This window comes from Nonomuraea composti (assembly GCF_012034275.1).
Lineage (GTDB): Bacteria > Actinomycetota > Actinomycetes > Streptosporangiales > Streptosporangiaceae > Nonomuraea > Nonomuraea composti.
On record NZ_JAATEP010000019.1, the window covers coordinates 1 to 55759 of the forward strand.

The following is a 55759-nucleotide window of genomic DNA, read 5'->3' on the forward strand; positions in this document are numbered from 1 at the left end:
CGCCGCGCCGACACCAGCTCCTGCACCAGCGCCGGGTCCACGACGGAGCCGCCCCTGGCGATGCGGCGCGCCGTGTCGACGAAGTCGGCGACGTCGGTGACGCGGCTCTTGAGCAGGTAGCCGATGCCGCCGCCGCTGGCGAGCAGGCGCATGGCGTGCTCGGTCTCGGCGTGTGCCGACAGGACCAGGATGCCGACGCCGGGGTGGCGCTCGCGGATCTGGGCGGCGGCCCGCAGCCCTTCGACGGTGTTGGTGGGCGGCATCCGGATGTCGACGATGACGAGCTCCGGCCGCCGCTCGCGGACGAGGTCGAGGAGCTGGGTGGCGTCGCCGGCCTGCCCGACGACGTTCAGGCCGGAGCGCGTCAGTAAGCTGGCCAGCCCTTCGCGCAGCAGCACGTCGTCGTCGGCGAGAACCACCTGCGTATCGGTCATGTCACGCATTATCGGACCCGGCCGACGATCGGTACACTCCGGGCATGAAGCTGGGCGGGTCACGGCCGGCGCGGAACGGGCCCGCCCGCGGCCTGACCCTGCGCACGGTGATGGCGGGCGCCGCGCTCGCGCTGATCGTGGGCGGGGCGTTCGCGGTGCTGCTGGCCTCGATCGGCGACCTGCGTGACGCCCGGCTGCGCGAGCAGCGCTCGGCGGAGGTCCTGACGCTGGCCAACCGCCTGGAACGGCTGATCATCGACATGGAGACGGGCCAGCGCGGCTTCGCCCTCACCGGCGAGGCGAGCTTCCTGCAGCCCTGGCAGGCGGCCATCGACACCTTCCCCGGGCAGGCGAGCGCGATGGAGCGGCTGGTGGCCGGCATCCCCGCCGAGCGCGCCCTGGCCGAGAAGATCACGGCGGCGGGCGGCTCGTACATCGACGACTACTCCGTCCCCCTGGTGGCGGCCTTGCGCCGCGACCCGGGAGCGGGGGAGAGCGGGCGCCGCGCTCCGGGCGCGGCGGGGACGGCGCGCGCCGAGGAGGGCAAGCGCCGCGTGGACGCGCTGCGCGCGGACTTCGACGCGCTCGTGACGGCCGCGCTGGGGTCGGCGCGGGCCGAGCAGCGGCGCTCGGACGCCGCGGCCCAGCGCGCGACCGCGGTCGGGGTGGCGGGCCTGATCGCGTCGGTGGTCCTGATCGGCGCCTACTCGCACTACCTGGCCCGCGCGGTCGTCGCTCCGGTACGGCGGCTGGCCGGCGCCACCCGGCAGCTCGCGGACGGCGACCTCCAGGCCCGCGTCCCCGAGCGCGGCGCCGGCGAGATCGGCGTGCTGCAACGCGGCTTCAACACGATGGCGGCCACCCTGTCCCGGCAGCGGTCGGAGCTGGCCGCCTCCCGCTCCCGGATCGTCGCCTCCGCCGACCAGGCCCGCCGCCGCATCGAACGCGACCTGCACGACGGCATCCAGCAGCGGCTGGTCTCGCTCGTCCTGGAGGTGCGGGCCATCCAGGCGACGTCGCCGCCGGACCGTCCGGAGCTCGCCGAGCCTCTCGACCGGCTGGCCGACGCGCTCGGCGAGGCGGTGGACGAGCTGCGCGAGATCTCGCGCGGCATCCACCCGGCCATCCTCAGCGAGGCCGGGCTGGGCCCCGCGTTGAAGGCGCTGGCCCGCCGCAGCCCGGTGCCGGTCGAGCTGGACGTGGAGGTGCCCGGCCGGCTGCCGGAGCCCGTCGAGGTGGCCGCGTACTACGTGGTCTCCGAAGCGCTCACCAACACCGCCAAGCACGCCCGCGCGAGCGTGGCGACGGTGCGGGCGCGCCTGGAGGACGGGCGGTTGCGGCTGCGGGTGCGCGACGACGGCGCCGGCGGTGCCACCGCCTCCGGCTCCGGCTCGGGGCTGCTCGGGCTGGCCGACCGGGTCGAGGCGCTGGGCGGCACCGTCCGCGTGGACAGCCCGCCCGGTCAGGGCACCACCCTCGACGCCGACCTGCCCGTCACCGGGGGCTGACCGGGATCGGAAGATTCCAGCCAGCCGGTAGCCGGGATGGCCGCTGGCCGGGACGACACCGCGGCGGCCGCGCAGGATCCTGATCGGGAAGCACTGAACGCTTGCGGAAGGAGCCCGCGATGCACTCCCGACCTGCCGTCTCCCCCGACCTCCCGTTCGCCCGCGAGCTGACGCCGCCGCGCTCCGGCCCGAGCTGGGTGCGGATCTTCTTCGGCGGGCTCGCGTTGTGGGTGGCGACCGTGGTGGTCACGTTCGTCACCGGGAACGCCAACCTGGTGCCGACGATCATCCTGGTCGGCAGCTTCCTGGTGCCGGTCACGTTCGTCACCTTCGCCTTCCGCCGCGCCGACGAGGTGATCACCGCGCAGCGGATCTTCACCGCGTTCGTGTACGGCGGCGTGCTCGGCGTCCTCGGCGCCTCGCTGCTGGAGTCGGCGCTGCTCACGCACATGTCGAGCTGGGGTTACCTGGCCATCGGCGCGATCGAGGAGGGCGTCAAGCTGGCCGTGCTGTGGCTGCTGGCCCGCCGCCTGCCCTGGTACGGCGCCCGCGACGGCATGGTGCTCGGCGCGGCCGTGGGCTTCGGCTTCGCCGCGTTCGAGAGCGCCGGGTACGCCTTCAACGCGTTGTTCACCTCCAGCGGCCTGTCGCTGCTCGACCTCGTCGAGACGGAGGCGCTGCGGGCGGTGCTCGCCCCGGTCGGCCACGGCCTGTGGACGGCGCTGCTCGGCGGCGTGCTGTTCGCGACGGCCGCGCGCATCCGCCCGGCCCACCTCGGCACGGGCTACCCCGGCACGGACTACCTCAGCGCCGGCCACCCCGGCACTGGCCGCCCCCGCCTGCGGCCGAGCCGCGCGCTGCTCGGCTGGTACGCCGTGGTGGTGCTGCTGCACGCCCTGTGGGACGCCTCCCAGACCGTCGCCGTGTGGCTGACCCTGATCCTGACCGGCACCCCGTCCCAGTGGCTGGCGATCGTCCGCCTCGGCGAGCTGCGCGGCGTCACCCAGACGCAGGTGCACCTGTTCACGGGGATGAGCTGGGGGCTGCTGGCGCTGGACGGGCTGGTCGGCCTGGCCCTGCTGCTGGCCCGGTGGGCGCGGCTGGGCAGGCGGCCGTCCAGCATCGTCGTCCGCGGCTACTGAGGGCGGACGTTGTGGTTGCCGGCGAACAGGTTGCCCGGGTCGTACCGGCGCTTGACCGCGGCCAGGCGCCGGTGGGTGGCGGCGGGGTAGACGGCGGCGACGTCGTCCTCACCGGCGGTGGCGAGGAAGTTGGCGTAGGCGCCGCTGACGTGCGGTGCGAGCCTGGCCCACAGCGCGTCGAGCGCGGGGCGGGCGGCCTCGACGACCGGCGGCGGGCCCGCGGTGGTGGTCACGACCATCAGCTCGGCCTGCCGGTGGGCGAAGGCGGTGGCCTGCTCGGGGACGCGCGCCACCGCCCCGCCGAGGCTGCGCACGGCGACGAACGGCGACCCCTGCGCCGCCCCGGTCTCGGCCAGGATGCTAAGGACCACCGGCACCTGCTCCCCGCCGGTGAACGCGCTGCGGGTCACCAGCCGCACGCCGGGCGGCGCGGCCACGCCCTCCACCAGGATGTCCCCGTACGGGCGCAGCGTCACGTCGTCGGTCAGCACCGTGCCGAGGGCGCGGATGGGGTCGATGGCCCGGGCGGCGAGGCGGGGGTCGTCGCCGTCGAAGGTGACCTGGATCTCCACCGGCGCCTCCACGCCGCCGGCGAACGGGTTGGCGAACGCGGCGATGGAGGTGAGCTCCTCCGGGGCGGTCCGCAGGTGGTCCGCCCATCCGCGCAGCACGCCGGGCAGCTCGGCGGCCGGGAAGGTGATCCGGCCGTGGAACACGTCGGTGGTGGGGTGCGCGCTGAACTCGAAGGCGGTGACGACGCCGACGTTGCCGCCGCCGCCGCGCAGCGCCCACCACAGGTCGGGGTCGTGCCCGGCGTCGGCCCGCACGAGCCGGCCGTCGGCGGTGACGACCTCGGCGGCGACCAGGCTGTCCAGGGCCAGGCCGTACTTCCTGACCTTCCAGCCGATGCCGCCGGACAACGTCAGCCCGCCGACGCCGACGCTCCTGGTGTCGCCGGAGGAGATGGCCAGGCCGTGCGGGGCCAGGGCGTCGGCGACCGCGCCCCAGGTGGCGCCGCCGCCGATCCGCACCAGGTGACGGTCCTTGTCGACGATCTCCACGCCGGCCAGCCGGGCGAGGTCGATCACGATGCCGCCGTCGTTGGTGCCGAACCCGGCGAAGGCGTGGCCGCCGCCGCGTACCGACAGGGGCAGCCCCGAGCCGGCGGCGAACCTGACGGCGGCCCGCACGTCCTCGACGCCGGCGGGGCGCAGCACGACGGCGGGGCTGCCGGAGGTCAGCATCGTGCGGGCGGCCTGCGCGTACTCGGGGGTGCCCGGCTCGATGACGTCGCCCGAGAAGTCGTGGCGAAGGGTGTCCAGGGTGGTGCTCATGACGGTCCTTCCGCTGTGCGGTGGTGTGTGCGCTTTACGGCCACAAGATGCCGACGGGCCGGTTCTTGTGACAGTGACGTGCGCCACACCGCCGCGACGCGGGGTTCGTCAGCCGTGGGCGAGGGCCGTCCGGAGCTGGGCGAGCCATTCCCGGCCGCGGCGGTGGCCGTCGGGGAGCTGATCGTCGCGGTCCCAGCGCCACGTCGTGATGATCGCCAGCATGAGCGAGCGGCAGTCGCGCAGCAGGCCCTCGCCGAGGCCCGGGTAGTGGCCGGCGACCGCTTCCGGCGCGTGCGCGAGGTCGAACTCGACCGGCCCGAGGCAGCACGTCTCCAGGTCGATGAACAGCGGCCCCTCGGCGGTCGCGAGCAGGTTGCCCGGGTGCGGCTCGCCGTGCAGCGGCTGCTCGGGGCCGCCGCGCGCGGCGATGGACCGGCCGAGGTCACGCAGCGTGCCGGCGAGCAGCTCCCGGTCCGCGTCGGGGAGCGCCGGGGTGCGGGCGCGGTCGGCCAGGAGGGCGCGGGCCTGCTCGACGCGTTCGGTGAAGTGCGGCATCGGGACGTCCACCGCGCGCATGCCGGCGTGCAGCCGGCGCAGCGCCTTGGCGAAGTCGGCCGGCGGGATCTCGGCCGGGCTCACGGGCTCGTAGTAGGTCCACAGCGTGACCACGAAGCCGTCGCGCTCGTAGACGCGCGGCTCCACCCGGGGGTCGAGCGCGGCCACGGGGCTGCCGGAAGCGGCCAGCCGGCGCGCCAGATCCACCTCGAACTGCGCGACCTGCTGCGCCGCGGGCGCCACCCGGGCCAGGGTGTCGCACGGCAGCAGGCGCAGGGTCAGCTTGTTCGAATCTTGCAGGACGATCGCCTCGTCGGCCGCCAGACCCAGTGAGGAGGCGATCGAGCGGGCCGTGGCCGCCGCGTGCTCGAGTTCCGACGCCTGCATGGCCTCCCCTTACCGTTGTCGCCGTGCTCGCCGAGCACCGTACCAGGTGCCCGGCGGGGAGCCGCGGGTTAAGATCACCTGGTGACGGTTCACGGCCGCAGCGCGTTCATCATCGGGGGCACCGGGCAGATCGGCCGGGCCACGGCCGCGCGGCTCGTCGCCGCCGGCTACGCGGTGACGCTGGGTCACCGCCGTTCCCTCCCGGCGGGCGAGCCGCCCGACGGGGCGACGTCCTTACAGGTGGACCGGAACGACACCGAGGCGCTGCTCGGCGCGCTCGACGGCCACGACCTGGTCCTCGACACCGTCGCCTTCACCCCCTACCACGGCACGCAGCTCGCCCGGCTGGCCGGCCGCGTCGGCTCGCTCGTCGTCATCTCGACGGGGGCGGTCTACCGGGCGCCCGGCCTGCCGGTGCCGATCCCGGAGACGTGGCCGACCGTCGAGCGCGAGGCGCACGACTATCCGTCGGGGAAGGCGGCGCTGGAGCGCTTCCTGCTGGCCACGCCCGGCCTGCCGGTCAGCATCCTGCGCACGGGCGTGCTGCACGGGCCGCACGGCAGGTCGCTGGACCACTGGTCGTTCATCAAGCGGGCGCTCGACCGGCGGCCGTACGTCGTGCTCGCCCAGGACGGGCTGAGCCGCTTCCCCACCTCGGCCGTCGCGAACGTGGCCGAGATCGTCCACCTGTGCGCGCTGAATCCGGCGGCCCGGGTGCTGAACGTCGCCGACGACCCGCTGACCGTCGCCGAGGTCGCCGCCCGGGTGTTCGCCGTGATGGGGCACGAGGCGGAGATCGTCACGTTCGCGGGCCCGTCGCGGCCCGACGGCCTGGGCTTCCACCCGTGGAACGTGCCGGAGCCGATCGTGTTCAGCACCGACCGGGTGCGGGCCGAGCTCGGCTACCGGCCCGCCCTCTCCTACGACGACGCGTTGCGCCAGACCATCGAGTGGGCCGTTCCCGCCGTCGAGCGGGCGCGGGCGCGCGGCGGCGGCTGGCCGGACGTCTTCCCCGACTTGGTCGCCCGCCACGGCCCCGACGTCTGGTTCCCCTACGCGGCCGAGGACGCCCACGTCGCCCGCGCGTGAGGCGCGTCACCGGCGGCGCGTGCGGCGGGTCACCAGGTGACGGGCAGCTCGTGCGGGCCGAAGAACGGGGCGTCGTGGGCGAACGGCAGCTCCTCGAACGGGACCGCCAGGCGCAGCGCCGGCAGCCGGGCCAGCAGCGTGCCGACGGCCGTCTCCAGCTCGGCGCGGGCCAGGTTGGCGCCGACGCACTGGTGCACGCCGTGGCCGAAGGCGAGGTGGTGGCGGGCCGGGCGGCGGACGTCGAACGCGTCCGGGTTCTCGAACGCGCGCTCGTCCCGGTTGGCGGACGCCGCCAGCACCGTCAGGCGGTCACCGGCGCGGATCCGGGCCGGGCCGACCTCCATGTCGGCGGTCGCGACCCGGTCGAAGCTGACCCAGTCCTGCACCGAGTGGAAGCGCAGCAGCTCCTCGACCGCGCCGGGCAGCAGGCCGGGGTCGGCGCGCAGCGCGGCAAGCTGCGCCGGGTGCCGCAGCAGCGTGAGCACGCCGAGGGAGATCGTGTTCGCCGGTGAGTCGTAGCCGGCGAGCAGCATGAGGAAGCCCATGTTGACCAGCTCGTCCGTGGTCAGCTCGCCGGTGGGCAGGTGCCTGGCCGCCAGCCGCCGGATCATGCCGTCGTCCGGCCGGTTCCCCGCGTCGCCGACGAGGTCGCGCAGGTAGCCGCGCACGTCCTTGGACGCCTGCGCCGCCACGCTCGGGTCCATGCTCGTCACCGACAACCTGCGCAGCCGCGACGCGAAGAAGCCGTGGTCGGCTTCCGGGACGCCGAACAGCGCGCACATTACGCGCGCCGGGACCAGGCGCGCGTACCGGGCGACGAGGTCGGCGGGCGGGCCCGCCTCCAGCAGCTCGTCCATCGCCCTGTTGGCGATGGACTGGATGGTCGGTCGCATGGCCGCCATCGGGCGGGCGCCCAGCTCCGGGATCAGCAGCCGCCGGAACCGGCTGTGCTCCGGCGGGTCCAGGTCGACGAAGAAGCCGTCGTCGGGGCGGTCGTCGTCGGGGCCGCGCGGGCGTTCCGGGCGGCCGGTGTTCGAGCTGATCCTCGGGTCGCTGAGGATCCGGCGCGCCTCGGCGTAACGGGTGACGGCCCAGACCGGTGCGCCGTTGGGCAGGGCGGCCCGCACGACCGGCGCGGTGTCGCGCATCCGCCGGTACTCGTCCGGCGGCGCGAGCGGGCAGCTCCGCTTCATGGGAAAGGTGGGCATGGGAGTCTGGGTCATCGCGTGGCTCCGTTCGGGGCGGACACCACCCCGGCGATGTGGTCGGCGACCGCGGCGACGGTCGGCTTCGCCCACAGCAGCGTGGCCGGGAGCGAGCACCGGAACCGCTGCTCCAGCCGCCGCCGCACGACCACCGTCATCACCGAGTCCAGGCCCTGCTCGATCAGCGGCCGGTGCGGCGACAGGTCGGCGGGGGCGAGCCGCATCTCCTTGGCGATCTGCGCGCCGACCTCCTCGATCAGGAACGTGCGCAGCCGCGCCGGGTCCAGGTCGGCGAAGGACTCGGCGAGCCGGTCCCCGCCGCCGTCGCCGTTGGCCGAGGGGGCCGGTCGGTCGATCACCGGGTACCGCAGGTCCGCGAGCCAGGCGACGGCGGCGCCGGTGCCGTCGGCGATCCGCACCTGCACCGTGTCCGGTTCCTCCTGGTCGAGCCACACCTCGATGGTGACCGTTTCCGGCGGCTCTCCCGTGGTGACCAGGTGCTCGACGTTCGTCACCATGCGCAGCAGCGGGTCGCCGGGGAACGCGCTGGGCGCCACCGACATGGCCGCGTCCAGGACGGGCGCCCAGGTGGCGGCGGGCCCGCAGCGGACGCGGGCGCGCAGGGCGCCGTGCCCGCGCCACAGCTCCTCGACGGTCCAGCCGAACCCGGTGTCCGGCACGCCGACGGCGGCGAGCCGGCTCATGACCAGCCCGGGGTCCGCCGGGGCGAGCGGCTGCTCCGGGGGCGTCGGAGGTGCCGGGGGCCGGCCCTGCGCGGCGGGGATCCGGGCCGTGGTGATCACCTGCCAGGCGACGTCGGGCTCGGCCGTGGTGCGGGCGGCCAGGCGTAGCTCGGCGCCCTGGCGTACGACCTGGATCTCGCGGCGGTCGGCGGTCAGCAGCGGGGCCGACATCGTCACGCCGGCCAGCGCCTCCGTGCCGGCGGCGGCCAGGAAGGTGACCGCGAGGACGGCGGCCGGCACGATCTCGACGCCCTCGATCGCGTGGCTGCCCGGGTAGGGCCGGAGGTGGTCGTCCAGGACGGTGCGCCACAGCCGCACGTCCGTCCCGGCGAGATCGACGTGGTCGCCGAGCAGCGTGTGCGTGCCGGGGTCGTGGCCGCGCCCGCCCGCGTCGGGCGGCGACGGCTCGCGCCAGTGCCGGCGGCGCTGCCACGGGTAGGCGGGCAGCGCGGCCGGGCCGCCGACCGGTTGCAGCCGGCGCCAGTCGACGTCGAGGCCGGCGCAGTGGGCGGCGGCGACGGCGTTCAGCAGGGACGCCTGGCCGGGACGGTTACGGCGCAGCGACGCGCCCACGAAGACGTCGTCCTCGTGGCCGGCCTCGTTCAGGGTCTCCAGGACGGAGTGGGTGACGACGGGGTGCGCGGAGATCTCGATGAAGGCGCGGTAGCCGTCGGCCGCGGCGGCGGCGACCGCGCCGGCCAGCCGGACCGGGTGGCGCAGGTTGACCGCCCAGTAGGCGCCGTCGTAGGCGGGCCGCGCGCGCGGGTCGTCCAGGGCGGTCGAGTAGACGGTCAGGTCAGGGACGGCGGGGGTCAGGTCCGCCGCGGCCTCCTTCAAGTCCGCGAGGAGCGCGTCCATCTGCGGGCCGTGGAAGGCGACGTCGGAGGCGACCCGGCGGGTGGGGATGCCCTCCTCCAGCCAGGCCGCCAGCACCTCGGCCACCACGTCCGGGTCGCCCGAGACGACGGTGGAGCCCGGCGAGGACGCGATCGCGGCGACCACGCCCGGACGGTCCGCCAGGCGCCGCTCCGCCTCGGCGAACGGCAGCCGCGCCATCGCCATCGCGCCCCGCCCGGCGACCCGGCGCAGCAGGCGGGAGCGCCGGCAGATCAGCCGGGCGCCGTCGAGGCGGCTCAGCGCGCCGGCCGTCACGGCGGCGGCGATCTCGCCGACCGAATGGCCGATCACGGCGTGCGGGCGCACCCCGTACTCGCGCCACACCTCGACCAGGCCGAGCTGCATCGCGAAGATCATGGTCTGGACGCGGCCGACCTCGGTCAGGTCTCCCCCGCTGAGCGCCTCCCTGGGCGAGAACCCGATCTCGTCGGCGAACACCGGCTCCAGCTCGTCGATGACGCGGGCGAACGCCGGCTCGCACGCCAGCAGCTCCCGCCCCATGCCGGCCCACTGCGAGCCGTGCCCGGAGAAGACGAACACCGGGCCGGGGCCGGGGTCGGCGAGGAGCCGTCCCGTGGTCACGGCGTCGTCGGGGGTGCCGGCCGCGAGCCGGCGCAGCCCCCGGGCCAGCGCGGTCTCGTCGGCCGCGGCCACCACCGCGCGGTGCGGCAGGTGGGTGCGGCGCAGCGCGAGGGTGTGCCCGAGGCTCGCCACCGGCACCTGGCCGGCGACGCCGGCGAGGTCGGCCGCGCTCTGGCGCAACGCCGCCCGCGACGCGGCCGACACCGGGAACAACCGCCCGGCGGGCCCTTCGACGGGCGGCACCGGCTCAGGCCCCTGCTCGATCACGACGTGCGCGACGGTCCCGCCATAACCGAAGGCCGAGACGGCGGCCCGCCGCGGCTGCGCCAGGCCGGCCGCGGGCTGGGAGCTGGGCGCGGACGCGAGGCCGGGCGTGGATGCGGGGGCGGCTGTCGGCTCGCGCCCGATCGCGGGCTCAGGCCCCGTCGCGTGCCCAGGCCCCGTCGGGGGCTCGGGCCAGGCCGTGGGCTCGGTGGCGACGCGCAGGCCGAGGGCCGGCCAGTCGACGGCCGGGTTGGGGGTGTCGAGGCGGCTGGGCGGGATCTCGCCCCGGTGCACCGCCAGGACGGCCTTGATGAGGCCGGCGATGCCGGCGGCGCCCTCCAGGTGGCCGATGTTGGACTTGGCCGAGCCGATCAGGCACGGCCGCCCCGCCGGCCGGCCCGCGCCGTAGACGGCGCCGAGGGCGGCGGCTTCCAGGGGGTCGCCGACGGCGGTGCCGGTGCCGTGCGCCTCGACGTACCCGATGGTGTGGGCGTCGACGCCGGCCTGGCGCAGCGCGCGGCGCATGACGTGCTCCTGCGCCTGCCCGCACGGCGCCATGATGCCGGCGGTGTGGCCGTCCTGGTTGACGGCGCTGCCGAGGATGGTGGCGAGCACGGGGTCGCCGTCGCGCTGGGCGTCGCGCAGCCGTTTGAGCACGATGACCGCGGCGCCCTCGCCGCGCCCGTAGCCGTCGGCGGCGGCGTCGAACGACTTGCTGCGCCCGTCGGGCGCGAGCGTGCCGGCGGCGTCCAGGGTCAGGGTCTCGCCGGGAGACAGGATGAGGTTGACGCCGCCCGCCAGCGCGAGGTCGGTCTCCCCCGCGCGCAGCGCCTGCACGGCCAGGTGCACGGCGACGAGGGAGGCGGAGCAGGCGGTGTCGACGGCCATGCTGGGGCCGCGCAGGTCCAGTGCGTAGGAGACCCGGTTGGCGACCGCGCACGTGGCGGCGCCGATGCCGGTCCACGCCTCGATGTCGGGCAGGTCCTCCAGGATGCGGTGCCCGTAGTCGCCGGTGCAGACGCCCACGTACACGCCCGCGTCGGTGCCGGCCAGCGCGCCGGCCGGGATCCCGGCGTGCTCCAGCGCCTCCCACGCGGTCTCCATGACCAGGCGCTGCTGCGGGTCCATCAGCTCGGCCTCGCGCGGCGAGAGGCCGAAGAACTCGGCGTCGAAGCCGGCGACGTCGTCGAGGAAGTGGCCGCGCGGCACCGTGCGGCGCACCGCCGCCGCGTAGGAGGGGCCCCGGTCGGCGTAGGAGCGCCAGCGTTCGGCGGGCGCCGGCCCGCTCGTGTCCCGCCCTTCGGCCAGCAGGTTCCAGTACGCCTGCGCCGAGTTCGCGCCGCCGGGCAGCCGGCAGCCGATCCCGACGATGGCGATGGCTTCGGACGGTCGGTCCATCACGCGCCCCCTCCCCGCGACCACGCGGGCGACTCGAGTATTTCCACGACGGCGGCCGAGATGGTGACGCCGGGCCCGTAGGCGAACATCAGGAGGTGGTCGCCGGGCCGCAGCTCACCACCGCGGACGAGGTGCTCCAGGGCCAGCACCTGGTCGCTGGCCCCGCAGTGGCCGATGGTGCGGCCGAACTCCCAGGTCGAGCGGGCCGCCGGGATGCCCAGCCGGTGCTCGCAGATCTGCTCGGCGATCTCGCGGGAGGTGTTCATACAGGTCAGGCGGGTCACGTCGGCCGCTTTGAGTCCTGCCTCGGACAGGGCGCGGTCGATCGCCTCGACCATCCGCTCGTCGAGCGTCACCAGCACCTTGGTGCCCTCGCCGCCGGCGACGGCGCGCTGCCGGAAGGTGTCGTTGTGGGCGGCGAAGTCCAGCTCGCGGCCCTCGGTGACGCCGGGCGGGAAGAGGGGTTCGGCGCACCGGTGCATCTCCTCGGCCTGCGACACCGACATCGTGCACACCGACGCCAGCCGGGCGAACCCGGGCTCGGTGTCGAGCACGAGGGCGCCGGCCGCGTCGCCGGCGATGGCTCCGGGCAGCATCCGCCAGCGGTCGGCCAGCGGCGTGCCGTAGTTGTCGGCGGCGACCAGCAGGGCCGCCTGCCGTTCCGGGCCGGCCCGCAGGTAGCCGGCGGCCAGCTCCAGGGCGGCGAACATGCCGTTGCAGCCCTGCTTGAGCTGGGTGGACAGGACGCCGTCGCCGACGAGGTGGCGCTGCACGTACGCCTGCGGCGGCCAGCCTTCCGGCCCCTGGTGCCAGGTCGAGGTGTAGAGGAGCAGGTCCAGCTCCGTCGGGGAGCGCCCGCTGCGGGCCAGCGCCGTGCGGGACGCCCGCAGCGCCATCTCCGGCGCCGGCACGTCACCGGCGACCGCGACCGAGGCGATCCCGTGCAGCTCGGCCTCCTCGGCCGGGTACCAGCCGGCCGCCACCGCGTGCGCCACGTCCACGGTGGCGGGCAGGTACGAGCCGACGCCGCTGATGTACATGTCCGCCGTCTCCATGTCGCCTCCTGGCTCGCTGGAACAGGTTCGGTCCGGCACCTTCAGTCCGGCACCTTCAGTCCGGCACCTTCAGTCCGGCACCTTCAGTCCGGCACCTTCAGTCCGGCACCGCGCGGGCGTACCCGGGCGGGACGTCCAGGATCCGCAGGACGGCGGCGGCCAGGGTGGTGCCGGCGCCGAACCCGAGGAGCAGCACGTGGTCGCCGGGGGCCAGCGCGCCGGTGGCGAGCAGGTGGTGCAGGGCGACGAACTGGTCGCCGACGCCCAGGTGGCCGACGCGGGCGCCGTACTCCCAGGTGGTGTCGGCCAGGGTGAGCCCGAACCAGTTGGCGCCGCGGTGCTCGACGTCGTCGCGGCGTACGTGCGGGAAGGCGACCTTGGCCACGTCGTCGAGGGTGATGTCCGCCTCTTTGAGGGTGCGGTCGGCCAGCTCGATCATGGTCGTCTGGATGGCGAGCATGACGCGGGCGCCGTCGCCGTCCAGCAGGCGCTTGCGGAACTCGCGGTTGCGGGCGGCGAAGTCGAGGGGGCGGCCGACGGTCGCGTCCGGCGGCCACATCGGCACGCCGCCGTCGTTGACGGCCTCGGCCTCCGGCAGCACGGTCACGTTGACGGAGCACAGCTCGGCGAGGCCGGTGCCGGTGGTTTCGGCGGTGAGGAGCAGTGCGCACCCGGCGTCGCCCATCACGGTGCCCTCGATCATCCGCCACCTGTCGACGAGCGGGGTGCCGTGGTTGTCGGCGCCGACGAGCAGCGCGGAGCCGCCCGGCCGCAGGTAGCCGGCGGCGAGCTGGAGGGCGTTGAACAGGCCGCAGCAGCCCTGCCGCAGCTCGACGGCCGGGACGTGCCCGCCGGTGAGATGCTGCTGCAGGTAGTACTGCGGCGCCCAGCCCTCGGGGCCCTGGTGCCAGACGTCGCAGTACAGCAGCAGGTCGAGGTCGTGCGGCGACAGCCCGCCCGAGCGGTCGAACGCCTGCCGGGCGGCGCGCAGGCCCAGCTCGGGGGCCGGCACGTCGCCGGCCACGGCCGCGCCCAACAAGCCGAACCGCTCCACCTCGTCCGCCGGGTAGCGGCCCTGCGCGACGGCCGTCTCGACGGTGACGACCGGCGGCAGGTGGACGCCGATGCTGCGCAGGTACGTGCCGGAGGTGCGCATTCAGTCCTTCCCCGAGGGCACGGGGTCGCCCGACGCGTCGCGCAGCAGCAGCATCGGGTCGCTCAGCTCGTACAGGCCGCACATCGGCGGGCAGGCCTCGTAGCCGAGCAGCCGCTGGATGTCCTCGGGGTAGCCGCGCACCACGTCCAGGGGTATGGACAGGTACTGGTTCTCCTCTTGGCGGAGGTTGCCGAGGTCGTAGGCGTACGACAGGCCGGTGCGGGGCGCGTCGGAGCGGTTGGCGCCGGCGCCGTGGTAGGTGCTGCCGAGCCACAGCAGCGCGGAGCGGGGCCGCATCTCGGCGGGCACCGCCTCGTCGTCGCGCGGCCCGCGCTCGTCGTCCCAGCGGTGGCTGCCGGGGACGACGCGGGTGGCGCCGTTGCGCTCGGTGAACGCGCTGGCGGCCACCATGACCTGCATCCGGCTCTCCGGCCCGGGATGGGTGCGCAGGTGGGCGGTGTCGTCGCGGTGCAGGCCCTGTGGTCGCACGCCCGGCTGGATCTGGATCGCCCGCGAGATGCCGAGCTGGATCGTGGGGACGAACTCGATGCGCTGCTCGCCCAGCCAGGCGCGCACGGGCCGTTGCAGGAAGTGCCGGGCGCTGCCGAGGAAGTGCGGCTGCCGCATGATCGCGACCGAGTGGGCGCTGCGGCGGACCAGGCCCGGCAGGATCCGGGTCTTCTCGCCGACGAGCCGGCCGTCGCCGTCGGCCTGGCTCCGCAGGGCCGGGCCCAGGTCCTCCCACAGGCCGTTCAGCGTGTCGGCGTCGACGAAGTCCTCGATGATCACCGCTCCGGCCGCCTCGATCGCCTCGATCGCCGCGTCGATCGGGGCCGAGGCGGGCAGGGTGGTCAGCTTGGCATCGGTCATCCCGGCCTCCAGGAAAGGCTGTGTCTGGTGATGGGGGTCACGCGGCGCGGGCGGGCGGGCCGAACCAGCGCGCCAGGGCGTCGGTCAGGGACGCCGCGCCGGCGGGCGTGCTCCAGGCGACGAAGCCGTCCGGGCGGATGAGCAGGGCGTCCGCCGGGGCGTCGGCGCAGCCGGCGCTCACCACGTCCACGCGGCCGGACCAGGGCTCGGCGCGGGCGCGCAGGCCGGGGTCATCGGCGAGGTCGAGCAGCAGCGGGCGCCCGGTGCGTTGCAGCTCGGCGAGCCGTACCGGGCCGTCGGCGGTCTTGAGCCGCAGGTCGGGGCAGTAGCGGCCGACCAGCGGGCCGGTCAGCGACGGGTCGCCCATGTCGTATTCGACGTGCAGGTCGTCGACCACGGCGGTCAGGCGGCGGTTCGTGTGCTCGTCCATGAGCAGGTGGGTGAACAGCCGGCGCAGCGCGTCCACGTGCGGGCCGGGGCGCATCAGCGCGATGGAGGCGCGCTGGACCTCCAGCGTCTGCGCGCCGACCGGGTGCCGCTCGGAGGTGTAGGTGTCGAGCAGGCTCTCCTCGCACTGGCCGCGCGCGACGGCGGCCAGCTTCCAGCCGAGGTTGACGGCGTCGCCCAGGCCGAGCCGCAGGCCGGGGCCGCTCCACTGCGACTGCACGTGGGCCGCGTCGCCGGCGAGCAGGACCCTCCCCCGGCGGTACGTCTCGGCCTGCCGCTCGTTGTCGGTGAACCGGTTGATCTTGTGGATCTTGGTGACCGTCACGTCGGTGCCGCTCAGCCGGCGCAGCGCCGCCTGGAACTCCTCCCGCGTGATCGGCGCGTCCCGGCTGGCCGGCGGGCCGCTGAACTCCAGGGTGATGAACCGGGGCGGCCCCTCCTCGTACACCAGGAGCCCGTTGTCCTTGCGGAACCAGCCGGGCAGGTGGAAGCCGGGGTCGTCGATCTCGGCGAAGGCGCGGTAGCCGGTCGTGATGCCGTCGGTGCCGGGGAAGGCGATGCCGGCCAGCTTGCGGATCGTGCTGCGGCCGCCGTCGCAGCCGGCCAGCCAGCCGGCCGTCATCCGGTACGGCCCGCCGGGGCCGTCCACGTCCAGGTGCACCGCGCCGGCGTCCTGGGTGAAGCCGGTGACCGTGTGGCCGCGCCGTACCTCGACGCCGAGCTGCGCGGCCCGCCGGGCGAGGTCCCGCTCCAGCACCTGCTGGGGCACCAGCAGGTCGGGTGATTCCGGGCGGAGCACGAACATCGTGGCGAAGTGCCGCGCGCCCGGGAACGCCTTGGGTTGCAGGCTGTCGGGACGCCGTTCCCCGAGGGCGATGCGGGCCCGCTCCTCGTCCGTCGGCTGGGCGGGGGCGCCGTCGACGCCGATCATGAGGGCGCGGCGGTCGAGAATGTCGATGGCCCGGCCGGTGATGCCTTCGGCCTTGGGGTGGTGCTCGATGTCCGGCAGCCGTTCGAGCACCACCACCGGCACGTCGTGCAGGGCCACCTCGCACGCGAGCATGAGCCCGATCGGACCACCACCGACTACCGCGACCTGTGCCATTCATACCTCTGCTGGGGGCGTGAGCCTGCTGGAGGAATCGCTGGAGCGCCGACCGCGGGCCGGCGGTGCCGATGCTAAATCGGGTGGGTCAAAAATTACTAGTGGTGGTATTTACCTGATTTGTCATGCATAATCCCCTTCGTTTGTGATCAACGGCGCGCAGGTGGGAGGCCACCCATGAGCGACGGCCAGCCATCGACAACCGACCCGCCCTTGGAAACCGACGGGATCACCCCCTTCGACCCGCCCTTGGAAACCGACCGGATCACCCCCTTCGACCCGCCCGCCGGGCTACGGCGCCGGGCCGCGCTCAGCAGGCTGGCCTACCCGGACGGGCACCGCGGATGGGTGGCCACCGGCTACTCCGTCACCCGGGCGATCCTGGCGGACCCACGCTTCAGCACCCGGCGCGAGCTGCTGCACCAGCCGGTCGGCGGCGAGCGCGCCGTCGAGCCTCCAGAGCCCGCAGAGCCGGGCATCTTCCCGCACATGGACCCGCCCGAGCACACGCGCTTCCGCCGCCTGCTGAGCCACCACTTCGGGCCGCGCCGCGTCGCCGAGCTGACCCCGGCGATCGAGCGGTACACGGCACAGGCGCTCGACACCATGGCGGCCCGCACCGGGCCGGTCGACCTCGTCACCGCGTTCGCCATGCCGGTCCCGGCACTCGTCATCTGCGAGCTGCTGGGCGTCCCGGCGGACGGACGGGGCCGGATCCAGGCCGCCACCGCCGTCATGAACGACCTCGACTCCCGCCCGGAGCAGGTGTTCGAGGCCGTGACGACCATCACGGCGACGGTCCGCCGCGTCCTCGCGGACCCGCCGGAGGACGGGCTGCTGGCGCTCGCCGCGGCGAGCGGCGACCTGACCGGCGAGGAGCTCACGAACCTCGGCATGGTGCTGCTGGCCACCGGCCACCTGCCCACGTCGAGCATGCTCGCGCTCGGGGCGTTCGTGCTGCTGACCGACCCCGCCCAGCGGGCCCTGCTGCCCGCGCACCCGCACGAGGCGGTCGAGGAGCTGCTGCGCTACCTGTCGATCCTCCAGTTCGACGTACGGCGCACCGCTCTGGTGGACGTCGAGCTGGACGGCCACGTCATCGCGGCCGGCGAGACCGTGGTGCTGTCGCTGCCGGCGGCCAACCGGGATCCCGGCCGCTTCCCCGACCCCGACCGCCTGGACGTGACCCGCTCCGCGACCGGCCACCTGGCCTTCGGGCACGGCGTCCACCATTGCCTGGGGCAGCATCTGGCGCGGGCCGAGCTGCGCATCGGCCTGACCGCGCTGTTCGAGCGTTTCCCCGGCCTGCGTCTGGCCGTTCCAGCAGCCGAGGTGCCCACCCGCGACCGCATGGCGGTGTACGGGGTGGACCGGCTGCCGGTCACCTGGGGCGCCGGCCCCGCCGATCAGCCGAGAGAGGTTCCCGATCATGCGATACAGGACACTGGGTGACTCGGACCTGCGGACGTCGGTCGTCGGGCTGGGCTGCAACCGCGTCGGCGCGGGCGTCGACCTGGCCCGGACCAGGGCGATGGTGGACGCGGCGATCGACGCCGGCATCACGCTCATCGACACCGCCGAGTCGTACGGCGAGCCCGCCGGCGCCTCCGAGGAGCTGCTCGGCCAGGCGCTGGCCGGCCGCCGCGACCGGGTGGTGCTGGCCACCAAGTTCGGCGGCCCCGTCCGGAACGCGGCAGGCAGCCGGGCCGGCGTCCGGCAGGCGGTGGAGGGGTCGCTGCGGCGGCTGCGCACCGACCACATCGACCTGTACCAGTACCACGTGCCGGACGGCGTCACCCCGATCGAGGAGACGCTGTCCGCCCTGACCGAGCTGGTCCGCGAGGGCAAGGTGCGCTACGTCGGCAGCTCGAACGTCTCGGGGGAGCAGATCGGGGAGGCCGCGCAGGCGGCCAGGGCGGGCGGCCTCGTGCCGTTCGTCTCGACGCAGACCCACTGGTCGCTGCTGGAGCGGGACGCCGAGCGCGAGGTGGTGCCGGCGGCCCTGCGGCACGGCGTCGGCGTCCTGCCCTACTTCCCGCTGGCGCACGGGCTGCTGACCGGCAAGGCGCGGCGCGGGCAGGAGCCGCCGGAAGGGTCGCGGATCGCGCGGCTGCCCCACCTCCGCACGCCGGAGCGGCTGGACCGGGTGGAGGCGCTGGCGACGTGGGCCGCCGAGCACGGCCGCTCCCTGCTGGAGGTGGCCATCGGCGCCCTGGCCGCCCTGCCCGGCTGCGGGTCGGTGATCGCCGGCGCGACCGGCCCGGAGCAGGTGCTCGCCAACGCGGCCGCCGCAGGCTGGGAGCCGACCGCCGAGGAGCTGGCGCAGATCACCGCCCTGGTGCCGCCCGGCTGAGCGAGCGCCGCCAGTCGTTCAGGAACGGCCATTTCACGTCGAGCTTCACCAGCTCGATGACGCGGCGGTCGTCGAAGATGACGCGCTCGTTGCCCTTGTAGTAGCTGAACTTCGGCGCGTTCTTCTCGAACTCCAGACGACGGCGCATCAACGGCGGGGCGGGACCGGCTACCGGCCCGGCTCCCTGGCGGCGCTCAACGGGTCGCCGGCTGACTTGTTGAGCACGGCCAGGGTCACGACGTACCCGATGAACTCCAGCTCCCCGTCGTTCTTCTCCCACCCGTCGGCGCTGGTGCGCGGGGAGAGCACCCCTCCGACCGGGTGCCGGGCGTCGCCGCCGGGCAGGGGCTCCATCCGGGCGTGGGCCGCCGAGATGCGCGTGACCTCGGCCTCGACGCTCAGCTGGTCGGGGGACGGGTCGCTGTGGTGCTCCTCGCTCCACTCGATCGTGGCGGCGGTCTTCTCCCCCAGGGCGTTGGCCAGCCAGTCGCGGTCGGCCGGGACGAGGGTCCACGAGACCGTGGCGCCGACGCGGAAGGGCTCGCCGCAGCATTGCAGCTGCCAGTCGTCCACCCAGACGTTCCATCTCACCCCGCCGGTCTTGCCCATCCCACGAACGCTCCAACCGCGCCCCCTCCCATCCGGCCGCATGGGAACGAGCCGCCCAGGAACGGCCTACGAGCCGCCCAAGGCCGGGCCCGGCCGCGGGAAGGCGCCGATACGCTGCGCGCACGCGTACGGATCAAGCGCAGCAGGGGGCAGGACATGCGCAAGAAGGTTGGGCGGGGTCGCAGACGAGTGTCCGCGAAGACCCTGCTACTGGCAGGCGCGGCCGTCGCCGCCGTGGCGACCGCGCTGGCCGTCGGGAGCGGGGCCGGCTCGAGCCCGCCCACCGCCGGCCGGAACGCCTCGCCGCAGGGCACGACCGCCGCTCAGCAGGAGGACGCGCCGGCCGCCGCCCAGCTATGGGGCAAACCGGACACCGCCGCCGCCTCGTCCTCGCTCGGATCGGCGGCACTCTCCGGCAGCAAGACCGCAGGACAGACCAGCGGCGCGATCCGCGTGGGCGCGGACGCCGGCGCCGTCGAGCCGCGCACCCACCGCGAACCCGCCCGCCCCCGCCCAGCACCCGGCAACGCCCCCGCCCCCGCAGCCGGGAACGTGAGCGCCACCGGGAACGTGAGCGACACCGGGAAGGACCGGCACCGCCCCCGAGGCCCGAAACACAGGCCGGACACCCCTTCCTCCCACACGCCCGCATCGCCGCCCGGACGCCAGCAGGGCACGTCACTGCTCGGCATGCAGTGCGACCAGATGTTCCCGCCGTCCCGGCAGGAGTACCGGGTCCGCAACGTCGCCTGCCACCGCCTCCTGGGCTGATCCCCCGAGGACGGGCGGGGTCAGGGCCGGTGCCGGGGGCGGCGGCGGGCTCTGGGGAGGGGCAGCGGGGCCGGCCCTTCGACGACGGTGTTGCGGATGGTGCCGATGCCCTCGACGGTGAGCTCCACCACGTCCCCCGGCCGCAGCGGCGGCGGGTCCTGCTTGCCGTGCAGGCCCCACAGCTCGGCCAGGCAGCCGCCGTTGCCGCAGGTGCCGGAGGCGAGCACGTCCCCGGGGCGGACGCGGGTGCCGCGGGAGGCGTAGGCGACCAGCTCCTCGAACGTCCAGCTCATGTTGGACAGCAGGTCGCGGCCGAGCTCCGTGCCGTTGACGCGCGCCGACAGGGCCAGGCGCAGGAAGCCGTCGGCGTCCCGGTACGGCTCCAGTTCGTCCGCCGTCACCAGCCACGGGCCGAGGGTGGCGGCGGTGTCCTTTGCCTTGGCGGGGCCGAGGCCGACCCGCATCTCGCGGGACTGCAGGTCGCGGGCGGACCAGTCGTTGAAGATCGTGTAGCCGAGTATGTGGTCGCGGGCCTGCTCGGGGGTGAGGTCGGCGCCCTCCTCGCCGATGACGGCGGCGACCTCCAGCTCGAAGTCGAAGGCGTGGCAGCCGGGCGGGACCGGCACGTCGTCGTGGGCGCCGATCATGGCGTGCGGGTTGGTGAAGTAGAAGGCGGGGGCGTCGTACCAGGCGTCGGGGACGCCGCCGCGGCCCTCCACGCTCCTGCGCACCCCTTCGACGTGCTCCTCGAAGGAGACGAAGTCGCGCACGGAGGCCGGCTGGACCGGGGGGAGGAGCCGCACCTCCGCCAGCGGGATCGGCTCGCCGGTGCGCACGCCGCCGGGGATGTCGAGCGGACCGGTGTTCTCCGCCAGGGGCCGCACCATCCCGTCCTCGACGAGGCCGGAGCGGGTGCGGCCCTGGTGGGTGAAGGTGGCGATCCTCATCAGGTGGTCCTCATCAGGTGGTCCTCATCAGACGGGCGGGGCGACGAACACGCCGCGGTCGACGTCGTTGAACGACTCCTTGGCGATCAGCTCGTTCATGGGGTTGGCGGTGCCCCACTGGTCGGTGACCTCGGGCTGGGAGAAGTCGTGGACATGGGGGTGCCAGGTGTCCTCGTCGAGCTCCTCCAGCTCGGTGGTGTACTCGACGGTGTTGCCGTGCGGGTCAAGGAAGTAGGAGAACGTGTTGTCGCCGGCGAGGTGCCGGCCGGGGCCCCAGATCATGCGGACGCCGGCGCGCAGCAGCCGGCCGGTGCCGTACATGTACTCGTCGAGGCCGCGCAGCTCGAAGCTGACGTGGTGCAGGGAGGTGTGCGGGCCGCGGGCGATGGCCATGCTGTGGTGCTGCGGGTTGCAGCGCATGAAGTGCATGACCTGGCCCATGCGGGGGTGGGCGAGGGTGTCGGACAGGGCGAAGCCGAGGTGGGTCTCGTACCAGGTGCGGGTGGCGTCGATGTCGGGCGCGTTGAGCACGACGTGCGACAGCCGGACGGGAACGGACTCCTTGGCCTCCAGCTTGCGGTGCTTGCGGACGGCGACGTCGGCGGAGACCTCGACGGTGCGGCCGTCGAGGTCGAAGAAGCGGAAGCCGTAGCCGCCGCCGGGCGTGTCGAGCTTGCCCGGCTCGGAGATGATCTGCACCTGTGCGGCGCGCAGCCGCTCGGCCAGGGCATCCACGTCGCTTTCCGATGCGGCGCCGAAGGAGATCAGGTCGAGGCGCTTCTCGGCGGCCTTGCGCAGCCGGACGACGTACTGCTCGGGCGAGCCCTCCGCGGCCAGGAACGAGATGCCGCCGTCGCTCGCGACCTCGGTCAGGCCCCAGACGCCGGCGTAGAAGTCGCGCTGCTTGTCGTAGTCGGGCACGGCCAGGTCCACGTGCCGCAGGTGGGTGATGAGTCTCATGAGGGATCCTTCAGGTCGAACAGCCGGACGGCGTTGCCGCCCCGGATGGGGGTGCCGTCGAGCCCGGCCGCGCGCAGGGCGGCGAGCGGGTCGGGGTCACCCATGTCGAAGGGGAAGTCGGAGCCGAGCAGCACCCGCTCGGGCCCGGCGACGCGGACCAGCTCGCGCAGGGCGGCCGGGTCGTGGGTGAGGGAGTCGAAGTGCAGCTCGCGCAGGTAGCTGCTCGGCTCGCGGGCGCAGGTGCGGGCGTCGGGCCGCACCCGCCAGCCGTGGTCGGCCCGTCCGAGGTGGTACGGCAGGTAGCCGCCGCCGTGCGCGGCCAGCAACCGCAGCCCCGGATGCCGGTCGAGGACGCCCGCGAAGATCAGGTGGGACAGCGCGACCGCGTTCTCGACGGGCTGGCCGACGAGGTTGGACAGGTAGAAGCGGTCGAGGCGCTCGTCGAGCGTGCAGCCGAACGGGTGCAGGAAGATGACCGCGCCGGTCGCGGCGGCGTGCGCCCAGAACGGCTCGTAGGCGGGGTCGGACAGCTCGCGGCCGGGGGCGTGCGAGGAGATCTCCACGCCTTTCAGCCCGAGGGCGAGCGCGTCGTCGAGGGCGCCGGGCAGCAGCGAGGGGTGCTGAAGCGGGGCCAGGCCCAGGCCGTACAGCCGGTCGGGCGCCTGGGCGACGTGCGCGGCGACGCCTTCGGCGGCCAGGCGGCACACGTCGGCGGCGAGCTCCGGGCCGGCCCAGTAGTGGTAGTGGGAGGGGGACGGGCTGACGATCTGCACGTCCACCCCGGCCTCGTCCATCGCCGCCAGCCGGTCGGCGGCCCGGGTGAGCAGGCCGATCCGCGCGCCGATCATCGCGCCGGACACGGCGAGCGCGTCGGGGCCGTTGCGGCGGGCGTCCAGCTCCCGGTGGGCCGCCAGGCCGGGCTGCCCGGCCACCGCCTGCTCGATCTCGGGCAGCAGGACGTGCGCGTGCACATCAACGGTGATCACGGGCGCTCGCTCACCATCGCGGCGATCCGGCCCATCAGCCCGGGAAGGTCGGCGTCGCGCACCCCGTCGAGCTGCCAGCGGGCGAGCTGCACCGACGCCTTCACGACGGCCTTGACCCGGTCGTGGCGGCGGTCCATGAACGCCTCGAACAGGTCCTGGTCGAGGCGGTCGGCGGCGAGCAGCAGCTCGGCCAGGACGGCGGCGTCCTCCAGGCACTGCGCGGCGCCCTGGGCGAGCGTGGGCGGGCAGGCGTGCGCGGCGTCGCCGATCAGCACGGCGTTGCCGCGGTTCCACGGCCGCTCCACCAGCAGCGACTCGAACCAGGTGTAGTTGATGCGATCGGGGTCGGTGATGTCGGCGCGGATCTCGTCCCAGGCGCCGCCGTAGCCTTCGGCCAGCGCGCGCATGTGGGCGGCCTTGTCGCCGACGGCCTCGCGCGGGCGGGCCTTCTCGACGAGGTAGGCGTACATGGTGTCGGCGCCGGTCGGGCAGTAGCCGGCGATGAAGCAGGGGCCGCCGTAGATCAGGTCGGTGCGTTCGACGTCCTTGGGGCGGCGGGTGTGGACGCGCCAGATGCCCATGCCGACCGGCTCGGGCGCGGCCTCGACGCCGATCAGGCGGCGGACGTGCGAGCGGATGCCGTCGGCGCCCACCACCAGGTCGAAATCTGCGGTGGTGCCGTCGGAGAAGGTGACCGCGCCGCTGCCGGAGACGGCGTCCACGGTGAGGCCGTAGCGGACGTGCGCTCCGGCGTCGCGCACGGCGGCGGCCAGGATCGCGGCCAGCTCGGGGCGGTTCATGCCGACGGTGGCGGGCAGGTCGGGGCCGCCGGTGCGGGCGTCGGGGATCTCGGCGAGCAGGCTCCCGTCGGGCGCGCGCAGCCCGAGCGAGCCGAACGCGAACCCGGCGGCGCTGACCTGCTCCCACACGCCGAGGTCGCGCAGCACCCGCAGCGCGTTGCCCTGGAGCGTGATGCCGGAGCCGAGGGTGGTGGGGGCGGGCTCGATCTCGGCGACGGTCACGGTGACGCCGGCGCGGGCGAGCTGGATCGCCAGGGCGGAGCCGGCGGTGCCGGCGCCGACGATCAGGACGTTCCCGACTGCTGTCATGGGGGGCTCACTTGATGGCGAGGGGGTTGACGGGGGATCCGACCGCGCCGGTGACCGGCAGCGGGGCGGCGGTGAGGAAGAACTCGTACACGCCGTCTGCGGCGCAGTCGGCGGCCAGGGCGTCCAGGTCCCACATCTCGCCGACGAGCAGGCCGAGGTGCGGGATGACGACCTGGTGCAGGGGCTGGAACGCGTTGTCGAACTCGTTGGGGCGCACCTCGAAGCCCCACGTGTCGGTGGCGACGGCGGCCAGCTCGGTGCGGTGCAGCCAGCCGGCCGTCCAGAACGACAGGCCGGGCGAGGGGCCGCCGGCGTAGTCGCCCCAGCCGTCCCGCTTGGCCCTGGCCAGCCGGCCGGTGCGCACGCACACGAGGTCACCACGGCGGATTGCGACGCCGTGCGCCTCGGCGGTGGCGGTCAGGTGCTCCTCGGTGATGGCGAAGCCGTCGGGCAGCTCGCCGTACACGGCGGCCACGTCGAGCAGCACGCCCCGCCCGGCGACCGGGGCGGCCAGGTGCTCGATGCCGGTGACCAGGTCCCCCTCGCTGGTGACGACCTGGTCGGCGGGGCGGCCGTTCCAGGCGCGGCCGTGGTCGAAGATGTGGCCGAGGCCGTCCCACTGGGTGGAGCACTGCAGCGGCATCGCGATCACGTCGTCCGCGCCGCCGAGCCCGTGCGGGAACCCCTGGTCGCCGTGGACCGCGTCGAGGCCGGTGTCGAGCATGGTGTGCACCGGGTTCGTGCGCCGCCGCCAGCCCTTCTGCGGGCCGTTCATGTCGAAGCGCTGCGACAGCGAGAACGTCTCGCCCCGCCGGATCAGCGCGGCGGCGGCGCGGCGCTCGGCCGGGCCGATGAAGTTGACCGTGCCGCGCACGTCGTCCTCGCCCCAGCGGCCCCAGTTGGAGTATGTCGCGGCGGCCTGCGCGATGGCCTGCTCAGCGTTCATCGCGGCACCGGTTCCGCTGCGTGCCGAGCCCGGTGATCGTGCCCTCCATGACGTCGCCGTCGCGCAGCAGCCGCCCGTGGTGCAGGCCGTTGCCGGCCGGGCTGCCGGTCAGGACGAGGTCGCCGGGCAGCAGCGCGACGGTCTGCGACACGTACGACACGAGCCGGGCCACCCCGAAGATCATGTCCTTGGTGGACTCGTCCTGCATGACCTCGCCGTTCAGCTTGAGCGTCACCCGCAGGTCGCCCGGGTCGAGGAAGGCGGCCGGCACCAGGTACGGGCCGAGCGGGGTGAACGTGGGCGCGTTCTTGGCGCGCAGCCAGTCGGTGCCGATCTCCGGCATGTCCCGCCGGAACACCACCTCGCGCGCGGTGACGTCGTTGGCGATGGTGTAGGCGGCCACGTGCTCCAGCGCCTCGTCCGGATCCACCCGGTAGGCCGGGCGGCCGATCACCGCCGCCAGCTCCAGCTCCCAGTCCGGCTTGGCGCACCACGACGGGATCACCACGTCGTCGTACGGGCCGGTGACCGACGACGGCAGCCCGATGAACACGTACGGCTGGTCCTCGGCCGCCCGCCGGTCCATCATCGCCGCCACCTCGGCCCGCACCTGCTCGGCCGGTCGGCCGCCGGCGGGCTCGTGCGCCACGGCCAGCTCGATGACGTGGGTGCGGTAGTTGGCGCCGGACTGGAAGATCTGCCGGGGCTCGACGGGCGCGTGCACCCGCAGCTCCGCCACCGGCCGCCACTCCCCCGCCGGCGCGGCGGCGGCCTCGCGCAGCAGCGGCAGGACGTCGTCCCAGCGCTCCAGCAGCGCCCGCGTCGTGGGCGCGTGGGCGCTCAGGTCGAGGACCCGGTCGCCGGCGACGAGGCCGGGGAAGGCGGGGCCGGCTCCGGACGAGAACGTGCCGAGCGCGAACGGGCCGGCGAGGGACGGGGATGTTTCCACGAGGTTTCCTCCGAATGCGTCGCCCCTAACCTTGAAGCATCCGAAGGAATCTGGAAAATCGATTCTCTGGATCGCTACCATCCACCACATGGATGCCGCATGAACCTCGCCAGCCTCGACCTCAACCTGCTCGTCGCCCTGCGCGCGCTGCTGGAGGAGCGCAACGTCACCAGGGCGGGCCTGCGCGTCGGCCTGAGCCAGCCCGCCATGAGCGCCGCCCTGGCCCGCCTGCGCCACCACTTCTCCGACCAGCTCCTCGTGCGGCAGGGCAGCCGCTACGAGCTGACGCCGCTCGGCACCGCCCTGCTCGCCCCGGCCGCGACCGCCTCGGCGATGCTGGAGCGGCTGTTCGCCAGCCGCGCCGACTTCCAGCCGGCCACCGAACAGCACGAGTTCACCCTGCTGTCCTCCGACTACGGCATCGCCGTCTTCGGCGTGCGGCTGGCCCGCCTCCTGCACCGGGAGGCGCCGGGCGTGCGGCTGCACTTCCGGCACGTCACGCCCGAGATCGTCGAGCACGCCGGCACGGCGCTCGGCGGCGTCGACGGCATGCTCATGCCGCACGGCGTCGTCAGCGACCTGCCAGCCGTGGAGCTGTACCGCGACGAGTGGGTGTGCCTGGTCGCCGACGACCACCCGGAGGTGGGCGAGCGGCTGACCATGGACGACCTGGCCCGGCTGCCCTGGGTGATCTACCAGCGGCCGTTCGACGCGCCCGTCACCCGCCAGCTCACCATGCTCGGCCTCGACCCGTACGTGGACGTGACCGTGCAGAGCTTCCAGCTCCTGCCGGCGCTCGTGGCCGGCACCCGGCGCGTGGCGATGATCCAGCGCCGGCTGGCCGACCTGCTGCGCGACCTCGCCCCGGTGCGCGTGCTGCCCTGCCCGTTCGAGGCGGTCAGCCTGCGCGAGGCCCTGTGGTGGCACCCGGTGCACACCCACGACGCGGCCCACGTGTGGCTGCGCGAGATGGCCGCCCGCGTGGCCGCAGATCTGCTCTAGTCCAACAGATGGCCGCCCGCGTGGCCCGAGACCTGCTCTAGTTGTTCTAGTCCAGCAGTTCGACGTAGCCGTCGGTGCCGTGGACGCGGATCCGCTGCCCGTCCCTGATCCGCTGGGTGGCCCGCTCCACCCCGACGACGGCCGGCAGCCCGTACTCCCGCGCGATCACCGCCCCGTGCGTCATGAGCCCGCCGACCTCCGTCACCAGCCCGGCGACGGTGACGAACAGCGGCGTCCAGCTCGGGTCGGTGAAGGCGGTGACCAGGATGTCGCCCGCTTCGAGGTCGGCGCGCGCCATGTCGGTGACGACCCGGGCGCGGCCCTCGACGGTGCCGGCCGAGACCGGCAGGCCGGCCAGCGCGCCGGACGGGATGCCGGCCCGCCGGTGCAGGCCGTTGATGGCCTCGCCGTCGGAGGTGAGGACCCGGGGCGGGGTGAGCGCCTCGTACGAGCGGAACGCCGCCCGCCGCTCCCGGATGAGGCCCGGGTCGGCCGCGCCGGTGCGCGCGACCTCGTGCAGCTCGTCGAAGCGCAGGAAGAAGATGTCGTCCTCGGCGCGCAGGACCCCGTCGCGGACGAGCCGGCCGGCCTCGCGCAGCAACGCCTGCTTGTAGATGAAGTAGCGGGTGATCATGCTGTACTTCGGGTACTCGCGGTATCCGGCGAACGTGCGGACGCGGTCGATCATCCGCTTGGCCTCCTCCGCCTTGCTCTCCCCGTCGGGCAGGTCGCGCAGGCGCGCCAGCAGCTCCCTCTCCCGGCGCCGCGACTCCTGGAGCCCCTGCTCGAAGTGCCGCTTGCCGGCGCCCGGCTCGAAGTTCCTGACGTTGGCCAGGATGACGGGCACGAGCATGGCGGGGCGCTCGCTCCAGCGCGTCCGGGTGATGTCGATCTCGCCAGGGCAGCGCATGCCGTACCGGTCGAGGAAGCCCCGGATGGCGTCGCGCGCCTCCGGGCCGCCGGGCAGCCCGGCCAGCTCGCCGAGGAAGCCGTCGCCGTCGCGGCCCTCGTCCGCGACCCGCTGCAGGAACGCCACGACGTCGGGGTGCGGGCGGACGGCGTCGGCGACGTCGAGCAGCGCCAGCCCCATCTCGGAGGTGACGTTGTGCGGGACGGACTGGGTGAGCGCGTCGGCGGCGTTCTTCTCGCCCAGCCACTCCTCCAGGTGCTCGTTGAGCCACGAGGCCGCGTTCATCGACGCCATGATCACCGGGAGGCTGCGCGGGTCGCGCATGACCCGCTTCAGCTCCGTGAGGTCGTTCAGGATGAAGTCGAACAGGGCCGGCCCGGACACCCCCTGGATGTCGTGCCGCAGCCGGGCGACGGACTCCTCGTGCTGACTGATCAGCTCGGTGACGATGGCCGGGTCCGTCTCGATCGAGGCGGGCGGGTCGAAGACGGGCGGCGTGCCGGCTCCCTCGGCGGGGGAGGCGAGGGCGAGGTCGCCGCGGTCGAGCAGGGTCCGCAGGGCGTCGCCCACCAGCGGGTCGGACTTGCCGAGCATCCCGAAGATGCCCGCCCGGCCCGCCGGGGTGGCCAGCATGGGGGCCACGTCCACCCACAGCCGCCCGCCCGCCTCGTACATCGGCCGCGGGGTCGTGAGCTGCCACACCGACAGGCCCAGCGGCTTCATCGCGTCCGTCATCATCTGCTGGTGGCCGACGGAGACGAAGATGTGGTCGTCCTGGTCGGCGGTCTCCGGGACGGGGAACAGGGTGGTGATCGGCCGGCTCTGCACGATGAAGAAGTCGTCGCCCGCCAGGCACCACTCGATGTCCTGGGGGCGGCCGAAGTGCGCCTCGACGCGCCGGCCCAGCCGTACCAGGCGCACGGCCTGCGCGTCGGTCAGCACGCGCCGGGTGCGGCGCTCCGGCTCGACCGGCGCCTCCCGGGTGCCGCCCTCGGGGGACGCCTGGAACAGCCGCGGCTTGGTGGCGACCGTCGCGGTGAGCACCTCGTCGTCGCGCACCGTGTAGACGTCGGCGGGCACCAGGCCGGAGACCAGCGCCTCGCCCAGCCCCCAGCCGGCCTCCACGGTGGCGACCTTCCTGTTCGAGGTGACGGGGTCGGCGGTGAACAGGATCCCGGCCGCGTCCGGGAACACCATCCGCTGCACGACCACGGCCATCCGCACCTTGCGGTGGTCGAAGCCCTGCCGGCACCGGTACGTCACCGCCCGCTCGGTGAACAGCGAGGCCCAGCACCGGCGGACGTGCCGCAGGACCTCCGGCAGGCCCGCGATGTTCAGGTACGAGTCCTGCTGGCCGGCGAAGGACGCCGTCGGCAGGTCCTCGGCCGTCGCGCTGGAGCGCACCGCGTACGGGCCCTGCTCGCCGAGCCGGTCGAGCGCTTCCCCGATCGCCGCCGCCACCTCGTCCGGGATCTCGGCACCTTCGATGAGGTCGCGGATGCCGGCGCTGACGGTGCGGATCGTCGCGTGATCGTCGGGCTTCACGCCCGCCAGCAGGTCGAGCCGGGCCTCGATCGCGGGCACCTCGTCCATGAACCGCCGGAACGCGTCCGTCGTGACGCAGAAGCCGTCCGGCACGCGCAGGCCGTCGAGCCGCGACAGCTCGCCCAGGTTCGCCCCCTTGCCGCCGACGTCCGCGACGTTCGTCGAGTCGATCCGCTCGAAACCCATCACGTAACCCAAGGCCGTTGCCCCCATCCTTCGTCGGGTCGGTTCGCAACGGGCAAGTATGAACCACTTTTTCGCGCCTCATGAGGCCGCCGGATCTGCTATAAAGTGAAAGTGGCGGGGTGGTGTGCCCACGTGTCCGATCCGTGGCCCCCTCGCATTCCTCCGGCCGTTCAGCTCGCGAAGCTGCGGCGCGCAGTTCCGCCCGCCCTGGCCGTGACGGTTATGGGCGGGTTATGCGGGTGACTGCATGATCTTTTCGGGCGCCGTGCCCCATCTCATGGCTGACCACGAAGGATCATATGAAGAAGTACATCCTGCTCGCGGCCGTCGCCGCCCTGGGCCTCAGCCTGACCCCAGGAGGCGTCGCCGGTGCCGCCGCTCCCCCGCCAACGATCACGTGGGCTCCGTGCCCCGAGGACACGACCGCCGAATGCGGCGCGCTGAAGGTGCCCGTCGACTGGGACACTCCCGGCGGCGCCACCATCGACCTGGCGGTGGCCCGGCGCGAGGCCGCCGGCCCGGCAGCGAGGGTCGGCTCCTTGGTCGTCAACCCCGGCGGGCCGGGCGCCTCGGGCGTCGACTTCGTGGTGCACGGCAGCGGCTACTTCAGCGCCGAGCTGCGCGGCCGTTTCGACATCGTCGGGTTCGACCCGCGCGGGGTGGGACGCAGCCACCCGGTGGTCTGCTCGGCGGCGCTGGTGCGCGAACGTCCGCACCCGCTCATCGAGAACCAGAGCGACATGGACGCCTGGGTGTCGTTCAACCAGCGGCTGCAGAAGGACTGCCGGGCCCGCACCGGGCCGCTGTACGACCACGTCAGCTCCCTGGACGTCGCCCGTGACGTGAACGCTCTCCGGGCGGCGCTGGGCGAGGACAAGCTCACCTACTACGGCGTCTCACACGGCACCCTGATCGGCCAGGCGTACGCCGAGCGCTTCCCCGGCAAGGTCAGGGCGCTCGTGCTCGACTCCAACTTCGACCACAGCGTGGACACCGCGGCCTACCTGAACACCACCGCCGCCCATGCGGCGGGGGCGTTCGACCAGTTCGTCATCTGGTGTGAGGCGACGGCGTCGTGCGCGCTGCACGGCACCGACATCCGGGCGTTCTGGAAGAGGCTGCTCGACCGGGCCGACCGCGGGGAGCTGCACGAGCCGGGCCTGCCGGACGTGCCGATGGGCGCCTACGAGCTGGTGAACACCGCGTTCGCCGGGCTCTACAACCCCAACTGGGCGGAACTCGCCCACCTGCTGCAGGCCATCGACACCGGCGGCCCCGGCCCTGCGGCGAGCGCCCAGAAAGACGAGGAGGTGCCCGTCAGCACGCCGGTGTTCTGCCAGGACTTCCACCTGCCGGTCGCCGACCACGCGCAGTACGCCTCGCTCCTGCGCCGGCAGGCGCCGCGGGCCAGGGACATGAGGTACAGCCCGCCCGCGCTGGGCCGGATCGCCGGCTGCCTGGGCCAGCCCACGCCCATCCCCAACCCGCAACACCGGCTGCGGGTGGACGCCACCCCGCCCATCCTGCTGGCCTCCTCGCTCAACGACCCCGCCACCGGCTACCTGTGGACGCTCAGCACGGCCGAGCAGATCGGCGCCGAGGCCCGCGTGCTCACCTACGAAGGCTCGGGACACGGCGTGTACGGCCGCAGCGCATGCACCACCGGCGCGATCGACCGCTACCTGATCTCGCAGTCGATCCCCGCCCACGGGGTGCGCTGCCCGGAGGTGCGACCTGCGCCCCTCGCCCCGAAGAGCGAGCTGGCGAACGGGGCCTGAGAGGGGACGCGTCACTTCAGGGTCTGGTGCCGGTGTTCGCGGATCTGGTCGTGGTGGTCGGCGACCCAGGTGATCAGGGACGTGACGATGTGGTGGAGGCTGCGGCCCAGCGGCGTGAGGGCGTACTCCACCCGCGGCGGCACCTCCGCGTAGGCGGTGCGGGTCACCAGGCCGTCCTGCTGGAGCTGGCGCACGGTCAGCGTGAGCATCCGCTGGGAGATGCCGGGGACGTCGCGCTGCAGGTCGGTGTAGCGCAGCGGGCCCGCCTCGAGTGCGGCGATCACCAGCAGGCTCCACTTGTCCCCGACGCGGTCCAGGATCTGGCGGACGAAGCCCATCTGCTCGGCGGGGATGCCGGCGCACGGTCCTCGGCCTGCTGCGGCACCTGGCCTGGCTGCGACGTCCATGGCGCACATTCCCTTCCGGCACGCACATCGATGTGCCTTTTGTACAGCCTTCCACACTGGTCCATCATGGCGTTACGCACAAACAGTAGGAATTGAGGTGCGGCCACGGGAACAGCGCAGCCTCCGGGGCCGCCGGCACGCCGTCCATCGTGCCGTCGCCGCCAACGACGCGGCGATCCGCGGCCAGGACGGCTACGCGGTTCCCACCGCCCACACCTGATGCAGACCTGATCCACACGCCGGCCGGGCGTCCGCTCCGCGCATGTCCCGGCGGCCACCACACGGAAGAGATCCCACTATGCCCACTCTCGCCATCGTCGGCGCCGGCCCCGGCATGGGCCTGACCATCGCCCGCACCTTCGGCAGCCGCGGCTTCGACGTCGCCCTGATCGCCCGTACCAAGGAGAAGCTGGAAACGCTGGCCGGCCGGCTCGGCCAGGAAGGCATCACGGCCGCCGCGTTCCCCGCCGACCTCCTCGATCGCGCCTCACTGACCGATGCCCTGGACGCGGCCAAGGCCCGCTTCGGCGGCATCGACGTCCTGGAGTACTCGCCGGCCCCGCATTCCCCGGTGCCCGGCCTCACCATGGTCGCCCCCTCAGAGGTCACGATCGGCAATCTGCAACCGATGATCGAGTACGCCTTCTACGGCGCCGTCACGGCGGCCCAGGCGGTGCTGCCCGCCATGCGCGAGGCGGGCGCCGGGACCCTGCTGTTCACCAGCGGCGGCGGCTCCGTGGACCCGCTACCGATGTTCGGCAACGCCAACGCCGCCCAGGCGGCTCTGCGCAACTGGGTGATCAACCTGAACAAGGAGCTGGCCGGCAGCGGCGTGCACGCCGCACACGTGGCGATCAACGTCTGGATCGGCGGAGGCGGCCCGGAGGGCAGCCCGACGGCCACGCCCGAGCAGATCGCGCCCCTGTACTGGGACCTGCACGAGAACCGCGACCGCTCCGACGCCGTCTTCAACGCCTGACCGACCGGCGCGCCGGTCCCGCAGGTGATCACGACAGGGATCGACGAGTGCGGGCCGGCGACCGGGGGCGGGACGACGTGGCCGCCGGCCGCAACACGGCCGCAATTCACCGTGCGTGGTCGCGCGGCGGCCTGGACTGCTGTACGGGCTCGCACATCGCGTGTTCACCACCACCTGGGAGGCCGGCAGCCGCGGCTGAACGGCCGTGGGTAAGGACGTGGGCGCACGGGAATCGAGCCTGAGGGTCAGGACGCCGCCGACGCGAGCAACGTCATTCCGCACGACACGGTCCCATTTCCGTCACCGTCACGAGGAATTCGCACAATGCCGTGCCGGCGCCGGCGCGCAGGGGCAAGGCGGCCGCCCCTCATGGCACCTGGCCCGTTCCCGGGCCTGAGCGCCGGTGGCCGGCGGGGTCCGGCCCAGCGGGCTTCGCTGTCAGGGATAGGTGATCGTGGCGGTGGCGAGGGTGCCGAAGTCGTGGATGACCGTCTCCCCAGTGCGGTCAGGCCGAGGGCACGATCTCGGCGCACGCCTGGACCTGTCATCCGCCCTGGCCTACGGCGCCTGTGCTGCATCTTCCTGGCCGGGCACCCTGCACGGGGTGCCCGCAAGAACCGCAAGCCTGGGCCCGCCCGTCTGCGCTGCTCACCTCACCGTCGAGACGTCGACTGACAGCTGCGGCCTGCCGCCCCCACGCGAGCGCGCCACCAGGGTGCCGGCTCGGCCGAGCAGGTCGGTGACCATGAGGCCTTCGCCTCCCGAGGAGAGCGAATGCCAGCCGAGGAGGCTGTTCTCCGTGTGCCAGGAGACGAAGGCTTCGGGGTCGAACGGCAACCGGGCGGCCGGGGCGCCGTCCGTGGTCCGCCAGACGCAGGTCCAGCCGGGCGGCTTGGGGCAGCGGGTGGCGAAGGAGCGGCCCGCGGGCGACGCCCAGTTCTGCGCGTCGAGGAGCCGTCCCACATTCTTGAAGCGGTGCCGCAGCCGACCGTGCAGATCGAAGAAGGCGACGTCACGATGGTCCTCGTCGTCGGCATCCGCCGGCCCGGCCTGCACCGCCACGGTTGCGGCGTCGCCTCCCCAGCGGAATGCGCCGGAATACCCATCGCCTTTCTCGACCGGGACGAAGCGCGGCTTCATCGTCCTGAGGTCGACGATGACGAAACCGATGATCGTGCCCGCCTTGCTGGCGGTCAGGAGCAGTTGCCGCCCGTCGGGCGACCAGACGGGATAGGCCACGCCTCGGGGCGCTTGGACCGTCCCGATCCGGCGGACGGTGCGCGTCGCCGTGTCAAGAAGTGTGACGGGGTCCCGCCCCCGCGAGAGGTAGGCGTCCTCGGTCTTGGCCGCCCATGCGCCGTCCGGGGAGAGGGCCTCCATGACGTGACCGAGCCGTACGTACGCCGTCTGCCGCCACACGTACGGACGGCCGTCCTGCAGATATGCGGTGACCAGGGGCGGGAGCCGGCCCGTCCGCGCCACCGTCACCTGTGTGTCAGGCAGGCGGACCAGATCGGTCTCCTGCGGGCGTACGGGACGAGGCGTGCCCGCCACCGGGCTGTCCGCGGCCGCGTAGCCGGCGGCGACGTTCCGGGCGAACTCCGCCAGCTCACCCCGTGACGTCAGCCCGTCCGACGAGACGGAGGCGACGATCGGCCCGACGCGGAACGTGATGACGTTCGGAGGGCTGGCGTCCGCCACCGCTTGGTCCCCGACGCCTTCGAGAGGGCGGTAGGCGTAGACGTCCTCGAACATGTCGATCATGTCGGCCGCCTCCTCCGGCTCGCGGGTGACCCAGAGGACGCGAGCGCTCCATCGCAGGCCGTCCGGCCGGGTGTAGCGGCAGGCGATCGGCTTGGGCAGGGCGAAGCCCGCCAGGAGGAACTGGGGCGATCCGGGAGGGAACGATCCGCGCGGACGGAACGCGCACGCGTCCGGCCAGCGCGCGAGGTCCTCGCCGTCGAACAGGGGCGAGCCGCCGCTCCACGGGACACGGCGCAGGGCCGCCACGCGTACGGCGCCCGTCTGGCCCGCGCCGCGCATGGTGGTTCCCGTGTACATCCGCTGACCGGCGGCCATGATCAAGGATGCGGTGAAGGGGACGCTGTACGACGTCGTCCGGCCGGTGCCGGCGTCGATCACGTCGATGACCGGGAACCCGCCGGGGCCGTAGGCGCGAACGGCGACGCCGCCGTCGAGCCATTGACCGTACGGCGGCGCCGGCCGCACCTGCCACACCGGCTTGCCGTCCGGCCAGGACGTCGCCTGCAAGATGTCGTCCCCGCCGCTGTGGTACGTCGTCAGCAGCAGGCTGCCCGCCCGGGCCATCGCGCACTGCGGCCAGCACTGCTCGTGGCTGAGCACGGCGCGGCCGGAGTCGTCGTACAGTGTCATGCCTTCCCCGTCGAGGACGGCGATCACGCCGTCGGCCGCCTGAAACCTCGGCGTCCGTCCCGCGGCAAGCCGGATCGATGTGAGCATTCGCCCGGTGGCGATGTCCAGCAGGAGCAGGCGGGACGTCCGGCCGCAGGCGAGCAGGACGACCGCGTCGGCGGCGCGGGCGGCGGTGCCCGCGACGGCGCATCCCCGGGGCGGGCGGTAGCTCCACAGGTCGCGGCCGGCGCCGGTGGAGATGCCGCCCAGGGTGCTCCGGCCCGCGTCCCAGGCGAGGAACGCCGCTGCGTGCTCCCGGCCGGCAGCGGATCGCCGCCAGCCGGGAGGCAGGGACAGGCCGTCCCGCTGCCAGAGCTGCTCGCCGGTGCCGGCGGAGAGAGCCACCAGCCGGTGCTCATCTCCTCTCCGCGGCCGGGGCCGACGCTGGTCGAGCAGGACGTTTCCGCCGGCCACGTCCCAGCCCACGCCGGTCTCGCCGGCGCGCCGATGCCGCCAGTCCGTTCGTCCGTCGGCGACGCCGAGCGCGAGCACCTCCTGCGAGGTGTGGACGAGCAGGTGGCGGGCGGTCAGGGCGAAGGCGTAGTCACCGCGCGGAGTGGGCACGTCGGCGTGCCAGAGCAGCGTGAGCCGCGTGCTCGTCCGGGCCGCGGCCGGTTGGCTGGAAGGGAGCGTCAGCAGCCCCAAGAGCAGGACGGCGATCAGGGCGGGGGTTCGAAGCACTTCTTGTTCCTCGCGGTGATCCGGTAGCCGACGCCGAGATAGCTCGGGTCGTTCCACACGGTGGCGTACTTCTCTGCGGGTCCGCTCAACCTGAAGGGCTCTCCATCGGGTGCGCGAAAGAACATGCTCCTCACACCGTCACCGGCCTTTTGTGTGTAGACGACCTCGATGTCCCACTCGTGCCAGCGGTGGCGGGCCCGCGAGGTGAACGAGATCGTCGCTCGTTCGCCGAAGGCCAGATCGATGCTCTTCGGCAGGAACCGGGAGCCTCCGCCGGAGGGTCGCTGCTCGTCGAGGTCGGCCTTCACCTCGAACTCGCCCGCGTCCCCTTGCGCGGGGACGGTGAGGCACGTGCCCGCGGGCGGCGGACCCGATCTCAGCACGCGGGGCCGGACATCGATGATCCTGATGGGCGCGTTCCGCCGCCCCTCCAGCACGAGCACCACATCCATGCTGTTCAGGCGGGCCGCGCGATGCCGCGACATGAGCCGCGCGAACTCGTCGTCGCTCGGCTCTCTGAGCAGGATCGACTGCTCGTCGGCGGTCAGTTCGCCGGGCAGCGCCAAGGAGTCGCCCACGTTGATCCGCGTCGTCGCCGTGCCGTCCAGGACCGGGGTACCGGACAGGTCCTGGGCCGCGTCCGTCAAGGTGGGCCAGGCGCTCACGGCGATCGCGCCGAGGACCACCAGGATCCCGGCCGCGAGCAGTCGTGGCGCCGAGGGCCTGCGAAGCGGCCGGGGAACGATCGTCACGTCACGAGCGGTGGTGATCTGGATGTTGTCGCCGCCCACCACCGAGTCACGCAGCACCGGCGCGGCAGCGGATTGCCGCGGCTCCGCGCTCGGCTCGGGGCTCATGTCAGACCCCGAAGGACGCTCGCGACGCGGGACGCGAGCCGAACGGCCACCGCCTGATCGCCGGCGCCGTCCATGCGGATCAATGTGCCGCCGACGCGCAGGATCACCATGTCCGTCATCGCCCGGTCGACGTACATGCGGTTGCCACTGTCGTCGGTCACTCGTTTCGTGTTGCCGAGTCTCGCTCTACGTGCCTGAAGCACCGTCTCCGCTTCGTCAGGCGTCCTGCTCACCCAGAGGACGTTGAGCGTGATCACCGGACGCCCGGCACTGGCGGGAAGCACGGGAATCAGATCGCAGCGAGTGGGGGTGGCCAGGGCGAGCTCGGGTGGCGCCGGACGGGCGACGAACCGATACCGGGCCCCGGCGAACAAGGCCGGCAGGGCGGCCGGCGGGACGAGCGCGCAGGCGTCGGGCCAGCGTTCCCGGGCGACGCCGTCCCGCACGGCGGCGCCGGAGTCGGCGGGAGACGTCGGGGACGTCCGATAGGCGATCAGCGTGGTACCGGCCTCACGTCCCACGTCATTGACGATCATGATGTGCTCGCCGAGTCCGACAACCTCCTGGAAGCTCGGGAACCCTGTGATGGGCGTCTGCCTGCCGGTCACCGGGTCGATCATCACCACGACGGTGCCCAGCAGGTCGGGGGCGAGCGGTCGCACGCCGTAAAGACGTCCGCCGACCGCCATGACGCCCTCCAGGGCGCCTGCCGCGCCCGTCAGCCGCGTGACGTGACCGTTGAGACGGTTCACGACCTCCGTCACCGCGGCATAGGAGTCGCTGACTCCGCTCGGCCGGACGATCAGCAGGCCTGCTGCGGTGGCCGCGAGCTGACAGGCGCAAGCCATGTCGCCCACGTGCTCGAACAGCGGGCGGCCGCCGGCGTCGTACACGGTGAGGGCGGCGTCGCTCTCCAGGCCGACCACTCCGCCGTCCACCGTGACCAGCGGGTTCCCCAAGGGAAACACCTCGCGCTCCCACATGAGGCGGCCCGATCCGGGGTCCAGCACCTCGATCCGGGTACGCCGGCCGCAGGTCATCAGCAGGGCGACGGTCCACTCGTCCGCGTCTCCGGACACACCGGTGCAGCCGGCCGGCACGGCGTACTCCCAGCGCCGGCGCCCGTCCATGGCGCCGAGGGCCCGGACCACGCCGAGACCGGGCAGGTGGATCAGCACCCGTCCCCTGCCCACGCCGAGGTAGTTGAGATAGGGCCTGGGCACGTCGATACCGCGGTGTCCGGACGTGATGTTCCACAGGATCGCGCCGGTGCGACCGTGAAAGGCGAGCAGGTCGTCGCCGCGCGGATCGTCCTCATCATCCACGCCTTCGTGTGGGGCGACGGCCACGACGTAGTCGCCGGTCGCCTCCAGCCGGTCCTCCGGAGGCGCGTAACCCTCGACCTCGGACGCGTCGAACGTCCACAGGACGCGGCCCGTCGTCGCGTCCCGGCCCTCGATCTGGTCGCCGTGCGTCAGGACCAGCGACGTGCCGAGGAAGACGGAGTCCGACCATCCGTCGCGGAAGTCGGTACGCCATAACTCGCTGCGGACACCCGCAGGGAAGGGCGGGCCGACGCCTCGCCCGGAGAGACCGGGCACGGGCGGCGACGGAGCGAGGAGTGCGAGGCAGGCCACGCACAACAAGGCGTGCCACAGCCACGACTCACGCAAACGCCACCGCGCCGGCATGATGTATATGTGGGAGCGAAGGCGTCCGGATAAACGTCCGGGCCGCTCATTCATCCGACTAATGCCGGCGGATGTCGACGTCCCGCGCCTGGCCTATCTGAATATTGTCGCCGGAGATCGAACTACCGGAGACGATCTGACTGCCGACGTTGGCGGCGATCGCCGCGGCGGGCGCCGTACGGAGCAATTCCGCGACGTCCCCGGCGAGACCCGGATCGGCGGCGAGCGCTTTTTTGAGCTGCCCTCGAAGGGCGGCGTGAAGGTCCTCGTCGTCCGGCGTCTCCACGACGTCCTGAACGGCGGATTCGATCCGTTCGCGACTTTCCTCGCGGCTGAGGAAACGCTGGAGCAAGCGCCGTCCCAGATTCACCGACTCGTCCGCCGCCAAATCCTGCGCCTTGGTCAGAACGGCGCCACCGTATGCGCCGACCGCCGCAGTTATGTAAGGCATAACCTGATTGGCCAGCGCGACGATGTCCATGCGCCCTCCCCATCTCTCTTCCACGAAGTCTAGGGCGGACCGCGGCGCCCGTCCCGGCCTTTGTTCCGTTCTCGGCTGACGTTGACGCGGCCGGGGACTGTCTGGACGAGTGCCGCGACGTCGTGATCGCCGAACAGGGGTAGGCGAACAGCTTCCGGGGCATACCGAGGTGCACCGTGAAGCCGTCGTCTTCCAGGGCGTGATCAGCCCTGAACACCGACGACGCGACGCCTGGTCATCGGTCACGTGCAAGGCATGGCGGTGCATCCGGATCGCGAGCAGCAAGCATTCGGCACCTTCGGGGTGTCCGCGGGGGCGAATGGACGGACCTCCGGACGCCGGCGATGCAGCCGATGGCCGGCCGGTACCCCTGGCTGTACCTGCCTTTGGGGCGTGTGCGGGAACGACGGGAAGGGGGCCCGGCTGGTGTGCTGATCAGTGTCAGTCGAACGCCGACCGAAGGAACACCGATATGGCCGTCAACAGCCCCCCGATCGCCGAGCACGACAGGAGCAGGACCGGGCTCCGGGGGTTCATTCACCACCGGCCCCTGATCTCTTTCTTCGTCCTGGCCAATCTGATGAGCTGGGTCGCGTGGTCGCCGTACATCCTGTCGCAGAACGGCCTGGGAATCCTGAGCTTCCGCTTTCCCTCGCTGCTCGGCACCACGCAGTTTCTCGGCGTGCTGCCCGGCGCCTATCTCGGCCCGATCTTCGCCGCCTACCTCGTGACGCGGGTCTCGGAGGGCAAGGAGGGGGTGCGGCGGTGGGTCGGGCGGATGACCAAGTGGCGGGTGAGCTGGGTCTGGTATCTGGTGACGGCGCTCGGTGTGCCTGCCGTCATCGTCGTCACCGGGCTGGCGATGACCGACGGGCGGGTCAGTGTGCCGCCTGTCGCGGTGCTGGTGGCGTACGTGCCGGGTCTGCTGCTGCAGATGGTCACCACCGGGCTGGCGGAGGAGCCGGGGTGGCGGGACTTCGCGCTGGCCCGGATGCAGCGCAGGCTCGGGGGGCTGGGTGCCACCGTCGTTCTCGGGCCGCTGTGGAGTCTCTGGCACCTGCCGCTGTTCCTGACCGAGTGGGGCGGGTGGCCGGATGTGACGTGGACGAGGGTCGGCGAGTTCGCCGCCTTCTGCTGCGCCTTCAGCGTGGTCGTCACCTGGGTCTTCAACCGGACCGGCCAGAGCCTGCCGCTGGTCATGCTCCTGCACGTCAGCGTGAACAACTTCATGTCGATCGCCTACTCCGACGTGTTCCCGACGCTGGCCACGCCCGCGCTGGCGTCCCGGGTCACGCTGCTCGCGGGCACCACGGCGGCGGTCCTGGTGCTGGTCGCCACGCGCGGCCGGCTGGGTTACCGCCCGCCGGCCGAACCCGACCCGCAGGGCCTATAGCCTGCTGTCCCTGTGCGGCGATGATCGGCGAACGGCCGTCGCGGCCGAGGAGGTGCGTGCCCCTGACGGCCGCTGCGGTCAAGGAGGTGCGGGCTCATGACGACCGTTGCGGTCAAGGAGGTGCGGGCTCATGACGGCCGGTGAGGGCCGGGCCCAGCGGCGTTCGCGGCTGCGGTGGCCGCGGCGGGCGGACGTGCTCGCCCGTGGCCGGGCGACCCTCGACGCGCTCGAGCACCTGGTCGCCGGCATGGGAACGGGCGTGCTGGCCCTGGTCGCGCTGGTGTCCGCGGCCCTCACCGCCGTGGCCTGCCTGGTCGGCGTGGGGCTGGCGCTGGTGCCGGCGGCGCTGCGCGCGGTGCGGGCGGTCGCCGACCGGGAGCGGGCCAGGATCGCGCGCTGGGACGGGGAGGAGTTCGTCCCCCCGCCCCCGCCGCCGTCGGGGGTCCGCGCCGCCCTCGCCGACGCGACGGTGCGGCGGGAGCTGGCCTGGGTGGTCGTGCACGCCTCCGCCGGGCTGGTCTTGGGCCTGGCCGCCCTCACGTTGCCCCTGCACGCGGTGCAGGACGTGACGTTCGCGTTGTGGTGGTGGCTGCTGCCCCCGGAGGATGCGGCGAGCGCGGCGTACGGGATGTGGGAGGTCAGGGACACGGCGGGCGCGGTCGCGGTCGCCGCGCTGGCCCCGGTGGAGATCGCGATCACCATGGTCCTCGCGCCGCGCATGGCGCGGCTGCAGGCGTGGGCGGGCCGGCGTCTCCTGCGCCCCGGCCCCGACGCCGACCTGAGCCTGCGCGTGGCGCAGCTCACCGCGACCCGGGCCGCCGTCCTCGACGCGCACGCCGCCGAGCTGCGCCGCATCGAACGCTCCCTGCACGACGGCACGCAGAACCGGCTCGTCGCGGTCAACGTGCTGCTCGGGGCGGCGCTGCGGGCCCTGGACCGCGATCCCGCCACCGCCAGGGCCACGCTGGAACGGGCGCAGGACGCCGCCGAGCAGGCACTGGGTGAGCTTCGTGGTGTGGTACGCACGATCCTGCCGCCCGTACTGGCCGACAAGAGCCTCGCCGACGCGCTCACCGGGCTGGCGGCGGACTGCCCGGTGCCGTGCCGGATCGACGCCGACCTGCCGGTCAGGGCCGCGGCCTCCGTCGAGGCCACCGCCTACTTCGTGGTGGCCGAAGCGCTGACCAACGTCGCCAGGCACAGCCGGGCCCGGCGCGCGGTCGTCACCGTACGGCGCCTCGATGACCAGCTGGTCCTCCGGGTCATGGACGACGGGCGGGGCGGGGCGCGGGAGAGCGGTTCCGGGCTCGCCGGCATCCGCCGGCGGGTCGAGGCGCACGACGGGTCGTTCACGCTGACCAGCCCCGCCGGCGGGCCGACCACCCTCGACGTGACGTTGCCGTGCGGCACGTGAAAGGACCGCCCCGACCGGCTGAAGGCGGCCGGCGCCTGAAGGGTCAGGTGCCTTCGAGGTAGCGCAGCACGGCGGCCACCCGCCGGTCGGTGCCGTCGGCGGGTGCGAGGTCGAGCTTGGCGAAGATGTTGCGGATGTGCTTGTGCACGGCGCCGTCGGTGACGAAGAGCCGCTCGGCGATGGCGGAGTTGCCGAGCCCTTCGGCCATGAGGGCCAGGACGTCGCGCTCGCGCGGGCTGAGCCGTTCGAGCCGGTTGTCGGGGCGGCTCCTGGTCAGGAGCTGCGCGACCACCTCGGGGTCGATGGCGGTGCCGCCATCGGCCACCCGGTGCAGCGCGGTCAGGAACTCCTCGACCCGGCCGACCCGCTCCTTGAGCAGGTAGCCGAGGCGGGCGCTGCCGCGCGCGAGCAGGTCGGTGGCGAACGCCTGCTCGACGTAGGCCGACAGGACGAGCACGGCCAGGCCGGGGCGGCGCCGCCGGGCCTCGACGGCGGCCACGATGCCCTCGTCGGTGTGGGTGGGCGGCATGCGGACGTCGACGATGGCGACGTCCGGCGCGTGCTCGTCGACGGCGTCGAGGAAGCCGGCCGCGTCGGAGGCGGTGGCCACCACGTCGAGGTCCTCGGCGCGCAGCAGCAGCGCCAGGCCCTCGCGCAGCAAGGGGTCGTCCTCGGCGATCACGATCCGCAAGCGGGGTTCACCTCTCTTGTGGCCGGGCCCGTCGTACGTTCCGGTCTCCGACCCTAGGCCAGGGCTCGGCGGGCCGGCGGGCGGGTGGCGAAAGAGTACAGCAGGCTGTACCTGCTAGGGGGTCCGGGCGAGCAGGACGGTCAGGGTGTCGGCGACCCGGAGGACGTCCTCGCCGGGCAGGTCCGCGGCCAGCGCCTCCAGCCTGCCGACGATCTCGGCGTGCACCCGCACGGCGAGGTCGAGTCCCTCGGGGGTCAGCTCGACCCGGCACGCGCGCCGGTCGGCGTCGTCGCGGACGCGGCGTACGAGCCCGCGCCGCTCGGCCCGGTCGACCAGCCCGGTCAGGCTCGGCTTCTCCAGGTGCAGGAGCCTGCTCAGGTCCGTCATGCCGATGCCGTCGCCGCTGGTCAGCACGCACAGCAGGTGCGCCTGCTGCGGGGTGATGTCGCGCTCGCGGCTGACGTCGGCGAAGACGTGCTGCACCAGATGCGACATCCGCACCAGGGTCGCCGCGAAGCCCAGCCCCGCCGGCGCGCCGGTCTCGCTCTTCATCCGCACCTCCCGCGGTCGAGTCTAGTTGCGAACAGTTCGTGCCACAAACTATCTTGTTAGCACTACGAACTGTTCGCGATACGAAGTATTCCCGTGAGGTGAACACCATGCCCGCTTCCCCCCGGCAGGTCGTGACGGCGCTCGTCACGACCGTCTTCGGCTACTCCCTGATGCAGACGGTCGTCGTCCCCGCGCTCGGCCTGCTCACCCGCGAGCTGCACACCACCCCGGCCTGGTCGGCCTGGATCCTCAGCGCGTTCCTGCTGTCCAGCGCGGTGCTGACCCCGCTGCTCGGGCGGCTCGGCGACCTGTACGGCAAGCGCCGCGTCATGATCGGCGTCCTCGCCGCGTACGCCGCCGGCATGGCCGGGGCCGCGCTCGCCCAGGACATCGCCCAGCTCATCGCCGCCCGCGTCGTGCAGGGCGCGGCCCTGGCGGTGGTGCCGCTGTCGATGGCGGTCCTGCGCGAGGCGCTGCCCCGGGAGCGGCTGGCCTCCGCGATGGGCCTGGTGTCCGGCATCGTCGGCGCGGGGGCCGGGGCGGGGCTCGTGGTCGGCGGGCTGCTCGCCGACCGGCTGTCGTGGCGCTACCTGTTCGTCCTCGGCGCGCTGCTGGCGCTGATCAGCCTGGTCATGGTCGCCCGATGGACGCCGCGCGGGGCGCGCGCCGCCGCCGGCGGGCTCGACGTGCCGGGCTCGCTGCTGCTCGCGCTCAGCCTGGTCGCGGTGCTGCTCGCCCTCACCCAGGGCCCCTCGTGGGGGTGGGGGTCGGCGCCGGTGCTCGGCCTGTTCGCGCTCGGGGCGCTGCTCGGCGCCGGGCTGCTCGCGCTGGAGCGGCGCAGGAGCGACGCGCTCATCGACGTCGCCGAGCTGGCCGACCGGCCGATGCTGGCCACGCATCTGGCCGCGCTGCTGTTCGGCGCCGGATCGTACTTCTTCTACGTGGCGATCCCGCTGTTCGCCCAGCAGCGGCCGGGCCCGGACGGGGCCGGGTTCGGCGCCTCCGTCACGGTCGCCGGGCTGCTGATGCTGCCGGGCATGCTGGCCATCATCCCGGCGGGCATGGCGGTCGGCCGGATCTCGCAGGCGCTCGGCTCCCGCTGGCCGCTGGCGGCCGGGTTCGTGGCGATGGCGGCGGGATCGGCGCTGATCGCCGTCATGCACGGCGCGTACTGGCACTATCTCGTGTTCTACGGGCTGGTCGGCGCGGGGTCGGGGCTCGTCATGGGGGCGCTGCCCAAGCTGATCGCCGACATCGTGCCGCCGGCCAGGACCGGCACCGCGAACGGGCTCAACAACATCGCCCGCACCGTCGGCGGCGTCGTCGGCAGCCAGCTCGCCGCCGCCGTGATCGCCTCCGGCGGCGCCGCCGCCGTGCCGGACTCCGCCTTCACCGCCCTGTTCTGGCTGGCGGGCGGCGTGGCGGTCCTCGGGGTCGCGATCTCGCCGTACGCCGTGCGCGCCCTCCGGACGGCGACCGCATGAGCGTCTTCAGCGAGCGCGAGCTGGCCTACCTGCGCGGCGAACGGCTGCTGGGGCGCCTGGCCACCGTGGGCATCGACGGCCTGCCGCACGTCGTACCCGTCGGCTGGTCCCTCGACGGGACCGGCACGCTCGTCGAGATCGGCGGGCGCAACCTCGCCCGCTCCAGGAAGTTTCGTGACATCGCACGGACCGGCCGGGCCGCGCTGGTCGTCGACGACGTGCTGCCGCCGTGGCGGCCGCGCGGCGTGGAGATCCGCGGCAGCGCCGAGGCGATCGACGGCGACCGGCCGCTGATCCTGCTGCGCCCGGCCCGGATCGTCAGCTGGGGCCTGCACAGCGGCGCCACCATCGAGGACACCTACCGCGCCCGGGCCGCGGGACGGCCCGTCGACCCCTGACGCCCACGGCCGGACCTGTCATCTGCGCTCGGCGCGAAAGCTGGACAGCTCAGCTTTCGTGCCGGGGCCCGACCGTGATCAGCGGGGTGAGATATCCGTCGGGAACGGTCTCCTCCACCGGCGCGCCCCCGGCCTCCACCCAGGCGTGCGCGGCGAACGGCGGCCGCATCCGCACCCCCGAGCACCACGTCGGCCACGACCCGCGCAGCCGGCACAGCACGGTGGTGGCCAGCGAGCGGGGCAGGCAGCCGTGCACGCCCAGGCAGGTCAGGCTCACCGCGAGCACCGCGTCCCTGGCGGCCTTGGCCTGCGCATATGTCGCGGGGCGCGCGCCGTACCGCAGCAGGCGGAGCACGGCCCGCAGCCGGTTCGGGGGGAGCAGGGCGAGCAGGAACGCCGCCGCCACCGCGACCCGGGCCGCCGCCCTGGCCCGCCACGGCACCCCCTGCGGGCGCTCCAGCGCGCTGGGCACGCTCACGGCGACACCAGCCCGGCCGTGCGCAGCTGGTCCACCAGCTCCAGGACGTCGGTCAGGGCGTCGTCCGGCCCGACGTCGAACGCGGTGGCCATGGCGGCGGCGGCCTGCTCGGCGGTGTCGCCGTCGAGCAGCCGCCGCACGGCCAGCGCGGCGGTGGGGTTGAGCTGCCAGAAGGCGCCGGTGCGCTGGTCGAGCAGCACGGTGCCGTAGTCGGTGTCGGCGGTGCACACCTCGGCGTGCAGGCGCAGGGTCATCGGCCGTCCTCCGATCCGTGGACCTCCAAGGTCATCAGCCGTCCTCCGATCCGTGGATTCAGGGTCATGAGCCGCCCTCCGTCTCGCGCGGGGGCTCCAGGGGCATGGGCCGTCCGGGGGACTCCAGGGTGCGCAGCCAGACCTCGCAGCCGATGGTCGAGTAGAGGACCGCGCCCCGCAGCTCGGGCGCGTCCGGATGCTCGCAGAGGTCCTTCAGCAGGGCGGGATCCACCAGCCCGAGCGCGGCCAGCCGGGAGTCCGACCAGAGCTCGCGCAGGTCGGCGGCGTGGCGGCGGAGCCCGTCGGCGGCGTCGAGCGAGGCCTCCGCCTTGCTGGTGCGCCGCAGGCACTCCTGCGGCACGACGCCGCGCATCGCCGTGGTGAGCAGGGGCTTGTAGCGCCAGGGGGTGACCCGGTCCTCCGGGCGTACGGACAGGCAGACCTCGATCACCCGGTCGTCGAGGAAGGGGTGCGACAGCGGCAGGCCGGCGCGGGCGCTCATGTGGTCCCACTGGCGGATGATCCGGCAGGAGTCGTGGATGGCGTGCAGGTCGGCGTGCCGGCCGCGATCGGGGGCGAGCGGCTCGGCGCCCGGAAGGCTCTCGGCGATCAGGCCGGCGGCCAGGCGGGCGGCGTCGGGCGTGATCCACGGGGCGAGCCGCGGCGGTGAGCCCCAGCCGAGCGCGTCGGTCACCGCCGGCGCGGCGGGGGCGCGCAGGTCGGGCAGGCAGCCGGCCAGCCAGCCCCGGTACGGGCGGCGGTCGGCGAGTGCCCGCACCATCGGCCCGTACGGCCAGTGGAACAGCGCGCGGAAACCGCGCAGCCGCTCGATCGCCAGCAGCGGCCTGGTGCGCAGCAGCCGGTGGTAGCTCGCCTCCGAGCACCAGGCGACGTGGTCGCCGCCGATGCCGGTCAGGTGCAGCCGGCTGCCGCGGGCGGCCAGGCGCGGCAGGTGGGCCAGCACCCGGGCGCGGTCCATGACGCCGATGGTGGGCTCGTCGAGGGGGTCGTCGACGGTCAGCAGGTCCTCGTAGACGAGCGGCGACTCCTCGGCGGGCCAGATCACGTGCTCGGCGCCCTCCAGGTGGGCGGCGGCGCGCCGGGCCCAGAGCAGGTCGTCGTCGGCGGGGTCGCGGCCGGGCCAGGTGGCGGCGACGACGCGGGCCTCCTGGCGGGCGGCGGCGAGGAAGCACAACGAGGTGGAGTCGAGGCCGCCGGACAGGTCGAGGCTGACCGTGCCGCCGCCCTCGGTGCGGACGCCGACGGCCGTGTCGAGGGCCTGCCGGATGTCGTCGGCGGCGCCGGCGAGCGGTCGCACCGGCTCGGGCGGAGCCCACCAGCGGCGGTGCCGGGCGGTCGTCCCGTCGGGTTCGACGGCCAGGCGGTGCCCCGGCGGCACGGCGCTCACGCCCTGCCAGAGCGGCCGGTGGATCAGGGGGTGCGGCACCGGCCAGAGCAGCCGCGTGGCCAGCGTACGGACGTCGAGCCCGGCCCCGGTGGCGGCGGCCAGGACGTCCGCGCGGTCGCAGGCGACGACCAGGCCGCCGACCCGCGCGTGGAACACCAGCCGCAGCCCCGACGCGGTGCCCTGCACGAGCGTGCGGCCGTCGATCGAGGCGGCCAGGTGGAAGCTGCCCGGCTGGGCGGCGGCCAGGCGGTCGAGCCGCGCCGGCTCCCGCAGCCGGGCCGCCTCCACCGCCAGCCGCTCGGCGCCGATCGGGCACCGGCCGAGCACGGCCAGCCCGGTGGTGCCCGCCGCCGCGACCGTCAGCTCCTCGTCGGACCAGTGCCCGACGAGCCAGGGCCGTCCGGAGGGGTGGGCGACGGTGCGGGCCGCCGGGGTGCGCAGCGCCGCCGCCACGGCGGGCCCGGCGTCGTGGTCGGGAATCACCACGAACCAGGACGCGCCGTGACGGGGCCAGCTCGGCGTGTGCCGAGCCACGTGTCGTCTGCCTCAGTTCTTGCTGAGGATCAGACGGTCGTTGCCGTGGCGGCTGAGGAGACCGGTGGCCTTGCGGAAGGTGCCGGCGGGGGTGAGCCGGGGCTTCTCGTAGCGCTGCATGGGCATTCCTCTCGTTGAGGGTTGATGCGCACACATTAACGGCAGTTGAAAATTCCGGCCGGGACGCCGATCAGCGCCATATTGCTACGAATTTTCGTGACGTCTCGTGGCATATTCGGTGGCGAAAAGAACGACAAATTACTGCGATTCGGAATCGTAACGTGGCGTGCGGCGACAGAAATATGACCTTCCCGCTTGACGATGTTCGCGCCGATGGCCACGATCGACAGGTGCCGGCATGCCGGGATATGACCGGGCGGCGAGCGGTCTCGTATGTGAGGAATGCACACAAGCGCGTGATGAATCGCACCTGTGCAGGGCGCGGGCCCGCTCCTATCGTCGGGGCATGTCGGTCGGACGTCTGCTCTCCATCCTCGCCGCGGCGCTGCTGCCGGTGTCCGTCCTGGTGCCGCCCGCGCAGGCGCGGGCCGCGGTGCCGTTCCGCGTCACCCTGGGCGGCTGCCCGGGCGCGATCACCGAAGGCACACTGGAATGGGCCGGCGAGGAGGTCGTGAAGGTCGAGGGGAATGCGGCGCAGTACACGCCGATCCCGTCGTGTACGCGGCAGTCGGGATTCCACTCGGTCGCCTTCCGCGCCTACAACGGCGGCACGCAGACCGCCCAGCAGTCCTTCTACGTGCCCCCCGACAGGCCCGGCCTGTCCCTGGAACTGACGGCCCCGCAAGGCACGCCCATCGATGCGGTGACGGTGCAGATCTGCGAGTTCCGCATCGGGCCGCCCGGATCGATGCCCCCGCTCAGCATCTTGTGTCTGGCGCCCGTTCGTTATCAAGCGCCGGCGTGAAGCCGTTCGCGCCGCCGTCCGGGCTCAGCGCTCGCACATCGTGGCGGTGAAGGCGCGGGCGCCCGCGGGCCGGCCTTCCTGCTCGACCCGCACCGGCCGGGTCATCATCTCGCCCAGCGGAGCGTCGCGCCAGAACCGGTTGAGGTCCTCTGGCATGGAGACCAGACCGCCGCTGGGGCCGAACGCGTAGGGGGGAAGCCGGTCGGCCAGGTCCACCTCACCACCCTGCGGGCACGATCATGCCGAGGACCAGGTGGTCGGTGTCGGCGTAGGCGAAGGAGCCCGTGCCGTGGGCTTGGGGGCCGGCGCCACTCGCAGGAGGTCCGGAAAGGGCTCCTTCCACTCGGTCGCGTCGAGGAATTCGGGCGGGCCGCTGGTCTGCCGGCGCATCAGCATCCGGACGGTGATCTTCCGCCCGTCGATCCCGGCGCCGTCGCCGGTGCCGCGCAGCACCCTGGTCAGGTAACGCTCATCGGCTTCCCGCTCCCCCGCCGGGCGGCACCCGAGCGCCGGGTCACGCTCGCCCCGCTCGGATCGCGTACCTGGCTCAACGCGCCCGCCATGCCGTCCGTGGTGGTGAGCAGATCAAGGCCGGACTGCGGTGAGGCAGGCGCGGTGGCGGCGTGGGCGCGGACCACAAGGGCGAGGAGCTAATAAATCCCCTTACATCAGGTAGGAAAAATAGGTATGCTTCCGTGCATGAACCGAACGCTGGACTCCGGAGTCCGCGATCGGCCGCCCGCGTCGCGGCCGCGGGGCGGGGTTCGGCGTCGGCGGCGAGCAGCCGCTGAGCCTGGCGCGCGGCAAGAACCCCGACGACCGGTCCGGAGCCGGGTCCGCTGAGCCGCCGGAGAGGATGTCATGACGCAGTTGACCGTGTTCGACCTCGACGGGACGCTCGTCGACACACCCCGCGCGATCGTCGAGACCTTCACCGCGGCGTTCGGCGCTCTGGGCGTGGCCGCGCCGCCGCCGGCGGTCATCCGGGCCACGATCGGGCTGCCGCTCGAACGGGCCTTCGGCGACCTGCTGGCCGTGGACGCCGAGCTGGCCGGCCAAGGGGTGCGGCACTACCAGCGGCTGTTCAAGGAGATCGTCCTGCCGCGCGCCCCCGAGCTGACCTTCCCCGGCGTGGTCGAGGGGCTGGACGAGCTGCGCGCCCGGGGCGGCCTGCTCGCCGTAGCGACCAGCAAGGTCCACGCCAGCGCCGACGCGCTGCTGCGGGCGGCCGGGCTGCGGGACCGGTTCGCGCTCGTGGTGGGCGCGGACCAGGTCAGCAGGCCCAAGCCCGATCCGGAATCGGGGCTGCTGGTCCTGCGCACGCTCGGCGTGGCGGCGCGGCACGCGGTGATGGTGGGCGACACCGCGCACGACATCCACATGGCGGGGGCGGCGGGCATGCGCTCGATCGCCGTCACGTACGGGGTGCACGGTGCCGACGAGCTGGCCCTCGCCGGGCCCACCTGGGTCGCCGACACGTTCGCCGAGGTCGTCGCCCTGCTGCTGAGCCGGGAACCGGCATCCCACGCGCAGCCCGCGCACAGAGCGGAGCCGGCGCCTCGTGCGGAGCCGGCGCCTGATGCGGAGCCGGCGCGCGATGCCGAGCCGGCATCCCGTGCGGAGCCGGTGCGCGGTGCGGAGCCGGTGTGGTGAGCGGGCGGGCGGTCGACTGGGCGCTCGCGATCGCCGGCGGCGTGCTGCTCACGCTGATGACGCAGGCCAACGCCGTGCTCGCCGGCCACACCGGCCCCCTGTACGCCTCCTGGGCCGCGCACGGGCTCGGCGCCGTCGTGGCGTCCGTGCTGGTGCTGGCCCTCGCCCGCCGCGCATCCGCCACCGCCCCCGCCCCCGCCCCCGCAGAGAGCGAGGGCCGGGCGCCGCTCTGGTACTACCTGGGCGGCATCCCGGGCGCCCTCGTCGTCGTCCTGTCGGCGATCGCCGTCAACAGCGAGCTCGCCCTGGCCGGCACCATCGCGCTGATGCTCACCGGCCAGATCCTGTTCGGCACGCTCTCCGACCACCTGGGCCTGCTCCACACCCCCAGGCGCCGGATCACGCCCATGGACCTGGCGGTGGCCGGCTGCGTGCTGGCCGGGAGCGTCCTCATCGTCGTCGGCGGAGCGTGAGCCGTGCTCTTCTTCGTCGTCCTGGCGCTGCTCAACGGCGTCCTCATCGGCACCAGCCGCACGGTCAACGGCCGGCTCAGCACCAGGAAGGGCGCGTTCCGCGCGTCGGTGTGGAACCACGTGGTCGGCTTCGTCTTCCTGAGCGTGGTGCTGCTCGTCCTGCGCGCCTGGCCGGACGTCACGGACGCGCCCGTCGCCGCCTACGCGGGCGGGGTGTTCGGCGCCCTGTTCGTCGCGGTCAACAGCTACGTCTTCCCCAGGCTCGGGGCCATGAGCGCCTCCGTGCTGGTGATCAGCGGCCAGGTGCTGTCGGCCGTGGTCATCGACTGTGTCCAGCACCGCGCGTTGCCGGCGCCGATCCGGCTGGCCGGCGTGGTGCTCGTGCTCCTGGGGCTCGGCCTGCCCCGCCTGTCCGCCCGTCTCCGGCAAAGGGAGATCCACCCGTGCCCGACCGAGAAGAAGTGATCGACGCCCTCCTCGACGACCGTACCTACCACATCGAGTTCAACGGCCACCTCACCAACCATGCCAAGCACGCCGTCGTGGCCCTGGCCGGGCTGGGCGTGCCGGCCGCCGACATCAAGGCGTACTACGACGCGTACGCGAAGCTGACCTCGTACGGCTTCGGCCTGGAAGCGCCCAAGCCGGACCGGCACCTCATCACCGAGCGGAACTGGCGCGAGCACCTGGGACAGCGCACCAGCTTCTGGTCGTACTGCGACTTCTTCGACCGGCGCGAGCGGGAGCTCGGCCTGGCGGAGGTCCTGCGCCGGTACGTGCCCGAGCTGCTGCCCGGCTGGACCGGCTCGTTCACGCACGCCACCATCCACCTCGGCTGGGCGCTCGACGCCGGCCACCGGTGGATGGCCATCGAGGGGCTGGCCTACCTGGCCTTCTCGTACTCGACCTGCCATCCGGAGCGGGCCCGGCCGCCGCGCGAGGACGGCGCGCCCGTCGACTCGCTGCTGCGCCTGGCCGGGGCGTGGGACGAGCACCGCGACGAGCTCACCCACTGGGTCGCCGGCCTGCTCGCCGACACCTCCCCCGTCGAGGACGGCCGCATCCACCCGGAGCTGCTCCGCTCCGGCCTGCAGTTCCGCATCGCCCGCACGCTCAGCGAGGGCCACCCCCTCTTCTACGACACGCCCGCCTGGACGCGGGACGACCACTGGGAGCCGCTGTACTACGCGGTCACCCTGCTCTACCTGGCGCGTCCCGGCGACTTCGTGCTCCTGCACCTGATCACCTCGCTGTACGCGGTGGAGCGGATCGCCGAGCACCTGCCGGCCGAGCAGCGGCGGCAGGCCGCCGTCTGCTTCTGGATCGGCCTGCTCGGCACCGTCTTCTCCGGCGCCGACTTCCCCCACCGCGCCAAGCTCGCCGCCCTGCACCGCATCTTCTCCGGAGCCGTGGACGAGGACGCCCGCGACTGGGACACGATCGTCGGCCGGGCCGTCCTGGAGGAAGAGGAGCACAACCCCAAGCTCGTGTACGTGCTGCGCCGCGTGTGGGAGCGCGCCGGCCGTCGCTCCGTCTACCGGGTCGCCGCCGGCCAGTTCACCGCCACGCCCGAGCTGCCGCCCTCGTTCGACGAGCCGCCCACCGCCTGACGGGACCACCATGCCTGCCCAGCACAACCTTCACCTGCTCCCCCAGACCCGCCAGCTCCGCGCCCTGCACACGGTCGTCCGCGACCGGCACGCCGCGCTCGACACCTTCGTCCTGCACTCCCGCCGCATCATCCGCCTCCTGCTGGAGGCCGGGCTCGACCAGCTCCCCTTCACCGAGCACCACGTGACCACGCCGGTGGGCGCCACCTATCGGGGGCTGCGGCCCACCGCCGACGTCTGCGCCGTGGCCGTCGTCAGGGCCGGGGAGAGCATGGAGGCCGAGTTACGCGACATCCATCCCGGCATCCGCATCGGCAAGATCCTCATCCAGCGGGACAAGCAGACCAAGCTGCCGCACCTGTACTACTCGCACCTGCCGCCCGGCATCGCCGGCAGCCACGTCCTCCTCCTGGAGCCGATGCTGGCCACCGGCGGCTCCGCCAACGCCGCCATCGACGTGCTGCTCAAGGCCGGCGTGCGGGAGGAGCACATCGTCCTGATCGACTTCATCGCCGCGCCCGAGGGCATCCGCGCCGTCACCGAGGCGCACCCGCACGTCAAGATCGTCGTCTCCTCGATCGAGGAGCGGCTGAACGACGACGCCTTCATGATCCCGGGCATCGGGGACTTCGGCGACCGCTACTTCGGCACCACTTCGGCCACCGCCGCCCCTTCCGGCACCGCTCACCCCTCTGGCACCACCGATTCTCCCCGCACCACTGATCACACCCGCACCACTTTCTGCACCACCGATCCAGGAGCATGATGATCACCGTTCCTTCCGCCCGGCCGCCCGGTACCCGCACGCGCGTCGGCGTCGGAGCCTGCCTGCCCGACCTCCTGCTCCAGCAGGCCGAGAACCGGCCCGACGCGGTAGCGGTCACCGGAGCCGGCGGCAGCCTCACCTTCCGCGAGCTCGTCCACGACGCCGGCCGGCTGGCGGCCCGCCTCCAGCGGCTGTCCGCCGGCCCGGACGACTGCGTCGGCCTGTACGCCGATCCCTCGGCCGACCTGATCACCGGCGTCTGGGGGATCCTCATGGCGGGGGCCGCGTACCTGCCGCTGTCCCCCGACTATCCGCCCGACCGGATCCGCTTCATGATCGAGGACAGCCGGGCCGCCGTCGTCGTCACCCAGCCCCATCTCGTACGTGAGGTGTCGGAGCTGGCACCACCGGGCACGCGGATCGTCACCCTGGCCGAGGAGCCGCGCCTCGAAGCGACCGGAGAGCGGCGCCCCGGCGAGGCGGCCTGGGGGCCGGGCTCGCTCGCCTACGTCATCTACACCTCCGGCAGCACGGGACGTCCCAAGGGGGTGCTGATCGAGCACCACAGCATCGCCTCCCAGCTTCGCTGGATGCACACCTGCGGCCACATCGGCCCGCACACCGCGGTGCTGCAGAAGACGCCCGCCAGCTTCGACGCCGCCCAGTGGGAGATCCTGGCGCCCGCGTTCGGCAGCCGGGTCGTCACGGCGCCGGCGGGCGGCCATCGCGACCCGGACGCCCTCATCGACGCCATGGCCGCCCACGAGGTCACCACCCTGCAGTGCGTGCCCACGCTGCTCGAAGCGCTCGTGGACACGGGGCGGCTGGCCCGCTGCGCCGCGCTGACCCGCGTCTTCTCCGGCGGGGAGGCCCTGACCAAGCGGCTGGCCAGGGCCGTGTTCGCGGCGCTGCCGGGCGCGTCGCTGATCAACCTGTACGGGCCCACGGAGTGCACGATCAACGCCACCGCGCACGTCGTCGACCCCTGGCAGGCCGCCGACGGGGCCGGGACGCTGCCGATCGGCGTGCCGGTGGACAACACCCACTGCTTCGTCCTGGACGCCAACCTGGCCCCCGTGGACATCGGCGAGACCGGCGAGCTGTACATCGGCGGCGCCCAGCTCGCCCGGGGCTACCTGAACCGGCCCGAGCAGACCCGCGAGCGGTTCGTCCCCTCGCCGTTCGTCCCGACGCAGCGGCTCTACCGCACCGGCGACCTGGCGTACTGGAACCCCGACGGCACCCTCCAGTTCGCCGGCCGCGCCGACGACCAGGTCAAGTTACGCGGCCACCGGATCGAGCCGGGCGAGGTGGCGCTGGCCGCCGAACGGCACGCCTGGGTGCGGCGGGCCGCGGCGGTCGTCGTCACCGACGAGCGGACCCGCGCCCCGCAGCTCGTCGTGTGCGCGGAGCTGGACCCCCGCGAGGCCGCCCTCATGGACCAGAGCCACCACGCGGCCCATCACCGCTCCAAGGCCGACCGCCTGCAAGTGCGCGCCCAGCTCGCCGGCGCGGGTCTCAGACCGGACCTGTCCGGCCGCCCGGCGGTGCCGCTGCCGCACCGCGACGAGCCCGCCGAGCTGCGGCGCGCGGTCTTCGCCCGCAAGACCTACCGGTTCTACGAGGGCGGACCGGTCACCGACGCGGACCTCCTGGCCCTGCTCGGCCCCGCGCCCGGCGGGACGAACGTCCGCCGCTCCGGCCCTCTCGGGCTCGACGAGCTCGGGCGGATCCTGCGCTGGTTCGGCCAGTTCCGCAGCGAGCAGCGGCTGCTGCCCAAGTACGCCTACGCCTCGCCCGGCGCCCTGTACGCGACCCAGCTCTACGTGGAGGCCGCCGGCGTGACCGGCCTGGCACCGGGCCTGTACTACTACCATCCCGCGGACCACGCCCTGGTCCACGTCGGCGCGGCCCGGCTGCCCGAGGACGGCGGCCTGCGGGTGCACCTGTCCGGCAGGCGGGCGGCGATCGAGCCGATCTACCGGGAGAACCTGCACGAGGTCCTGGAGTTCGAGGCCGGTCACATGGTGGGCGTCTTCGAGGACGTGCTGCCCGCGTACGGGCTGGACATCCGCCCGCTGGACCGGATCGCCTCGGTACGGGAACGGCTCGGCGTCGAGCCGCACGACCACTACGTCGGCACGTTCGAGATCGGCCCCCACGACGGCTCGCCGCGCGCCGGCGGCGTCGAGGTCTTCGTCCAGGCGCATCCCGGCCGCGTGCGCGGCCTGCCGGCGGGCTGGTACCGGCACCGCGACGGCACGCTGGAGCGCGTCTCCGACCAGGTCGTGCAACGCCGGCACGTGGTGGCGATCAACCAGCAGGTGTACGACCGCGCCGCCTTCGGCCTCGCCCTGCTGGCCAGGGACACGCGGCCGTGGCTGGCGTACGTGGTGCTGGGCGCCCGCCTGCACCACCTGCAGCGCAACGCCCTGGGCCTCGGCCTGATGTCGTCGGGCTACAGCTCGAAGAGCGGCCACCCCATGCCCGCGGCCCGGCGCGTGGCGGACATCCTCACGGACGCGAGTACGGGATCAGGGTCGCAGGCGATGTACTTCGTGCTGGGCGGGCGGGTCAGCGCCGAGCAGATCGCCGGTGAGGACATGCGTGAGGACGCCGTGCACATGAAGGGCCCCGCCGAGCTGATCAAGGACGGGCTGTCCCGCCTGCTGCCGGACTACATGCTGCCCAACCGGGTCCTGATCGTGGACACGCTGCCGTTGACGGCGAACGGCAAGGTGGACGCCGCCGCGCTGCGCGCCCTGGCCGCGCCGCGCCCGGCCGCCCCGCACGTGCCACCCGCGACCGCGACCGAGCGGTGGCTGGCCGAGGAGTGGGGCCGGGTGCTGAAGTACGAGGACGTGTCGGCGACGGACGACTTCTTCGCCTGCGGCGGCAACTCGCTGACCGCGGTGGCGCTGATCAACCGGATCAACCGCGAGTTCGGCACAAGCCTGCCCTTCCAGGCGTTGTTC

At 73.7% G+C, this 55759-nt stretch carries 52 protein-coding genes (1 of these 52 cut by a window edge); 21 read left to right on the forward strand and 31 right to left on the reverse strand.

The genetic code is table 11. The features are described from left to right. Nucleotides 1-434: response regulator (locus HCN51_RS25645; RefSeq protein ID WP_168012345.1), on the reverse strand; the 434-nt coding region annotated here is incomplete at its 3' end. A 44-nt stretch (nucleotides 435-478) separates the two neighbouring features. On the opposite strand from HCN51_RS25645, the gene HCN51_RS25650 reads away from it, so the two are divergent. Together HCN51_RS25650 and HCN51_RS25655 are read left to right on the forward strand one after the other, a co-directional pair. Beyond that, nucleotides 479-1942 (forward strand): CHASE3 domain-containing protein, encoded by a 1464-nt coding sequence (locus tag HCN51_RS25650; RefSeq protein ID WP_206067793.1) that lies wholly within the window; start codon nucleotides 479-481, stop codon nucleotides 1940-1942. A 119-nt stretch (nucleotides 1943-2061) separates the two neighbouring features. Next, nucleotides 2062-3084 carry a PrsW family intramembrane metalloprotease gene (locus HCN51_RS25655; protein ID WP_168012347.1) on the forward strand — a complete coding sequence of 341 codons (1023 nt, stop codon included), beginning with the start codon at nucleotides 2062-2064 and terminating at the stop codon, nucleotides 3082-3084. Here the strand turns inward: HCN51_RS25655 and HCN51_RS25660 are convergent. Then, nucleotides 3078-4418: an FAD-binding oxidoreductase gene (locus tag HCN51_RS25660; RefSeq protein WP_168012349.1), complete on the reverse strand. Its 1341-nt coding sequence runs from the start codon at nucleotides 4416-4418 to the stop codon at nucleotides 3078-3080. The genes HCN51_RS25655 and HCN51_RS25660 overlap by 7 nt on opposite strands. A gap of 108 nt (nucleotides 4419-4526) precedes the next feature. Beyond that, nucleotides 4527-5360, reverse strand: a complete 834-nt coding sequence (locus HCN51_RS25665; protein WP_168012351.1) for a phosphotransferase — start codon at nucleotides 5358-5360, stop codon at nucleotides 4527-4529. An 81-nt stretch (nucleotides 5361-5441) separates the two neighbouring features. Between HCN51_RS25665 and HCN51_RS25670 the strand changes: the two genes are divergently transcribed. Then, nucleotides 5442-6449: an NAD(P)H-binding protein gene (locus HCN51_RS25670; RefSeq protein WP_168012353.1), complete on the forward strand. Its 1008-nt coding sequence runs from the start codon at nucleotides 5442-5444 to the stop codon at nucleotides 6447-6449. Nucleotides 6450-6478: 29 nt separating this feature from the next. On the opposite strand, the gene HCN51_RS25675 is transcribed toward HCN51_RS25670, so the two are convergent. From HCN51_RS25675 to HCN51_RS25700, 6 genes are all read right to left on the reverse strand, one after another. Next, on the reverse strand, nucleotides 6479-7672 hold the full coding sequence (locus HCN51_RS25675; protein ID WP_168012355.1) for a cytochrome P450: 1194 nt from the start codon (nucleotides 7670-7672) through the stop codon (nucleotides 6479-6481). Continuing rightward, entirely contained in the window at nucleotides 7669-11538 is a 3870-nt protein-coding gene (locus tag HCN51_RS25680) for a type I polyketide synthase (protein ID WP_168012357.1), read from the reverse strand. Before HCN51_RS25680 ends, HCN51_RS25675 begins: the two co-directional genes overlap by 4 nt. Then, nucleotides 11538-12593 (reverse strand): ketoacyl-ACP synthase III family protein, encoded by a 1056-nt coding sequence (locus HCN51_RS25685; protein ID WP_168012359.1) that lies wholly within the window; start codon nucleotides 12591-12593, stop codon nucleotides 11538-11540. Before HCN51_RS25685 ends, HCN51_RS25680 begins: the two co-directional genes overlap by 1 nt. A gap of 97 nt (nucleotides 12594-12690) precedes the next feature. Further along, nucleotides 12691-13749, reverse strand: coding sequence for a ketoacyl-ACP synthase III family protein (locus HCN51_RS25690; RefSeq protein WP_168012361.1), 1059 nt, complete (start codon nucleotides 13747-13749; stop codon nucleotides 12691-12693). Further along, a complete protein-coding gene (locus HCN51_RS25695; protein ID WP_168012363.1) occupies nucleotides 13750-14619 on the reverse strand; it encodes a phytanoyl-CoA dioxygenase family protein in 870 nt (289 codons plus the stop codon). A gap of 37 nt (nucleotides 14620-14656) precedes the next feature. Beyond that, entirely contained in the window at nucleotides 14657-16171 is a 1515-nt protein-coding gene (locus HCN51_RS25700; RefSeq protein ID WP_168012365.1) for an FAD-dependent monooxygenase, read from the reverse strand. 177 nt (nucleotides 16172-16348) lie between these two features. On the opposite strand from HCN51_RS25700, the gene HCN51_RS25705 reads away from it, so the two are divergent. Next, nucleotides 16349-17623, forward strand: coding sequence for a cytochrome P450 (locus HCN51_RS25705; RefSeq protein WP_168012367.1), 1275 nt, complete (start codon nucleotides 16349-16351; stop codon nucleotides 17621-17623). Beyond that, nucleotides 17601-18524, forward strand: coding sequence for an aldo/keto reductase (locus HCN51_RS25710; RefSeq protein ID WP_168012369.1), 924 nt, complete (start codon nucleotides 17601-17603; stop codon nucleotides 18522-18524). Before HCN51_RS25705 ends, HCN51_RS25710 begins: the two co-directional genes overlap by 23 nt. Here the strand turns inward: HCN51_RS25710 and HCN51_RS25715 are convergent. Both HCN51_RS25715 and HCN51_RS25720 read right to left on the reverse strand, forming a co-directional pair. Further along, nucleotides 18499-18672, reverse strand: coding sequence for a hypothetical protein (locus tag HCN51_RS25715; RefSeq protein WP_168012371.1), 174 nt, complete (start codon nucleotides 18670-18672; stop codon nucleotides 18499-18501). The two genes, HCN51_RS25710 and HCN51_RS25715, sit on opposite strands and share 26 nt — an antisense overlap. Nucleotides 18673-18692: 20 nt before the next feature. Next, on the reverse strand, nucleotides 18693-19133 hold the full coding sequence (locus HCN51_RS25720) for a DUF6578 domain-containing protein (RefSeq protein WP_168012373.1): 441 nt from the start codon (nucleotides 19131-19133) through the stop codon (nucleotides 18693-18695). A gap of 189 nt (nucleotides 19134-19322) precedes the next feature. On the opposite strand from HCN51_RS25720, the gene HCN51_RS25725 reads away from it, so the two are divergent. Beyond that, a complete protein-coding gene (locus HCN51_RS25725) occupies nucleotides 19323-19904 on the forward strand; it encodes a hypothetical protein (RefSeq protein WP_168012375.1) in 582 nt (193 codons plus the stop codon). Nucleotides 19905-19924: 20 nt separating this feature from the next. Here the strand turns inward: HCN51_RS25725 and HCN51_RS25730 are convergent, their stop codons facing one another. From HCN51_RS25730 to HCN51_RS25755, 6 genes are read right to left on the reverse strand one after another with little or no spacing between them, the layout of a single operon-like run. Beyond that, nucleotides 19925-20851, reverse strand: a complete 927-nt coding sequence (locus tag HCN51_RS25730) for a fumarylacetoacetate hydrolase family protein (RefSeq protein WP_168012377.1) — start codon at nucleotides 20849-20851, stop codon at nucleotides 19925-19927. A 27-nt stretch (nucleotides 20852-20878) separates the two neighbouring features. Then, nucleotides 20879-21811, reverse strand: a complete 933-nt coding sequence (locus HCN51_RS25735; protein ID WP_168012379.1) for a VOC family protein — start codon at nucleotides 21809-21811, stop codon at nucleotides 20879-20881. After that, nucleotides 21808-22797: an amidohydrolase family protein gene (locus tag HCN51_RS25740; protein ID WP_346433796.1), complete on the reverse strand. Its 990-nt coding sequence runs from the start codon at nucleotides 22795-22797 to the stop codon at nucleotides 21808-21810. Before HCN51_RS25740 ends, HCN51_RS25735 begins: the two co-directional genes overlap by 4 nt. Continuing rightward, entirely contained in the window at nucleotides 22794-23906 is a 1113-nt protein-coding gene (locus tag HCN51_RS25745) for an FAD-dependent monooxygenase (RefSeq protein ID WP_168012381.1), read from the reverse strand. Before HCN51_RS25745 ends, HCN51_RS25740 begins: the two co-directional genes overlap by 4 nt. Nucleotides 23907-23913: 7 nt before the next feature. Further along, nucleotides 23914-24852 (reverse strand): cyclase family protein, encoded by a 939-nt coding sequence (locus HCN51_RS25750; protein WP_168012383.1) that lies wholly within the window; start codon nucleotides 24850-24852, stop codon nucleotides 23914-23916. Beyond that, nucleotides 24842-25801: a fumarylacetoacetate hydrolase family protein gene (locus HCN51_RS25755; RefSeq protein WP_346433797.1), complete on the reverse strand. Its 960-nt coding sequence runs from the start codon at nucleotides 25799-25801 to the stop codon at nucleotides 24842-24844. Before HCN51_RS25755 ends, HCN51_RS25750 begins: the two co-directional genes overlap by 11 nt. Nucleotides 25802-25900: 99 nt before the next feature. Between HCN51_RS25755 and HCN51_RS25760 the strand changes: the two genes are divergently transcribed. Further along, complete coding sequence (locus HCN51_RS25760) at nucleotides 25901-26803, forward strand: LysR family transcriptional regulator (protein WP_168012387.1); 903 nt, start codon at nucleotides 25901-25903, stop codon at nucleotides 26801-26803. 46 nt (nucleotides 26804-26849) lie between these two features. Here the strand turns inward: HCN51_RS25760 and rph are convergent, their stop codons facing one another. Next, entirely contained in the window at nucleotides 26850-29447 is a 2598-nt protein-coding gene (gene rph, locus HCN51_RS25765; protein WP_346433808.1) for a rifamycin-inactivating phosphotransferase, read from the reverse strand. 296 nt (nucleotides 29448-29743) lie between these two features. Here rph and HCN51_RS25770 point away from each other — a divergent pair, with 296 nt between their 5' ends. Continuing rightward, a complete protein-coding gene (locus HCN51_RS25770; RefSeq protein ID WP_168012391.1) occupies nucleotides 29744-31222 on the forward strand; it encodes an alpha/beta hydrolase in 1479 nt (492 codons plus the stop codon). Between the two features lie 11 nt (nucleotides 31223-31233). Here the strand turns inward: HCN51_RS25770 and HCN51_RS25775 are convergent, their stop codons facing one another. Beyond that, nucleotides 31234-31629, reverse strand: a complete 396-nt coding sequence (locus HCN51_RS25775; RefSeq protein ID WP_206067796.1) for a winged helix-turn-helix transcriptional regulator — start codon at nucleotides 31627-31629, stop codon at nucleotides 31234-31236. A gap of 97 nt (nucleotides 31630-31726) precedes the next feature. Between HCN51_RS25775 and HCN51_RS61480 the strand changes: the two genes are divergently transcribed. Together HCN51_RS61480 and HCN51_RS25780 are read left to right on the forward strand one after the other, a co-directional pair. Further along, nucleotides 31727-31849: a hypothetical protein gene (locus tag HCN51_RS61480; protein WP_277350092.1), complete on the forward strand. Its 123-nt coding sequence runs from the start codon at nucleotides 31727-31729 to the stop codon at nucleotides 31847-31849. A 78-nt stretch (nucleotides 31850-31927) separates the two neighbouring features. Next, nucleotides 31928-32608, forward strand: a complete 681-nt coding sequence (locus tag HCN51_RS25780) for an SDR family NAD(P)-dependent oxidoreductase (protein ID WP_168012395.1) — start codon at nucleotides 31928-31930, stop codon at nucleotides 32606-32608. A 648-nt stretch (nucleotides 32609-33256) separates the two neighbouring features. Here HCN51_RS25780 and HCN51_RS25785 read toward each other — a convergent pair. The 4 genes from HCN51_RS25785 to HCN51_RS25800 are packed head-to-tail and all read right to left on the reverse strand — an operon-like array spanning nucleotide 33257 to nucleotide 38751. After that, nucleotides 33257-35722: an outer membrane protein assembly factor BamB family protein gene (locus HCN51_RS25785; RefSeq protein WP_168012397.1), complete on the reverse strand. Its 2466-nt coding sequence runs from the start codon at nucleotides 35720-35722 to the stop codon at nucleotides 33257-33259. Continuing rightward, nucleotides 35701-36579, reverse strand: coding sequence for a hypothetical protein (locus HCN51_RS25790; RefSeq protein ID WP_168012399.1), 879 nt, complete (start codon nucleotides 36577-36579; stop codon nucleotides 35701-35703). Before HCN51_RS25790 ends, HCN51_RS25785 begins: the two co-directional genes overlap by 22 nt. After that, complete coding sequence (locus HCN51_RS25795) at nucleotides 36576-38324, reverse strand: outer membrane protein assembly factor BamB family protein (RefSeq protein ID WP_346433798.1); 1749 nt, start codon at nucleotides 38322-38324, stop codon at nucleotides 36576-36578. Before HCN51_RS25795 ends, HCN51_RS25790 begins: the two co-directional genes overlap by 4 nt. A 4-nt stretch (nucleotides 38325-38328) precedes the next feature. Continuing rightward, a complete protein-coding gene (locus HCN51_RS25800) occupies nucleotides 38329-38751 on the reverse strand; it encodes a hypothetical protein (protein WP_168012403.1) in 423 nt (140 codons plus the stop codon). Between the two features lie 472 nt (nucleotides 38752-39223). Between HCN51_RS25800 and HCN51_RS25805 the strand changes: the two genes are divergently transcribed. Further along, nucleotides 39224-40144: a type II CAAX endopeptidase family protein gene (locus tag HCN51_RS25805; RefSeq protein WP_168012405.1), complete on the forward strand. Its 921-nt coding sequence runs from the start codon at nucleotides 39224-39226 to the stop codon at nucleotides 40142-40144. Between the two features lie 130 nt (nucleotides 40145-40274). Next, a complete protein-coding gene (locus HCN51_RS25810) occupies nucleotides 40275-41558 on the forward strand; it encodes a sensor histidine kinase (RefSeq protein WP_168012408.1) in 1284 nt (427 codons plus the stop codon). 43 nt (nucleotides 41559-41601) lie between these two features. On the opposite strand, the gene HCN51_RS25815 is transcribed toward HCN51_RS25810, so the two are convergent. Next, entirely contained in the window at nucleotides 41602-42249 is a 648-nt protein-coding gene (locus HCN51_RS25815; protein ID WP_080038145.1) for a response regulator, read from the reverse strand. A gap of 114 nt (nucleotides 42250-42363) precedes the next feature. Next, entirely contained in the window at nucleotides 42364-42801 is a 438-nt protein-coding gene (locus HCN51_RS25820; RefSeq protein WP_168012410.1) for a MarR family winged helix-turn-helix transcriptional regulator, read from the reverse strand. A gap of 107 nt (nucleotides 42802-42908) precedes the next feature. Here HCN51_RS25820 and HCN51_RS25825 point away from each other — a divergent pair, with 107 nt between their 5' ends. Continuing rightward, complete coding sequence (locus HCN51_RS25825; RefSeq protein WP_168012412.1) at nucleotides 42909-44285, forward strand: MFS transporter; 1377 nt, start codon at nucleotides 42909-42911, stop codon at nucleotides 44283-44285. Next, the gene (locus tag HCN51_RS25830) at nucleotides 44282-44683 is read left to right on the forward strand and encodes a PPOX class F420-dependent oxidoreductase (RefSeq protein ID WP_168012414.1); all 402 of its coding nucleotides are present in this window, start codon (nucleotides 44282-44284) and stop codon (nucleotides 44681-44683) included. The genes HCN51_RS25825 and HCN51_RS25830 overlap by 4 nt, the downstream gene beginning before the upstream one ends. A 49-nt stretch (nucleotides 44684-44732) precedes the next feature. Here HCN51_RS25830 and HCN51_RS25835 read toward each other — a convergent pair whose 3' ends face one another. The 4 genes from HCN51_RS25835 to HCN51_RS25850 form a co-directional block, all read right to left on the reverse strand. Continuing rightward, nucleotides 44733-45161 carry a lasso peptide biosynthesis B2 protein gene (locus HCN51_RS25835; protein WP_168012424.1) on the reverse strand — a complete coding sequence of 143 codons (429 nt, stop codon included), beginning with the start codon at nucleotides 45159-45161 and terminating at the stop codon, nucleotides 44733-44735. After that, nucleotides 45158-45415, reverse strand: a complete 258-nt coding sequence (locus HCN51_RS25840; RefSeq protein ID WP_168012426.1) for a lasso peptide biosynthesis PqqD family chaperone — start codon at nucleotides 45413-45415, stop codon at nucleotides 45158-45160. The genes HCN51_RS25835 and HCN51_RS25840 overlap by 4 nt, the downstream gene beginning before the upstream one ends. A gap of 64 nt (nucleotides 45416-45479) precedes the next feature. Beyond that, nucleotides 45480-47357, reverse strand: a complete 1878-nt coding sequence (locus tag HCN51_RS25845) for an asparagine synthase-related protein (protein ID WP_168012428.1) — start codon at nucleotides 47355-47357, stop codon at nucleotides 45480-45482. Between the two features lie 12 nt (nucleotides 47358-47369). After that, nucleotides 47370-47477 carry a keywimysin-related RiPP gene (locus HCN51_RS25850; protein WP_155126888.1) on the reverse strand — a complete coding sequence of 36 codons (108 nt, stop codon included), beginning with the start codon at nucleotides 47475-47477 and terminating at the stop codon, nucleotides 47370-47372. Nucleotides 47478-47823: 346 nt separating this feature from the next. Between HCN51_RS25850 and HCN51_RS25855 the strand changes: the two genes are divergently transcribed. Next, nucleotides 47824-48282, forward strand: a complete 459-nt coding sequence (locus HCN51_RS25855) for a hypothetical protein (RefSeq protein WP_168012430.1) — start codon at nucleotides 47824-47826, stop codon at nucleotides 48280-48282. A 24-nt stretch (nucleotides 48283-48306) separates the two neighbouring features. Here HCN51_RS25855 and HCN51_RS25860 read toward each other — a convergent pair whose 3' ends face one another. After that, a complete protein-coding gene (locus HCN51_RS25860; protein WP_168012432.1) occupies nucleotides 48307-48498 on the reverse strand; it encodes a hypothetical protein in 192 nt (63 codons plus the stop codon). A 21-nt stretch (nucleotides 48499-48519) separates the two neighbouring features. Next, on the reverse strand, nucleotides 48520-48735 hold the full coding sequence (locus tag HCN51_RS25865) for a hypothetical protein (protein WP_168012434.1): 216 nt from the start codon (nucleotides 48733-48735) through the stop codon (nucleotides 48520-48522). Between the two features lie 408 nt (nucleotides 48736-49143). On the opposite strand from HCN51_RS25865, the gene HCN51_RS25870 reads away from it, so the two are divergent. The 6 genes in view from HCN51_RS25870 to HCN51_RS25895 are tightly spaced (at most 10 nt apart) and all read left to right on the forward strand, a layout consistent with a single transcriptional unit that may run on beyond the window. Further along, a complete protein-coding gene (locus tag HCN51_RS25870) occupies nucleotides 49144-49935 on the forward strand; it encodes an HAD family hydrolase (RefSeq protein ID WP_168012436.1) in 792 nt (263 codons plus the stop codon). Next, the gene (locus HCN51_RS25875) at nucleotides 49932-50408 is read left to right on the forward strand and encodes a DMT family transporter (RefSeq protein WP_206067798.1); all 477 of its coding nucleotides are present in this window, start codon (nucleotides 49932-49934) and stop codon (nucleotides 50406-50408) included. The genes HCN51_RS25870 and HCN51_RS25875 overlap by 4 nt, the downstream gene beginning before the upstream one ends. Before the next feature lie 3 nt (nucleotides 50409-50411). Next, nucleotides 50412-50873: a DMT family transporter gene (locus HCN51_RS25880; protein ID WP_168012438.1), complete on the forward strand. Its 462-nt coding sequence runs from the start codon at nucleotides 50412-50414 to the stop codon at nucleotides 50871-50873. Further along, a complete protein-coding gene (locus HCN51_RS25885) occupies nucleotides 50852-52018 on the forward strand; it encodes a questin oxidase family protein (RefSeq protein WP_168012440.1) in 1167 nt (388 codons plus the stop codon). Before HCN51_RS25880 ends, HCN51_RS25885 begins: the two co-directional genes overlap by 22 nt. Nucleotides 52019-52028: 10 nt before the next feature. Beyond that, nucleotides 52029-52784: a uracil phosphoribosyltransferase gene (gene upp, locus HCN51_RS25890; protein ID WP_168012442.1), complete on the forward strand. Its 756-nt coding sequence runs from the start codon at nucleotides 52029-52031 to the stop codon at nucleotides 52782-52784. Next, nucleotides 52781-55759 carry the 5' portion of an amino acid adenylation domain-containing protein gene (locus HCN51_RS25895; protein ID WP_206067800.1) on the forward strand. It continues 870 nt past the right edge of the window, so 2979 of the gene's 3849 nt are visible here — the first part of the coding sequence; it begins with the start codon at nucleotides 52781-52783; its stop codon lies off the right edge, out of view. Before upp ends, HCN51_RS25895 begins: the two co-directional genes overlap by 4 nt.

Bases quoted from the DNA above. Each gene is read 5' to 3' on its own strand.
- HCN51_RS25730 (WP_168012377.1), bottom strand. From the start codon at position 20,851: ATGAGGATCGCCACCTTCACCCACCAGGGCCGCACCCGCTCCGGCCTC.
- HCN51_RS25655 (WP_168012347.1), top strand. From the start codon at position 2,062: ATGCACTCCCGACCTGCCGTCTCCCCCGACCTCCCGTTCGCCCGCGAG.
- HCN51_RS25705 (WP_168012367.1), top strand. From the start codon at position 16,349: ATGAGCGACGGCCAGCCATCGACAACCGACCCGCCCTTGGAAACCGAC.
- HCN51_RS25695 (WP_168012363.1), bottom strand. From the start codon at position 14,619: ATGACCGATGCCAAGCTGACCACCCTGCCCGCCTCGGCCCCGATCGAC.
- HCN51_RS25825 (WP_168012412.1), top strand. From the start codon at position 42,909: ATGCCCGCTTCCCCCCGGCAGGTCGTGACGGCGCTCGTCACGACCGTC.
- HCN51_RS25790 (WP_168012399.1), bottom strand. From the start codon at position 36,579: ATGAGCCCCGAGCCGAGCGCGGAGCCGCGGCAATCCGCTGCCGCGCCG.
- HCN51_RS25820 (WP_168012410.1), bottom strand. From the start codon at position 42,801: ATGAAGAGCGAGACCGGCGCGCCGGCGGGGCTGGGCTTCGCGGCGACC.
- HCN51_RS25745 (WP_168012381.1), bottom strand. From the start codon at position 23,906: ATGACAGCAGTCGGGAACGTCCTGATCGTCGGCGCCGGCACCGCCGGC.
- HCN51_RS25690 (WP_168012361.1), bottom strand. From the start codon at position 13,749: ATGCGCACCTCCGGCACGTACCTGCGCAGCATCGGCGTCCACCTGCCG.
- HCN51_RS25735 (WP_168012379.1), bottom strand. From the start codon at position 21,811: ATGAGACTCATCACCCACCTGCGGCACGTGGACCTGGCCGTGCCCGAC.
- HCN51_RS25750 (WP_168012383.1), bottom strand. From the start codon at position 24,852: ATGAACGCTGAGCAGGCCATCGCGCAGGCCGCCGCGACATACTCCAAC.
- upp (WP_168012442.1), top strand. From the start codon at position 52,029: ATGCCTGCCCAGCACAACCTTCACCTGCTCCCCCAGACCCGCCAGCTC.
- HCN51_RS25780 (WP_168012395.1), top strand. From the start codon at position 31,928: ATGCCCACTCTCGCCATCGTCGGCGCCGGCCCCGGCATGGGCCTGACC.
- HCN51_RS25775 (WP_206067796.1), bottom strand. From the start codon at position 31,629: ATGGACGTCGCAGCCAGGCCAGGTGCCGCAGCAGGCCGAGGACCGTGC.
- HCN51_RS25870 (WP_168012436.1), top strand. From the start codon at position 49,144: ATGACGCAGTTGACCGTGTTCGACCTCGACGGGACGCTCGTCGACACA.
- HCN51_RS25810 (WP_168012408.1), top strand. From the start codon at position 40,275: ATGACGGCCGGTGAGGGCCGGGCCCAGCGGCGTTCGCGGCTGCGGTGG.
- HCN51_RS25770 (WP_168012391.1), top strand. From the start codon at position 29,744: ATGAAGAAGTACATCCTGCTCGCGGCCGTCGCCGCCCTGGGCCTCAGC.
- HCN51_RS25760 (WP_168012387.1), top strand. From the start codon at position 25,901: ATGAACCTCGCCAGCCTCGACCTCAACCTGCTCGTCGCCCTGCGCGCG.
- HCN51_RS25665 (WP_168012351.1), bottom strand. From the start codon at position 5,360: ATGCAGGCGTCGGAACTCGAGCACGCGGCGGCCACGGCCCGCTCGATC.
- HCN51_RS25795 (WP_346433798.1), bottom strand. From the start codon at position 38,324: ATGAATGAGCGGCCCGGACGTTTATCCGGACGCCTTCGCTCCCACATA.
- HCN51_RS25685 (WP_168012359.1), bottom strand. From the start codon at position 12,593: ATGGAGACGGCGGACATGTACATCAGCGGCGTCGGCTCGTACCTGCCC.
- HCN51_RS25830 (WP_168012414.1), top strand. From the start codon at position 44,282: ATGAGCGTCTTCAGCGAGCGCGAGCTGGCCTACCTGCGCGGCGAACGG.
- HCN51_RS25715 (WP_168012371.1), bottom strand. From the start codon at position 18,672: ATGCGCCGTCGTCTGGAGTTCGAGAAGAACGCGCCGAAGTTCAGCTAC.
- HCN51_RS25720 (WP_168012373.1), bottom strand. From the start codon at position 19,133: ATGGGCAAGACCGGCGGGGTGAGATGGAACGTCTGGGTGGACGACTGG.
- HCN51_RS25840 (WP_168012426.1), bottom strand. From the start codon at position 45,415: ATGACCCTGCGCCTGCACGCCGAGGTGTGCACCGCCGACACCGACTAC.
- HCN51_RS25800 (WP_168012403.1), bottom strand. From the start codon at position 38,751: ATGGACATCGTCGCGCTGGCCAATCAGGTTATGCCTTACATAACTGCG.
- HCN51_RS25805 (WP_168012405.1), top strand. From the start codon at position 39,224: ATGGCCGTCAACAGCCCCCCGATCGCCGAGCACGACAGGAGCAGGACC.
- HCN51_RS25700 (WP_168012365.1), bottom strand. From the start codon at position 16,171: ATGGCACAGGTCGCGGTAGTCGGTGGTGGTCCGATCGGGCTCATGCTC.
- HCN51_RS25710 (WP_168012369.1), top strand. From the start codon at position 17,601: ATGCGATACAGGACACTGGGTGACTCGGACCTGCGGACGTCGGTCGTC.
- HCN51_RS25850 (WP_155126888.1), bottom strand. From the start codon at position 47,477: ATGCAGCGCTACGAGAAGCCCCGGCTCACCCCCGCCGGCACCTTCCGC.
- HCN51_RS25660 (WP_168012349.1), bottom strand. From the start codon at position 4,418: ATGAGCACCACCCTGGACACCCTTCGCCACGACTTCTCGGGCGACGTC.
- HCN51_RS25650 (WP_206067793.1), top strand. From the start codon at position 479: ATGAAGCTGGGCGGGTCACGGCCGGCGCGGAACGGGCCCGCCCGCGGC.
- HCN51_RS25680 (WP_168012357.1), bottom strand. From the start codon at position 11,538: ATGGACCGACCGTCCGAAGCCATCGCCATCGTCGGGATCGGCTGCCGG.
- HCN51_RS25855 (WP_168012430.1), top strand. From the start codon at position 47,824: ATGTCGGTCGGACGTCTGCTCTCCATCCTCGCCGCGGCGCTGCTGCCG.
- HCN51_RS25675 (WP_168012355.1), bottom strand. From the start codon at position 7,672: ATGACCCAGACTCCCATGCCCACCTTTCCCATGAAGCGGAGCTGCCCG.